Source organism: Nonomuraea sp. NPDC050022 (genome assembly GCF_044460705.1).
In the GTDB taxonomy this organism is placed as follows: domain Bacteria; phylum Actinomycetota; class Actinomycetes; order Streptosporangiales; family Streptosporangiaceae; genus Nonomuraea.
In genome coordinates this window covers 1-56,063 of sequence record NZ_JBITKE010000019.1, presented here as the reverse complement: position 1 = coordinate 56,063, position 56,063 = coordinate 1, and the positions used below count along the sequence as shown (strand labels likewise).

50 protein-coding genes and 1 tRNA gene (1 of these 51 running past the window's edge) are annotated in these 56,063 nt (G+C 70.3%); 29 read left to right on the top strand and 22 right to left on the bottom strand.

Annotated elements, in window-relative coordinates; genetic code table 11:
• A protein-coding gene (locus tag ACIBO2_RS53125) for a PucR family transcriptional regulator (RefSeq protein ID WP_397304863.1) crosses the window boundary here: on the bottom strand, positions 1-615 show its 5' end (the start). It extends 618 nt beyond the left edge of the window; the window shows 615 of its 1,233 coding nt (coding positions 1-615); its start codon is at positions 613-615; the stop codon falls past the left edge of the window.
• Positions 616-767: 152 nt separating this feature from the next.
• Here ACIBO2_RS53125 and ACIBO2_RS53120 point away from each other — a divergent pair, with 152 nt between their 5' ends.
• The 4 genes from ACIBO2_RS53120 to ACIBO2_RS53105 are packed head-to-tail and all read left to right on the top strand — an operon-like array spanning position 768 to position 4,251.
• A complete protein-coding gene (locus ACIBO2_RS53120) occupies positions 768-1,421 on the top strand; it encodes an ABC transporter permease (RefSeq protein WP_357947744.1) in 654 nt (217 codons plus the stop codon).
• Complete coding sequence (locus ACIBO2_RS53115; RefSeq protein WP_358535868.1) at positions 1,408-2,466, top strand: ABC transporter ATP-binding protein; 1,059 nt, start codon at positions 1,408-1,410, stop codon at positions 2,464-2,466. The genes ACIBO2_RS53120 and ACIBO2_RS53115 overlap by 14 nt, the downstream gene beginning before the upstream one ends.
• Positions 2,463-3,230: an ABC transporter permease gene (locus tag ACIBO2_RS53110; protein ID WP_358535866.1), complete on the top strand. Its 768-nt coding sequence runs from the start codon at positions 2,463-2,465 to the stop codon at positions 3,228-3,230. The genes ACIBO2_RS53115 and ACIBO2_RS53110 overlap by 4 nt, the downstream gene beginning before the upstream one ends.
• A gap of 55 nt (positions 3,231-3,285) precedes the next feature.
• Entirely contained in the window at positions 3,286-4,251 is a 966-nt protein-coding gene (locus ACIBO2_RS53105; RefSeq protein ID WP_358535864.1) for a glycine betaine ABC transporter substrate-binding protein, read from the top strand.
• A gap of 16 nt (positions 4,252-4,267) precedes the next feature.
• Here the strand turns inward: ACIBO2_RS53105 and ACIBO2_RS53100 are convergent, their stop codons facing one another.
• From ACIBO2_RS53100 to ACIBO2_RS53090, 3 genes are all read right to left on the bottom strand, one after another.
• Positions 4,268-6,760 (bottom strand): PEP/pyruvate-binding domain-containing protein, encoded by a 2,493-nt coding sequence (locus ACIBO2_RS53100; RefSeq protein WP_358535862.1) that lies wholly within the window; start codon positions 6,758-6,760, stop codon positions 4,268-4,270.
• The gene (locus tag ACIBO2_RS53095) at positions 6,757-7,485 is read right to left on the bottom strand and encodes a helix-turn-helix domain-containing protein (RefSeq protein WP_358535860.1); all 729 of its coding nucleotides are present in this window, start codon (positions 7,483-7,485) and stop codon (positions 6,757-6,759) included. Before ACIBO2_RS53095 ends, ACIBO2_RS53100 begins: the two co-directional genes overlap by 4 nt.
• A 61-nt stretch (positions 7,486-7,546) precedes the next feature.
• Complete coding sequence (locus tag ACIBO2_RS53090) at positions 7,547-12,829, bottom strand: tetratricopeptide repeat protein (RefSeq protein WP_397304862.1); 5,283 nt, start codon at positions 12,827-12,829, stop codon at positions 7,547-7,549.
• Between the two features lie 123 nt (positions 12,830-12,952).
• Here ACIBO2_RS53090 and ACIBO2_RS53085 point away from each other — a divergent pair, with 123 nt between their 5' ends.
• The 3 genes from ACIBO2_RS53085 (at position 12,953) to ACIBO2_RS53075 (ending at position 14,667) form a co-directional block, all read left to right on the top strand.
• Complete coding sequence (locus ACIBO2_RS53085; RefSeq protein WP_358535856.1) at positions 12,953-13,498, top strand: hypothetical protein; 546 nt, start codon at positions 12,953-12,955, stop codon at positions 13,496-13,498.
• Between the two features lie 37 nt (positions 13,499-13,535).
• On the top strand, positions 13,536-13,913 hold the full coding sequence (locus tag ACIBO2_RS53080; RefSeq protein ID WP_397304861.1) for a hypothetical protein: 378 nt from the start codon (positions 13,536-13,538) through the stop codon (positions 13,911-13,913).
• Between the two features lie 79 nt (positions 13,914-13,992).
• On the top strand, positions 13,993-14,667 hold the full coding sequence (locus tag ACIBO2_RS53075) for a DUF6766 family protein (protein WP_358535852.1): 675 nt from the start codon (positions 13,993-13,995) through the stop codon (positions 14,665-14,667).
• Here the strand turns inward: ACIBO2_RS53075 and ACIBO2_RS53070 are convergent.
• On the bottom strand, positions 14,592-15,509 hold the full coding sequence (locus ACIBO2_RS53070) for a 1-aminocyclopropane-1-carboxylate deaminase/D-cysteine desulfhydrase (protein WP_358535850.1): 918 nt from the start codon (positions 15,507-15,509) through the stop codon (positions 14,592-14,594). The genes ACIBO2_RS53075 and ACIBO2_RS53070 overlap by 76 nt on opposite strands.
• 43 nt (positions 15,510-15,552) lie before the next feature.
• Here ACIBO2_RS53070 and galK point away from each other — a divergent pair, with 43 nt between their 5' ends.
• On the top strand, positions 15,553-16,665 hold the full coding sequence (galK, locus tag ACIBO2_RS53065) for a galactokinase (protein WP_358535848.1): 1,113 nt from the start codon (positions 15,553-15,555) through the stop codon (positions 16,663-16,665).
• A 301-nt stretch (positions 16,666-16,966) separates the two neighbouring features.
• On the opposite strand, the gene ACIBO2_RS53060 is transcribed toward galK, so the two are convergent.
• The 4 genes from ACIBO2_RS53060 to ACIBO2_RS53045 form a co-directional block, all read right to left on the bottom strand.
• Positions 16,967-17,740, bottom strand: a complete 774-nt coding sequence (locus ACIBO2_RS53060) for an enoyl-CoA hydratase-related protein (RefSeq protein ID WP_358535846.1) — start codon at positions 17,738-17,740, stop codon at positions 16,967-16,969.
• 49 nt (positions 17,741-17,789) lie between these two features.
• Positions 17,790-18,929 (bottom strand): nitric oxide synthase oxygenase, encoded by a 1,140-nt coding sequence (locus ACIBO2_RS53055; RefSeq protein ID WP_358535844.1) that lies wholly within the window; start codon positions 18,927-18,929, stop codon positions 17,790-17,792.
• A 193-nt stretch (positions 18,930-19,122) separates the two neighbouring features.
• Positions 19,123-19,749 carry a response regulator transcription factor gene (locus tag ACIBO2_RS53050; RefSeq protein ID WP_358535842.1) on the bottom strand — a complete coding sequence of 209 codons (627 nt, stop codon included), beginning with the start codon at positions 19,747-19,749 and terminating at the stop codon, positions 19,123-19,125.
• Positions 19,734-20,957 carry a sensor histidine kinase gene (locus tag ACIBO2_RS53045; RefSeq protein WP_397304860.1) on the bottom strand — a complete coding sequence of 408 codons (1,224 nt, stop codon included), beginning with the start codon at positions 20,955-20,957 and terminating at the stop codon, positions 19,734-19,736. Before ACIBO2_RS53045 ends, ACIBO2_RS53050 begins: the two co-directional genes overlap by 16 nt.
• A gap of 84 nt (positions 20,958-21,041) precedes the next feature.
• Between ACIBO2_RS53045 and ACIBO2_RS53040 the strand changes: the two genes are divergently transcribed.
• The gene (locus tag ACIBO2_RS53040) at positions 21,042-21,227 is read left to right on the top strand and encodes a hypothetical protein (RefSeq protein ID WP_358535838.1); all 186 of its coding nucleotides are present in this window, start codon (positions 21,042-21,044) and stop codon (positions 21,225-21,227) included.
• A gap of 53 nt (positions 21,228-21,280) precedes the next feature.
• Here ACIBO2_RS53040 and ACIBO2_RS53035 read toward each other — a convergent pair.
• Positions 21,281-21,352, bottom strand: a tRNA-Asn gene (locus ACIBO2_RS53035).
• Positions 21,353-21,478: 126 nt separating this feature from the next.
• Here ACIBO2_RS53035 and ACIBO2_RS53030 point away from each other — a divergent pair.
• Positions 21,479-21,802: a YtxH domain-containing protein gene (locus ACIBO2_RS53030; protein WP_357947691.1), complete on the top strand. Its 324-nt coding sequence runs from the start codon at positions 21,479-21,481 to the stop codon at positions 21,800-21,802.
• Between the two features lie 262 nt (positions 21,803-22,064).
• Here ACIBO2_RS53030 and ACIBO2_RS53025 read toward each other — a convergent pair whose 3' ends face one another.
• The 3 genes from ACIBO2_RS53025 to ACIBO2_RS53015 form a co-directional block, all read right to left on the bottom strand.
• Positions 22,065-22,538, bottom strand: coding sequence for a hypothetical protein (locus ACIBO2_RS53025; protein ID WP_358535836.1), 474 nt, complete (start codon positions 22,536-22,538; stop codon positions 22,065-22,067).
• The gene (locus ACIBO2_RS53020; RefSeq protein ID WP_358535834.1) at positions 22,535-23,809 is read right to left on the bottom strand and encodes an MGH1-like glycoside hydrolase domain-containing protein; all 1,275 of its coding nucleotides are present in this window, start codon (positions 23,807-23,809) and stop codon (positions 22,535-22,537) included. The genes ACIBO2_RS53025 and ACIBO2_RS53020 overlap by 4 nt, the downstream gene beginning before the upstream one ends.
• 92 nt (positions 23,810-23,901) lie before the next feature.
• Positions 23,902-24,057 (bottom strand): hypothetical protein, encoded by a 156-nt coding sequence (locus ACIBO2_RS53015; protein WP_357947682.1) that lies wholly within the window; start codon positions 24,055-24,057, stop codon positions 23,902-23,904.
• Positions 24,058-24,232: 175 nt separating this feature from the next.
• Here ACIBO2_RS53015 and ACIBO2_RS53010 point away from each other — a divergent pair, with 175 nt between their 5' ends.
• From ACIBO2_RS53010 to ACIBO2_RS52980, 7 genes are all read left to right on the top strand, one after another.
• A complete protein-coding gene (locus ACIBO2_RS53010) occupies positions 24,233-25,402 on the top strand; it encodes a hypothetical protein (protein ID WP_397304859.1) in 1,170 nt (389 codons plus the stop codon).
• Positions 25,399-27,543: a tetratricopeptide repeat protein gene (locus ACIBO2_RS53005; RefSeq protein ID WP_358535830.1), complete on the top strand. Its 2,145-nt coding sequence runs from the start codon at positions 25,399-25,401 to the stop codon at positions 27,541-27,543. Before ACIBO2_RS53010 ends, ACIBO2_RS53005 begins: the two co-directional genes overlap by 4 nt.
• Positions 27,543-28,688: a PP2C family serine/threonine-protein phosphatase gene (locus tag ACIBO2_RS53000; protein WP_397304857.1), complete on the top strand. Its 1,146-nt coding sequence runs from the start codon at positions 27,543-27,545 to the stop codon at positions 28,686-28,688. The genes ACIBO2_RS53005 and ACIBO2_RS53000 overlap by 1 nt, the downstream gene beginning before the upstream one ends.
• A complete protein-coding gene (locus ACIBO2_RS52995) occupies positions 28,681-29,973 on the top strand; it encodes a VWA domain-containing protein (RefSeq protein ID WP_358535826.1) in 1,293 nt (430 codons plus the stop codon). Before ACIBO2_RS53000 ends, ACIBO2_RS52995 begins: the two co-directional genes overlap by 8 nt.
• Complete coding sequence (locus ACIBO2_RS52990) at positions 29,973-30,617, top strand: FHA domain-containing protein (RefSeq protein WP_358535823.1); 645 nt, start codon at positions 29,973-29,975, stop codon at positions 30,615-30,617. The genes ACIBO2_RS52995 and ACIBO2_RS52990 overlap by 1 nt, the downstream gene beginning before the upstream one ends.
• Before the next feature lie 82 nt (positions 30,618-30,699).
• A complete protein-coding gene (locus ACIBO2_RS52985) occupies positions 30,700-32,082 on the top strand; it encodes a hypothetical protein (protein WP_358535821.1) in 1,383 nt (460 codons plus the stop codon).
• Complete coding sequence (locus tag ACIBO2_RS52980) at positions 32,079-32,888, top strand: transporter substrate-binding domain-containing protein (RefSeq protein WP_358535819.1); 810 nt, start codon at positions 32,079-32,081, stop codon at positions 32,886-32,888. Before ACIBO2_RS52985 ends, ACIBO2_RS52980 begins: the two co-directional genes overlap by 4 nt.
• A gap of 77 nt (positions 32,889-32,965) precedes the next feature.
• Here ACIBO2_RS52980 and rpoD read toward each other — a convergent pair whose 3' ends face one another.
• Both rpoD and dnaG read right to left on the bottom strand, forming a co-directional pair.
• On the bottom strand, positions 32,966-34,069 hold the full coding sequence (gene rpoD / locus ACIBO2_RS52975) for an RNA polymerase sigma factor RpoD (RefSeq protein WP_214638280.1): 1,104 nt from the start codon (positions 34,067-34,069) through the stop codon (positions 32,966-32,968).
• A 470-nt stretch (positions 34,070-34,539) separates the two neighbouring features.
• Positions 34,540-36,381: a DNA primase gene (dnaG, locus tag ACIBO2_RS52970; protein WP_357947658.1), complete on the bottom strand. Its 1,842-nt coding sequence runs from the start codon at positions 36,379-36,381 to the stop codon at positions 34,540-34,542.
• Between the two features lie 222 nt (positions 36,382-36,603).
• On the opposite strand from dnaG, the gene ACIBO2_RS52965 reads away from it, so the two are divergent.
• Complete coding sequence (locus ACIBO2_RS52965) at positions 36,604-37,440, top strand: peptidoglycan DD-metalloendopeptidase family protein (protein ID WP_358535817.1); 837 nt, start codon at positions 36,604-36,606, stop codon at positions 37,438-37,440.
• On the opposite strand, the gene ACIBO2_RS52960 is transcribed toward ACIBO2_RS52965, so the two are convergent.
• Entirely contained in the window at positions 37,421-38,584 is a 1,164-nt protein-coding gene (locus ACIBO2_RS52960) for an FAD-dependent oxidoreductase (protein ID WP_358535815.1), read from the bottom strand. The two genes, ACIBO2_RS52965 and ACIBO2_RS52960, sit on opposite strands and share 20 nt — an antisense overlap.
• A gap of 25 nt (positions 38,585-38,609) precedes the next feature.
• A complete protein-coding gene (locus ACIBO2_RS52955) occupies positions 38,610-39,830 on the bottom strand; it encodes a deoxyguanosinetriphosphate triphosphohydrolase (protein ID WP_358535813.1) in 1,221 nt (406 codons plus the stop codon).
• Positions 39,831-39,912: 82 nt separating this feature from the next.
• Between ACIBO2_RS52955 and ACIBO2_RS52950 the strand changes: the two genes are divergently transcribed.
• Positions 39,913-41,412, top strand: coding sequence for a M48 family metallopeptidase (locus ACIBO2_RS52950; RefSeq protein WP_358535811.1), 1,500 nt, complete (start codon positions 39,913-39,915; stop codon positions 41,410-41,412).
• 263 nt (positions 41,413-41,675) lie between these two features.
• On the opposite strand, the gene ppdK is transcribed toward ACIBO2_RS52950, so the two are convergent.
• On the bottom strand, positions 41,676-44,309 hold the full coding sequence (ppdK, locus tag ACIBO2_RS52945; protein ID WP_358535809.1) for a pyruvate, phosphate dikinase: 2,634 nt from the start codon (positions 44,307-44,309) through the stop codon (positions 41,676-41,678).
• 230 nt (positions 44,310-44,539) lie between these two features.
• Here ppdK and ACIBO2_RS52940 point away from each other — a divergent pair, with 230 nt between their 5' ends.
• Positions 44,540-45,865 (top strand): cytochrome bc complex cytochrome b subunit, encoded by a 1,326-nt coding sequence (locus tag ACIBO2_RS52940; protein ID WP_397304856.1) that lies wholly within the window; start codon positions 44,540-44,542, stop codon positions 45,863-45,865.
• Positions 45,866-46,097: 232 nt separating this feature from the next.
• Here the strand turns inward: ACIBO2_RS52940 and ACIBO2_RS52935 are convergent, their stop codons facing one another.
• Both ACIBO2_RS52935 and ACIBO2_RS52930 read right to left on the bottom strand, forming a co-directional pair.
• On the bottom strand, positions 46,098-47,483 hold the full coding sequence (locus tag ACIBO2_RS52935) for a glycine--tRNA ligase (RefSeq protein ID WP_358535805.1): 1,386 nt from the start codon (positions 47,481-47,483) through the stop codon (positions 46,098-46,100).
• A 94-nt stretch (positions 47,484-47,577) separates the two neighbouring features.
• Positions 47,578-47,865 (bottom strand): antibiotic biosynthesis monooxygenase family protein, encoded by a 288-nt coding sequence (locus ACIBO2_RS52930; protein ID WP_357947635.1) that lies wholly within the window; start codon positions 47,863-47,865, stop codon positions 47,578-47,580.
• 190 nt (positions 47,866-48,055) lie between these two features.
• Here ACIBO2_RS52930 and ACIBO2_RS52925 point away from each other — a divergent pair, with 190 nt between their 5' ends.
• From ACIBO2_RS52925 to ACIBO2_RS52905, 5 genes are read left to right on the top strand one after another with little or no spacing between them, the layout of a single operon-like run.
• Positions 48,056-48,418 (top strand): DUF6703 family protein, encoded by a 363-nt coding sequence (locus ACIBO2_RS52925; RefSeq protein WP_357947632.1) that lies wholly within the window; start codon positions 48,056-48,058, stop codon positions 48,416-48,418.
• 48 nt (positions 48,419-48,466) lie between these two features.
• Positions 48,467-49,357, top strand: coding sequence for a metal ABC transporter substrate-binding protein (locus ACIBO2_RS52920; protein WP_358536154.1), 891 nt, complete (start codon positions 48,467-48,469; stop codon positions 49,355-49,357).
• A 48-nt stretch (positions 49,358-49,405) separates the two neighbouring features.
• On the top strand, positions 49,406-50,191 hold the full coding sequence (locus ACIBO2_RS52915; RefSeq protein WP_397304855.1) for a metal ABC transporter ATP-binding protein: 786 nt from the start codon (positions 49,406-49,408) through the stop codon (positions 50,189-50,191).
• On the top strand, positions 50,188-51,063 hold the full coding sequence (locus ACIBO2_RS52910; RefSeq protein WP_358535803.1) for a metal ABC transporter permease: 876 nt from the start codon (positions 50,188-50,190) through the stop codon (positions 51,061-51,063). The genes ACIBO2_RS52915 and ACIBO2_RS52910 overlap by 4 nt, the downstream gene beginning before the upstream one ends.
• Positions 51,063-51,452, top strand: coding sequence for a transcriptional repressor (locus ACIBO2_RS52905; protein ID WP_357948142.1), 390 nt, complete (start codon positions 51,063-51,065; stop codon positions 51,450-51,452). The genes ACIBO2_RS52910 and ACIBO2_RS52905 overlap by 1 nt, the downstream gene beginning before the upstream one ends.
• On the opposite strand, the gene ACIBO2_RS52900 is transcribed toward ACIBO2_RS52905, so the two are convergent.
• Positions 51,392-52,288, bottom strand: coding sequence for a DMT family transporter (locus ACIBO2_RS52900; RefSeq protein WP_397304854.1), 897 nt, complete (start codon positions 52,286-52,288; stop codon positions 51,392-51,394). The genes ACIBO2_RS52905 and ACIBO2_RS52900 overlap by 61 nt on opposite strands.
• A gap of 92 nt (positions 52,289-52,380) precedes the next feature.
• Here ACIBO2_RS52900 and ACIBO2_RS52895 point away from each other — a divergent pair, with 92 nt between their 5' ends.
• From ACIBO2_RS52895 to ACIBO2_RS52885, 3 genes are all read left to right on the top strand, one after another.
• On the top strand, positions 52,381-52,929 hold the full coding sequence (locus ACIBO2_RS52895) for a CGNR zinc finger domain-containing protein (RefSeq protein WP_358535799.1): 549 nt from the start codon (positions 52,381-52,383) through the stop codon (positions 52,927-52,929).
• A gap of 351 nt (positions 52,930-53,280) precedes the next feature.
• Complete coding sequence (locus ACIBO2_RS52890) at positions 53,281-53,862, top strand: dihydrofolate reductase family protein (RefSeq protein WP_397304853.1); 582 nt, start codon at positions 53,281-53,283, stop codon at positions 53,860-53,862.
• A 102-nt stretch (positions 53,863-53,964) separates the two neighbouring features.
• The gene (locus tag ACIBO2_RS52885; RefSeq protein ID WP_358536150.1) at positions 53,965-54,927 is read left to right on the top strand and encodes a GNAT family N-acetyltransferase; all 963 of its coding nucleotides are present in this window, start codon (positions 53,965-53,967) and stop codon (positions 54,925-54,927) included.
• Between the two features lie 129 nt (positions 54,928-55,056).
• Here the strand turns inward: ACIBO2_RS52885 and ACIBO2_RS52880 are convergent, their stop codons facing one another.
• Positions 55,057-55,389 (bottom strand): antibiotic biosynthesis monooxygenase family protein, encoded by a 333-nt coding sequence (locus ACIBO2_RS52880; RefSeq protein WP_358535795.1) that lies wholly within the window; start codon positions 55,387-55,389, stop codon positions 55,057-55,059.
• 55 nt (positions 55,390-55,444) lie between these two features.
• On the opposite strand from ACIBO2_RS52880, the gene ACIBO2_RS52875 reads away from it, so the two are divergent.
• Complete coding sequence (locus tag ACIBO2_RS52875) at positions 55,445-55,873, top strand: MarR family winged helix-turn-helix transcriptional regulator (RefSeq protein WP_397304852.1); 429 nt, start codon at positions 55,445-55,447, stop codon at positions 55,871-55,873.
• Positions 55,874-56,063: the final 190 nt, after the last annotated feature.

Sequence of the window (56,063 nt, the reverse complement as noted above, 5' to 3'; positions counted from 1 at the left end):
GGACCCGCCCGGTTCGTCGGAGTCCTCGTCGGCGTGCCGTCCCGCCGCGACGGCCAGCACGAGGTAGCGCCGCGCGAGCCGTACCCCCGCCAGAGCCGCGCTGTCGCCCGCGAGCAGCGCGGACACCGTCGCGTGCATGGTGTGCTGCTCGTGACTGAGCATGCTCTCGCGCTCTTCCAGGTACGCCGTGCACACGGCGCCCGTCACCGCCTGCGTGTAGACGAGGATGAGCCGGTTGGCCGCCAGGACGTCCTCGAAGTCGGCCGGCGTCGCGGCGGCGAACAGGTGCTCCCACACCATCCGCGCCCCGCGGGCGTAGGCGTTGAGCAGGTCGTCCAGCGGCACGCCCTCGCGGGCCCGGCGCGCGGACGAGGAGCGCAGCGGTGCCAGCTCCGCCCTGGTCGGCGGGCGGCCGTCGCGGAACATCCGGGAGATCAGCCGCAGGTTGTCCTCGGTGATCCGGGTGATGTCGCCGTCGAGCTCTTCCCTGGGCAAGCGCCGGTAGATAGGGATCTCCTCGGCGAAGCTCCGCACCAGCCGCCTGGCCAGTTTGGTGGTCTGGCGATCAAGCGTCTCATGTACGGGGCGGCCGGCCAGGGTGAGGGGGCGCGCCACCGTCAAACCATGCCAAAACGGACGCATTTCCGCAATGGACAGGGCTTCACGAGCGCTATTGCAAGCCCCTGACCTTGACTGACTTTGCGCTGACGGCCATTAGTCACATACGTTTACAGGCTCATGCAAGCGTAAGTAAAGGCGGTCACTCTATGAATTTCAGCGAGTACGTCGTCTCACGCTGGGACACCCTCTCGCTGGCCGCCGGGGAACACGCCCTCGTCGTCGGCGTCGCCATCGGCGTCTCCACGGCAGTCGGCGTCGGCATCGGGCTACTCGCCCACGACCTTCCGAAAACCCGGGGATTCTCGCTGGCGATCTCCGCCGCGATCCTGACGGTCCCCTCCCTCGCCCTGCTCACCCTGCTCATCCCGATCACCGGACTCGGCTGGGGATCCACGCTGGTCGCGCTGACCGCGTACGCGTTCCTGCCGATCATCAGGAACACCGTGGCCGGGCTGCGCGGCGTCGACTCCGCCATGGTGGAGGCCGGACGCGGGATGGGCATGAGCCGGACCCGCGTCCTGCTGAAAGTGCGGCTGCCACTGGCCTGGCCGCTGATCCTCACCGGGGTGCGCGTGGCCACGCAGATGCTCATCGGCATCGCGGCCATCGCCGCCTACGTCGACGGCCCCGGCCTCGGCACGCAGATCTTCGAAGGCCTGTCCCGGCTGGGCTCGGTGAACGCGCTGAACGCGACGCTCGCCGGCACGCTCGGCATCGTGGTCATCGCCGTCCTGTTCGACCTGTTCTTCTTCGCCGTACGTCAACTGACCATTCCCAGGGGGCTTCGTGTTCGATCGTGACACCGGAGGCGCAAGCATCGAGCTGCGCGCGTTGACCAAGCACTACCCCGGACAGCCCGCGCCCGCGGTGGACCACGTCGACCTCGACATCCCCGCCGGCGAGCTCGTCGTCTTCGTCGGCCCGTCCGGGTGCGGCAAGACCACCACGATGAAGATGATCAACCGCCTGGTCGAGCCCACGTCGGGCGAGATCCGCATCGGCGGCGAGGACGTGCTGAGCCTGCAGCCCGACGAGCTCCGCCGGCACATCGGCTATGCCATCCAGCAGGTGGGACTGTTCCCGCATCTGACCATCGGCGAGAACATCGGCCTGGTGCCGAAGCTGCTCGGCTGGACCCCCGCCAAGACCGCCGACCGGGTGGAGGAACTGCTCTCCCTGGTCAACCTGGAGCCGTCGGCCTACCACGACCGCTACCCCCGCGAGCTGTCCGGCGGGCAGCAGCAGCGCGTGGGCGTCGCCAGGGCGCTGGCCGCCGATCCCCCCGTGATGCTGATGGACGAGCCCTTCGGCGCGACCGACCCCATCACCCGCGAGCACCTGCAGAACGAGTTCGTCAAGCTCCAGAAGCAGCTGCGTAAGACGATCATCTTCGTCACGCATGACTTCGAGGAGGCCATCAAGCTCGGCGACCGCATCGCCGTACTCAAGGAGCGGTCGCACATCGCCCAGTACGATACGCCCGCGAACATCCTGGCCAATCCGGCGGACGACTACGTCGCCGGCTTCATCGGCCAGGACGCCACGCTCAAGCGCCTCGCGCTGCTGCGCGTGGCGGACGTGGAGTGCCGGCAGCAGCCGGGCAGCGCGAACCTGCCACAGATCACCGCGGACGCCAGCCTGCGCGAGGCCCTGGACGTCATGCTCGCGCACGGCACCGACCGCTGCGGCTCGCCGTCCGGCGTCCTCACCTACGGCGCGCTGTGCGAGGCCGTGGGAACCGAACCCGCCCCCGCCCCTCGGCTGAAGTCGGTGGGATCCGGACCGAAGCCGGTGAGCGCCGCACCCGTGCCGGACACCGCCCGAGAGGAGGCGGTCGGCAGGTGACCACCGCGACACTCGGCGCGGACCGGACCCGCCCACTCGGGCGCGTGACAGGTCTGCGGTATGTCATCACCCCCATCGCCCTCTGCGGCGTACTGATCGGCCTGTACGCCTGGCTCGGCGCGCAGAACCTGGACTCCATCGAGAGCCGCAGCCTCACCCGTGAGGTCCTCCTGGCCAAGGCCGTGGAGCACATCCAGATGACGCTCGTGGCGACCGCGCTCGTGGTGGTCATCGCGATCCCCCTGGGCATCGTCGCCTCGCGGGCCCGCAACCGGCTGATCACCCCCATCATCCTCACCCTGGCCAACCTGGGCCAGGCGATCCCGGCCATCGGGCTGCTCGTGCTGTGCACGTTCCTGCTGGGGGTCGGCTTCCAGACCGCCCTGGTCGGCCTGGTCGCCTACGCGGTGCTGCCCGTACTGCGCAACACGATGGTCGGCGTGCAGCAGGTCGACCCCGCGCTCATCGAGGCCGCGCGCGGCATGGGAATGACCAAGGGGCAGGTACTGCGCCGCGTGGAGCTCAAGCTGGCCGTGCCGGCCATCCTCGCCGGGCTGCGGACCGCGCTCGTGCTGACCGTCGGCGTCGCCACGCTCGGCGCGTTCGTCGCCGCGGGCGGCTTCGGCGAGCTGATCATCAACGGGCTCAAGCTGAACCGCATGCCCGTGACCATCGCGGGCGCCGTGCTGACGGCGAGCATCGCCTTCTTCATCGACTGGCTCGGCGGGCTCGCCGAGAACCTGCTCAAGCCGCGCGGCATCTGACTCCCCCTCTCATACCGCAAGTACCGTAAGCCCAGCTTCAAGAGGTGTTTTTCGTATGCGTGCCCCCAAGACGTTCACCCTGCTCACCGCCGCCGCCCTGACCCTGACCGCCACGAGCGCCTGTGGCTCGGGCGGGGAGGTCGAGGCCGCCAGCGCGGGCAATGAGCTGTCCGGCGCCAAGTTCGTCGTCGGGTCCAAGGACTTCACCGAGAACATCGTGCTCGGCCAGATCGCCGTACAGCTGCTCCAGGCGCACGGGGCCGAGGTCGAGGACAAGACCAACCTCGGCGGCACCGTACCGAACCGCAAGGCGCTGACGTCCAAGGCGATCGACATGTACTGGGACTACTCGGGCACCGGCTGGATCGAGCACCTGAAGAACGCCACCCCAATCCCGGACTCGGCCAAGCAGTTCAAGGCCACCGCGGAGGAGGACCTGGCGAAGAACAAGATCCGCTGGATCGGGCCGACCCCGCTGAACAACACCTACGCCCTGGCGATCCGCTCCGAGAAGGCCCAGCAGCTGGGCGTCAAGACGGTCTCCGACGTGGCGAAACTCGCCAAGACCAACCCGAACGAGGCGTCGTTGTGCGTCGAGTCGGAGTTCTCCACCCGTGACGACGGGCTGCCGGGACTGTCCAAGGCGTACGACCTGAACATCCCGAAGAACAAGATCAGCCAGCTGGACACCGGCGTCGTCTACACCGAGACCGACAAGGGCCAGACCTGCAACTTCGGCGAGGTGTACACCACCGACGGGCGCATCTCCGCGCTCGGCCTGACCGTGCTGCAGGACGACAAGCACTTCTTCCCGATCTACAACGCCGCCGTCAACGTACGGGACGAGACCTACCAGAAGTACCCGGCGCTGGAGAAGGTGCTCAAGCCGGTGATCGCCAAGCTGGACGACACGACCATGCGCAAGCTCAACGCCCAGGTCGACGTCGACGGCGAGGAGCCGAAAAAGGTCACCGCCGACTGGCTCAAGACCTCCGGCTTCCTCGGCAAGTCAGCCGCGTAGCCGCCCCGAACACCCCTCAGCCCAGTAATTCCACCGTGCCCGCCTCGCCGTCCACCCGGACGCGGTCGCCGTCGCGCAGCCGCATCGTCGCGTTCCCCGTGCCGACCACCGCCGGTATGCCCAGCTCGCGGGCCACGATCGAGGCGTGCGACAGCGGCGCCCCCATGTCCGTCACCACGGCGGCGGCGCGCGGGAACATCGGGGTCCAGCCGATGTTGGTCAGCGTCGTCACCAGGATCTCGCCCGGCTTGAGCCGGTCGCCGTCCTCAGGTGAGGAGATCACCCGGGCGACGCCCTCGACGATGCCCGGCGCACCGGGGAAGCCGGTGACCGTGTCGCTGACGGGCGCGCTCCCGCCACGCGCGTCGTAGATGTCGCCGCGCCGGTCGGGGTCGGCGGCCCAGCGCACCGGGTCGAAGTGCCCGACGATCAGCGTCGGGTACGCCGGCAGCGCCGCGTACATCTCGTAGGTCGCCCGCCGGGCCGGGACCCGCTCCAGCGCGGACGTGTCGCCGCGCAGGAGGCCGAGGATCTCCTCCAGGTAGAGGAAGAACAGGTCGTCGCCGTGCCCCGTGAGCTCCCCGGCCCGCAGTACGAAGGCGCGCAGCACCCAGAACGCCCGCATGTTCTCCGACCGGGCGGTCTCGCGGTCGCGGACGACCTTGTTCCACCGGGTGACCCGGTCGCGCATCCTGGCTTCCTGGCGGGGGTAACGCTGGGCGAACCGCGCCCATGCCTCCTCGCGCGCCTTCTTCTGGCGGGCGAGCAGCGCTTCGGTGTCGGCGCTCACGTCCCGGAGCCCGGCCAGCTGGGCGTCGATCCACGCCGGATCCTCGCCGGGGCGCGGAATGGAGACCTCGAACTCGTGGGGCCCCCGATGCCCGTACAGCTGGGCGAAGGTGTCCCGGTCGATCTCTCCCCTGGCCAGCCTGCCCAGCCCGATGACCGGGCCGAGACTGGCCAGCTCGCCGTCGGTGTTGACGCCGGTGAGCATGGCTTCGGCGTCGACGTCGCCCATCATCTTGCGCAGCTTGTCGCGGGTGTAGACGAGCGTGGCCCCGCCCTGCCGGCCGGCGGCCTCCAGCATGCGGCAGCTGGTGACGACGTACGGCTCGATCTCGCGCTCCCACAGGTCGGCCAGCTCGGGGCCGGTCTCCATGGTGGCGACGCGGGCGCGCAGTTCCTCCGCCTGCCGCCGCGCGGTGGCGAGGAAGGCGGGCATGCCTTTGAGGTTCGTACGGACGCGCTTCTGGATGTTGATCCCCAGCGGCACGACCTTCTTGACGATCTCCCAGCGGGAGACCTTCAGCAGCGGCACGTCGAGGCCGGGCGGCAGCTTGCCGAAGATCTGCTCGACGGCGCTCAGCCGTGACCGCATGCCGAGCGAGACGGCCATCGTGTACATGACGCTCAGGTTCATGTAGAAACGGCCGCCGATGTTGCCGACCAGGTCGAATCCGGGCAGCGCCGAGGCGGCCATCGCCTCATGGATGAACATGCGGACGAACGACCAGGTCGCGGGCGTCATCACGTCGGGGATGGCCTCACCGAGGTTGCCGGCGGTCCACAGGTTCTCGCCCTTGAGACTGTCGTTCCACTCCTCGACCGGCTGCTTGAGGCCGGTGATCGGGCGGGCCTGGACGATGAGGAACGAGCCGTCGCGCCTGGCCCATTCGACGTCCATCGGCGTGCCGTACAGCTCCTCGATGCGCGAGCCGACCCCGGCCAGCTCGGCGGCCTGCGCCGGGTCGAGGACGGCCCGCCGCCGCAGCTCCTCGGGCACGGGCTCCTCGTGCGTGCCGGACGGCGTGCGTACGGTCATGACGGTCTTGTCGCCGATCCGCGACTCGGCGACGGCGCCGTGGCGGACCACGACGGTGTCGGGGGTGACCTGGCCGCCGACGACCGCCTCGCCCAGGCCCCAGGAGGCGTTGATGACGATCTCGTCGCGGGAGCCGTTGACCGGGTTCGCGGTGAACATGACGCCGGCCGCGTCGGCGTCCACGAGCTCCTGCACGACGACGGCCAGCGCCACGTCGTCGTGCGGCACGCCGTTCTGCTCGCGGTAGGCGATGGCGCGGGCGTTCCAGAGCGAAGCCCAGCAGCGCTTGACGGCGTCGAGCAGCGCCTCGCCCCTGATGTTGAGGTAGGTGTCCTGCTGCCCGGCGAACGACATGCCGGGCAGGTCCTCGGCCGTGGCGGACGAGCGGACGGCCACCGGCACGTCATCGCCCATCGCCTCATATGCCGTGCGGATCTCCGCGGCGACGGCGGCGGGCATGTCGTGCCCGGCGAACAGGGCGGCGATCCCGGCGGCGTCGCCGGCGGCGGCCGCGTCGAGAATCCGGTCGCGGAAGTCCGCGGCGAAGGCCCGGTAGGCCTCTGTGGTGATGTGGAAACCGCCGGGAACGGGCAGTCCTGCCCTGGTCAGCCTGGCCAGGGAAGCGCCCTTTCCGCCCACTGTCGCGAGGTCCGCGGCGGCATCGTCGAGAGGGAGTAGCACCCTCACGTGACACGCTCCTTAGCGCCCAGGGAGAGCGCGAGCTTCCGCTCCGCGATCTCCTCCATGGTGTCGAGGTAGCCGAGAGTGGCCAGCCTGACGGCCCGCGCGTCGTCGTCCGACAGCGTGGCGCCGGTGCCCATCGCGCGGACGCCGGTGTCGGCGACCAGCTCGACGAGCCGCTCCTCCGGCATCCGCATCTGCTCGGGCATCATGTTCTGCGTGAGCAGGAACCCGTAGATGACCGAGGCGAGGGTCGCGAGGTGCTCGGCGGGAGTCAGGTCCGAGCGGAGCACATCCCGCCCGGCCAGGTCCTGGAGGTACGTCCCGAACGCGGCGCCCAGGTCGAGCGTGGTCTGGCTGCTCTTCTTCTGCCTGCTGAGCTTGCCGAACACCTCCGTGTCGTCCAGGATCAGCGCCCGCATGAGCGGCCGGCGCAAGAGCCCGCCGACCAGCTCCCGGAGCAGCTCGCGCAGGTCCGTGGGCGCGCGCTCGCGGACCTCACGCACCAGAAGGACCCGCTCACGGCGGATCAGCGCCGCGAAGAGCATCTCGCGGGTCTTCCAGTGCAGGTAGATCGTGCCCTTGGCGACCTCTGCCTGCCGGGCCACGTCGTCGATGGTCGTCTTGTCGTAGCCCCAGCGCAGGCACAGCTCGGCGGCGGCGTCGAGGATCCGGTGCGCCCGCTCCAGCTGACGCCCCGGATCCTGCGGGGGCCGTCCCACCCTGGCCATCTCGTCCCACCTCAAATGTTTGACTAGATGAGACTATGCAGTCATTTAATTAACCGCAAGTTCAGCCCAGCTTCGCAAGGAGCTGTTCGGCGTCGGCCGCGAAGGTCGAGTCGTCGGTGCCGGCGGCGAGCCGGAGCATCCGCCTGGCCACGGTGAGGTCGCCGTGGGCGTACCGGATCTCCCCCAGGCGGAAGGCGGCCTCGGCGACCAGCTCGGGCTGCTCGGTCAGCCCCAGGGTGAGCTCGTAGTAGCGCACGGCCCCGTCGCGGTCGTTCAGCCAGTAGCAGAGCTCTCCCAGATGCGCGGCCGCCATGCCCGATTCGGTGTCTCCCGAGTCGATGACCCGCTGGTACCAGCCGAGCGCCTCCGGGAAGTCCCGCTCCCGCTTGGCCAGCGCCCCCAGGTACATTGCCCCGAGCGCGCTGACGTGCCCCGTGCCCGAGTTCACCGCCTGGATGTACCACTTGCGGGCCTCGTCCTCATCCTCGTCGTGGTAGCTGTGGCCGAGCGCGACCATCGCCCTGGCCGCCAGCTCCTCGTCGCCCGCGCCCAGCACCCGCTCGTACACCTGCCTGCCCTCGGCCACCTCTCCGGTCCCGACCAGGGCCTGAGCGAGCACGCTCAGGGCGGTGGGCTCACCGCCCTCGGCCGCCTCCCGCAGCGTGCGCAGCGACGCCTCGGTGTCGCCCTGGCGGCCCTGGAGCATGCCGAGCAGGCTGCCGAATACCGACCGCACCGGGCTGTCGGCGTCCCCCGCCTGCCGTTCGGCCAGGCTGTAGAAGGCGGCGGAGTCGTCCTCGGCGTCGAGGAGCGCCAGCAGCCTGCCGCCCGCGACGAACCGCACATCGGGATCCGCGTGCTCGTTCAGCCGCTCGTAGACGGCCCGCGCCCGCTCCGTCTCACCGAGCTCGGCGAGCCGCTCGGCCACCCCCAGCTCGGTGAAGGCGTCGGAGCCGACCAGCTCGTAGTAGAGGTGGACGGCCTCGGGGTCGTCGCAGAGCTCCGCCAGCTCCCTGGCCTTGGCCCCGGCGTGCGGCCCCAGATGCGCCAGCACCTGTACGGCCAGCGCGTGCTCGCCCCGCTCGTACGCCTGGTAGGCCAAGGTGTTCACGTTGTCCAGGGCGGTCTGGGCCAGCGCGGACCCGGTCCCAGCGGCGGCGCCGAACGCCTCGGCCGCCCCGAGCGGGTCACCGTCCTCGTGCAGCCAGCAGCCGAGCTGGATGCCGCCCCTGGCCGCGGCGTCGGCCTCACCCGACTCGACGGCCAGCCGCGCCTGCCCGACGGCCGCCGCCTTGTCACCCAGCGCGTGCAGGGCCTCCGCGAGATCGGCGCGCATGCCGGGGATCTGCTGACCGGTGTCGATCCCCTTGCGGTACATGTCGACCGCGCCCGCCAGGTCACCCGTCGCCTTGCGCGCGTCGCCCCACACCCAGTAGCCCATGGCCACCGTCTCGGGATCGCCGGTGCCGACGGCCAGCTCGGCCTCGGCGGCAATGGCCGCGTACTCCTGCCGCTGGAGCAGGTTGACGAGCAGGTGACACCGGCAGGCGAGATCGCCGGCCGCGGCGCCACGTTCGAGCACGTCACCGGCGCCCGTCAGGTCGCCGCGCTCCTCCAGCAGCGCGGCCAGCTCGACGGCGGTGGCCGGCAGCGCGGCCCGCAGCGCCTCGGCGGCTCCCTCCAGGTCGCCGCGCCGGCGCCGGACGACGGAGACGTTGCGCCACGCCATGAGGGCGATCTCGTCGTCGCCGCTCTCGGTCGCGGGCAGGAAGCACAGCTCGGCCTGGCTGTGCTGACCGTCCCCGGCCAGCTCGGCGCCGAGCCCGAGAGCGGCGCGCGCGGCCCACTGAGGGTCGCCCACCTCGGCGACCAGTTGGTAGAGCGCCCTGGCGAAGTCCTCGTCCCGGCTCGCCCTGGCCATCTCCAGCGTCTCGGCGAACGCGTCGTCGGTGGGGAACTCGCTCGCCTCGGCTCGGCTCGCGGGGGATCCGGTCGTCCCGGCGAGTGCTCCTTCTGCCGGGAGCCCGGCTGTCGCGGTCGGTGTCCCGGTCGCGTGGGATTCCGTCAGCAGACGGCGTACCCCGGCTATGTCGCCGGCGTCCAGCGCGAGCAGGAGCCCCGCCATCGGCGCCGACCCCGTCAGCTCGGTCAGCGCCGCCAGGGCGCCCTGCCGGTCGCCCTCGGCGGCCAGTACCCACGGCCGTTCCTCCGGCGAGGCCGTACCGAGCCGGACCCGGGCCGTGGCCGCGGCCCGCGGGTCGGTGTCCTGGGCCGCCGCGCGTTCGTAGACCGAGCGGGCGCCCTCCGGGTCACCCGCCTCCTCCAAGTGGCGCCCGACCTCCAGCAGCGTGGCCCCCGCCCCATCAGGATCGGCCGCCACGGCCCGCTCGAACGCCGCCCGCGCGCCCTCGAGATCGCCGGTCCGCGCGAGGAGCCCGCCCAGCAGGCACTCCGCCTCCGCCGCCGCCTCGTCCGGCGCGGTCCGCACCGCGGTGGCCGCCTCCACGAGCGCTCCGTCAAGGTCACCGCCGTCACGCAGGAGCCGGGCCAGATACGGGGCCGCCGCCACCTCGCCGAACACCTCCCGCAGCACCTCACGGGCCTCGCCGGGCAGGCCGGTCACGACCAGGATCTCCCCCAGCCACAGCGCGGCCTCGGCCACATGCGCCCCGTCGCCCCAGGCCACCGCCCCCTGGCGCGCCACCACCTCGCCGTCTCCGGCGGCCATCCCTTGGTACGCCTCCGGGGACCTCTCCTGCGCCTGCGCCGCGCCGTACTCGGCGAGTATCTCTCGGTACGTTCGCGCCGCCGCGTCGAGGTCGCCGAGCGTGTGCCAGGCCCGGCCGAGGTCGCGCCGTGCGACGCCGGCGAGGCGCTCGTCAGGACCGGTCACCGCCTCCTGCCAGGCGGCGATCGCACCGTGCGGGTCACCGGCGTCGTGGCGCAGGGCGGCGAGGTAGCAGGCCGCCTCCTGCCGGAAGTCCGGGTGACCGACGCCGAGCAGCAGGGACAGCGACCCGTCGGCCGCTGCCGTCTCGCCCTGCCGCCGCCACGCGTGCGCGGCCTGCAGGGCGAGCATGGACGCCATCCACGACCTGCCGTCGTCAGAGATCGCCTCGAACGCCGCGGCCGCCGCACGGAAGTCACGGTCGAGCAGGGACCGGGCGTAGCTTCCCGTCTCCCCCTCTTCCGGGTGAGCCTCCGGAACACGGCCGAACGCGGCCCGCGCACCGTCGAGGTCGTCGATCCGCACCCGGGTGAGCCCGAGCAGCCACGCGTGGCGCGGTGCCTGGACCGGATCGCCCTCCGCGACGAGCCGCTCGTGCAGGCGGCACGCGGCCAGCAGGTCACCCTGACGCTCGAACAGCCCGAGCAGCGCGCCCACCGCCTCGAGCCGGAGCCCCCGGTGGCCGGTCTCCATCGCGGCGGTCAGCGCGGCCCGCGCCTCCGCCAGGTCATGCTCGCGCGTACCCGTGTCCACGCCCCCGCCTGAGCCTTCGCCGCCGTCCGGACCGAAACCCTCAGCAGCGCCCTCGCCAGGGCCATCGTTCACGCGCTCACCGAGCAGCTCACCCAGCCCGTACGCCACCCACGCCGCCAGCACCGGATGCCCGTCGGCCCGCGCCCGGCGCAGCAGCGCGACCGCCTCCTCGCTCTGGCCCTGGTTCACCAGGACGTCCTTGAAGATGGTGGCCGTATAGGAGAGCGCGAGCGGGTCACCCGAGTCGGCCGCCGCGTGGAACAGCCGGGCCGCGTCCGACAGGTCGTACCCGATGGAGGCCAGCACCTGCGCGAACACCGCGGTGCCGATGGCGGCCGTCGCGGGGTGCTCCATGGCCTCGCGGTAGCGGACCAGCCCCTCCTCCCTGCCCAGGCGCTGGTGGTCGATGACCGCCCGCAGCACCGGGTGCGGTTCGTCGCCCGATTCGCGCAGCAGGTGCAGGAAGAACTCGGCGCTGAAGCCCTGCAGCAGGTCGTCGCCCTCGGCGACGTACGACAGCAGTTCGTCGGCCTGCTCCCGGTCGCCCGCGCCCAGTTCCAGCTCGGCCAGCGTCATCATGGCCCGGACCGACTGCGTGGCCGCGCCGGAGTCGATGGCGTCGCGCAGCAGCCGCCGCGCCCCGGCCAGGTCGCCCGCCTGCAGGTGGCGCAGCGCCTCGTCGACGTCCAGGAGCGCCTGTTCCTCCACCGGGTCGGCGAGCGGCTGCTGCCGCGCCGCGTGGTCGAGCAGCAGGGCGGCCTTGAACGCCGCGTCGGGGTCGTCGTGCTCGGCCGCCTCGGCCACGAGCGCCATGACGCTCTCCCGCTCGTCCGGGTGCCGGTCGAGCAGCAGGCCGAGCAGCGTGATGGAGATCGAGGACCAGTCCGACTCCCCCGCCTCCAGTACGGCCCGCAGCGCCGCGAGCGCCTCGGCCACCTCCCCGGCCTCGGTGTGCATCTGCGCCAGGCACGCCTGGGCCTCGACGGCGTACTCCCGCTGGCCGCTGGCCACCACCCGGTGGAAGATCGCCTTCGTCGCCGCCACGTCGCCGAGCTGCGCGGTCACCTTGGCCTGCTCGATGAGCGCGGGCAGCCGCTCGTCGGGCCTGGGGTCCTCGGCGGCCTCGGCATAGGAGGCCGCCGCCTCGGCGTACTCGCCGAGATCGACCAGGACCGCGCCGAGCAGCCGGTGGGCGGTGGCCAGGTGGTCGGGGTGTCCCACGGCGATCGCGTGCTCGCACACCTCGCGGGCGGCCGCGAGATCCCCCTCGTCGGCGTGGATCCGGTAGAGCCGGAACGCCGACAGCGACACCACCTCGGGATCGCCGCAGGTCAGCAGCTCACGGTAGTCGTCCTCGCTGTCCGCCAGCTCGAACAGGTCACGGGCCGTACCCGGATCTTGGGGGGCGAAGTCGGGCAGCTCCAGCTGGGCGGCCATCGCGGCCACGGCGGGACTGTCGCACCGGCGCGCCCGCTCCAGCGCCTCCTTCGCGCCCTCGACATCGCCCAGCTCGGTCAGGACGAGCACCAGCGCCGTCTCGGCGAGCGCGGCCACCTCGAAGTCGGCGCCGTCGCAGGCGATCATCAGCACCCGGTGCGCGGCGGGCCATTCGCGGGCGGCGACCAGCATCATGCCCATGGCGATGGCGGAGCGCTGCCCGAAGACCGGGTCGCCGGAAAGGATCACCGACCGGTGCGCGGCCTCCGCGCCGTCGAGATCGCCCTGCTCCTCCAGCAGACAGGCCAGCAGGTGCGACGCCTCGGGATCGCCGGTGGCGGCGATCTCCCTGAACAGCACGGCCGCCGCGTCGGGATCCCCCGCTTCCCAGCACTTCATCGCCGCGGCCAGCTGCTCTGACTCCATATTGCACTCCCCAGTCATTTAATACTGTGAAAAAGCTACACATGTGTCGCTCTGGTCACAGCACGTTCCCCGATCTCGGGACCTTCCGACCATCCCGGTTCGGCGCGCCGTAGCGTAGGGGCCATGGCTAAAGCGTTCTGGATCGACCAGGAGTTCGACAGGGATCGTGACGGGCGCTATGCCGTACACGTGCGCAAGAACCTCGAAGAGTTCGAGTGGGGCGACATCGCGCCGGTCAGGTTCGCCTGCGCGGCCTGGCGGCTGGCCACGCCGCCGTCACTGAACCCCGGCTACGTGCGCTGGGACCGCCGCATCCTTGAGGCGACCTGCCACCGCAACACGTGGGACGGCACGCTCAACGCGCGGATCAGGCTGGTCTCCCCGCTGCCCGAGGAGCTCACCCGCTCACGGACCTGGTGGCGCGACCGCGGCTGGCTGGGCTGGCAGGAGACGTTCGGCCAGTATGTCGAGCCGACGCAGCAGGACCTGGCCAGGATCCCGTTCCTGCGGGCGACGCTGCTGGTCGAGGTGCCGGTGCCGCTCGACGACCTGCCGCCGGAGCCCGAAGGGCCGCATGACGAGGTCGAGCAGAGCGCGGCGCGGGCCCTGGCGGTGCTGGTCCGCGAACTGAACCAGCTGGTCACCCCCATCCTCGACCAGCTCGGCTGACAGCATGCCCGCCACATAACTGGGTAGCGGGGGGCGCATGAGGATGCTGCTCGCCGTGCTGTCGATGGCACTGCTCGCCGGATGCGCCGTGGACGCGACCGCCCCGGCCCGCACGGCCGAGCGCTTCCACGCCGCCCTCGCCGCGCACCAGGAGGACGCCGCCTGCGCGCTGCTCTCCCAGCAGACCGCGGAGAAGCTGCCCGACCGCGGCCAGACGTGCGCCGACGCGCTGCGCGAGCTCAAGCTGGGCGGCGCCGGGCCGGTCACCTCGGCGCAGGTCTGGGGCGACGACGCCCAGGTACGGCTGGCGGGCGACACGCTCTTCCTCCACCGCTACCAGGACGGGTGGCGGGTCACGGCCGCGAGCTGCCGTCCGCAGGGAGACCGACCCTATGACTGCGAGGTGGAGAGCTGATGCGGGTGATGTTCACGATCACGCTCATCGTCATCGCGACCGGGCTGATCTGGTTCTTCACGACGGGACTGGTCCGCCTATGAAGCAGAAGATCAAGGAGAACGGGCTGTCGCTGGCGTTCCTGGTGATGTTCCTGCTGACGCTGGCCGGGCAGGCCATCGCGGGGACGGGCCAGTTCAACGACGAGCAGCTGGTCAACGGCGGGGAGCCGGTGTCGGTCTTCACGTACGTGACGTCCTCGGACTTCGCCGTGGACGTGGCCGAGAACTGGCAGTCCGAATACCTGCAGTTCTTCCTGTTCATCACGATGACGATCTGGCTGGTGCAGAAGGGTTCGCCCGAGTCCAAGGAGCCCAAGGAGGCGGGCATCGGGTCGGACGAGAAGCAGCTCGTCGGCCGCTACGCGCGACCCGATTCCCCGGCCTGGGCCAAGGTCGGCGGGCTTCGGCTCCAGCTGTACAGCAACTCGCTCGGGCTGGTGATGGGGATCGTCTTCGTGCTGTCGTGGCTGGCGCAGTCGGTGGCCGGGGTGGCGGCGTACAACTCGCAGCGGCTGCTCGACCTGCGGGATCCGGTCTCGTGGGGCGCCTATTTCACCTCACCGGAGTTCTGGAACCGGAGCCTGCAGAACTGGCAGTCGGAGCTGCTCGCCGTGCTGTCGATGGTGGCGCTGTCGATCTACTTGCGGCAGCGCGGGTCGCCGGAGTCCAAACCGGTGGGCGCGCCGCACTCCTGGACCGGCGTCGAGGGCTGATTGATTGCCGGGGTCGAGGTCTGATCAGCCGCCGGGCCCCTCGGCTGATCGGCCGCCGGGCTCCACGGCTCACCGGTGACGACCGCGACGATGCGGGTGCCCGGCGGGAAGGCGCCCCGCCGTACCAGGTCGAAGACGCCGTAGAGCATCTTCCCGACATACACCCCCTCGACCCGATATTTCGCGATGAAGTCGTCGAGAACCGGCGTCGAGCGGGCGTAGCCCCCGAAGTGGTAGTCCAGGTTCACCGACCAGTTCGGCCACACGCGCCCGTAAGCCTCGCGCTGCAGGCGCGCCACCTCATCCCCGAGGAACCCGGCCCCCTTGAGCACCGCGAACCCGATCGCCCGCCGGCCCTCCGGCAACCCGGCCGCGATCCCGGCCAGGGTGCCGCCGGTGCCGACCGCGCAGCAGATCACGTCGTAGTCACCGCCGATCTCGCCGGGCAGTTCGGCGCACCCGCGTACGGCCGCCGCGTTGCTGCCCCCCTCCGGCAGGATCGCCACGTCACCCCACTGCTCCCGCAGCGCGGCCTGCACCTCGGGCGTGTGCTTGCGGCGGTATGTCCCCCGGTCGAGATAGGTGAGCCGCATGCCGCAGGACACGGCGTACGCCAGCGACGGGTTGAGCGGCAACGTCTCCTCACCGCGGATCACCCCGATCGTCGCGAACCCATCTCGGCGCCCGGCCGCCGCGACAGCCCTGATGTGACCGGAGTAGGCGCCGCCGAACGTGAGCACGCGGGGATGGCCCAGGTTGTACTTGAGCTTGCGCGCTTTGTTGTCGTCGCGGACCAGGAAGACCCGGACAGAGCCGAGCCCCGGATCCACCAACTCCTCCATGGCGCTAGTCTACGGTCGGACCTTTGTTGAGGAGTGTTGGATTATGCGCGTTGTCGATGCTTTTCGGGCCGCCTTCGGCGCCGACCCCCGGACGGTCTGGCACGCGCCCGGCCGCGTCAACCTGATCGGCGAGCACACCGACTACAACGACGGCTTCGTCCTGCCCTTCGCGGTGCCGTGGGGCGTCACGGCGGCCGTCAGCCCGCGCGAGGACGCCACGATCCGGCTGCTGTCCCTGCAGTCGTCCGGCGACCCGCTGGTGATCTCCAGTCACGAGGAGTCACAGGGCTGGAGCCGCTACGTGGTCGGCATCCTGGCGATGCTGGGCGACCGGGTGCACGGCGCCGACATCGCCATCGACGGCGACGTGCCCCAGGGCGCCGGGCTCAGTTCGAGCGCCGCACTGGAGGTGGCCATCGCCTCGGCCCTCAACGACCTGTACGACCTGGGCATGACGCCCATGGAGCTCGCCCAGCTCAGCCAGCGGGCGGAGAACGACTTCGTCGGCATGCCGTGCGGCATCATGGACCAGGCGGCGTCCGCGCTGAGCACCGAGGGGCACGCGCTGTTCCTCGACTGCCGCTCGCTCGGCTCCCGCAACATCCCGCTCGACCTGGCCGCGCATGGGCTGACCATCCTCATCATCGACACGCAGGTGCACCACGAGCACGCGGGCGGCGAGTACGCCAAGCGCCGCGCGGAGTGCGAGTCGGCGGCCCGCAAGCTGGGGGTCGCGGCGCTGCGCGACGTCACGGACCTGGCCGGGGCGCTCGACCAGCTGCAGGGCGCCGAGCGCAAGCGCACGATGCACGTCGTCACGGAGAACCACCGCGTCGAGGCGCTCATCGGCCTGCTCAGGGCCGGGGCGATTACGGAGATCGGGGCGCTGCTGAACGCCTCCCACCTGTCGCTGCGCGACCAGTACGAGGTGTCGTCGCCGGAGCTGGACCTGGCCGTGGAGGCGTCGCTGCGCGGCGGCGCCCGGGGCGCCCGCATGACGGGGGGCGGCTTCGGCGGCTCGGCGATCGCGCTGGTGTCCGACGAACGCCTGGAGGCCGTGAAGGAGTCGGTGCGCGCGGCTTACGCCGAGCGCGGCTGGCAGCCTCCCCGCTTCCTCCCCGCCACCCCGTCCCCGGGTGCGCGGCGGGTGTCCTGACTGGGTGGCTGTGGGCGCGTTTCTTCGTGCAGGCCCGCACTTCTCTTAAGAGCGACATTCTTTGTTACGGCAGGCCCGGTGGGCCCCACCCGCCAACCGGGGCCGGGGCCCGTCCAGGGGCACGCTCCTCCGGTGGAGGTGGCTGGGCGCCGTGACGTGCGTCTTCTTGGCCCCGGCCGTGGCCAGTCCGACCCACCGCACAGAGCCGGGCCCGTCCAGAGGCACGCTCCTCCGGTTCACCGGCTCGCCGCCGCAACGTGCGCACGGACACCTTCTGCGTGGTCTTCGGGAACCCCTCTGACTACAGGGGCGGGAAGTTCGGCGGGCGGCGCTCCAGGAAACTCGCGACGCCCTCGGCGAAGTCCGGGCGGTTGAAGGAGGCGAGCATCTCCTGGGTCGCCGTCTTGGCCGCTTCGTCCAGGGTGATGTTCCAGTCGTTCCAGACCTGACGCTTGATGACGGCCATGGAGGCCGGGGAGCTGTGGGTGGCGAGCTCCAGGGCGTACTCCTGGGCTGAGGCGAGCAGCGCGTCGCCCGGGATCGAGCGGTTGGCCAGGCCGAGCTCGTAGGCCTCCGCGCCGGTGAAGACCCGCCCCGACAGGAGGATGTCCATGGCTCTCTGCTGGCCCATGAGGCGGGGCAGGATCCACGACAGGCCGTATTCGGCGATCAGGCCGCGGCGCGGGAAGGCCGTGGTCCATTTGGCGTCCTCGGCCGTGAAGATCAGGTCGCAGGCCAGCGCGTGGACCACCCCCAGCCCGGCACAGGCGCCGTTGACGGCGGCGATGATCGGCTTGGCGATGGTCGTGGGGAAGGTGTTGGGGCGCGGGTCCGGCGTCTCGTCGTAGTCTCCGGTCTGGATGGCGCTGAGCGTCTGGAAGTCGGCGCCCGAGCAGAATCCCTTGCCCGCGCCGGTCACCACGATGGCCCGCACGTTCGGGTCCTTCTCGGCCTCCTGGAGAAGGTCGAAGTAACACCGGCCCATCGCGTCCGTCCAGGCGTTGAGCCGGTCGGGACGGTTGAAGGTCAGGGTGAGCACGCCTTGATCGGCCGAGGAGAGAACGAGTTCCGCCATAGGGCAACAGAATCATATTCTAGTGATGAAAGGCAAGACGACCCTCTGTTCAGCCGGTGTGGTGGACGAAAGCTGGGGTCATCGTGGGATTGTCGTAGTAGCGGTGGAAGACGCGTGTGGTGCCGCCGGAGATGGGCGGCACGATCCACGACCAGTCGGCCGGGCACACCCGCCCCGCCTTCTCCTCCCGTCCCAGGTGCGTGAGGAACCGGTTCGACTCCGTGTGGTGGTCGGTCATCGTCACCCCCGCCTGCTCGAACGAGTGCAACACGGCCACGTTCAGCTGGACCAGCGCGTGGTCCCGCCACAGCGACCGGTCGGAGGCGGTGTTCAGCCCGAGCCGCCCGGCGACCACGGGCAGCTGGTCGTAGCGGTCGGTGTCGGCGAGGTTGCGGGCACCGATCTCCGCCCCCATGTACCAGCCGTTGAAGGGCGCGCACGGATAACAGAGCCCGCCGATCTCCAGGCACATGCCGGAAATGGCCGGCACGGCATGCCAGCGCAGCCCCAGGTCGGCGAACCACGGATGGTCCGGATGCGTGAGGGGCACCTCCAGCACCGCGTCGCCCGGCAGATTGCACAGCAGCCTCTGCCCGCGCCCCGGCTGGATGACCAGGGGCAGCACATCGAACCTGCCGCCCTTCCCGCCCCGCCAGCCGAGCCGCCTGACCTTCTCGGTGAAGTCGACGTAGCGGGGATCCCCCACGATCGACCCGTCGCGCATGCGATACCCGGCGTACCGGATGAGCTGCTCGTTCAGCACCCGGGGTCCGCGCCGCTCAGGCGTGTCCGGCGGGAACACGGTGATCGTCGGCCGGATCTTGCCCTCACCTGTCGCGTCGCGCAGATGGGCCACGCACTCGAGGGCCACGCCCTCGGCGCTGGTCACCTGCCTGCGGTCGCGCACCCGTAACGAGCGCCAGTAGAGCCGCCCGATGCAGCGGCCGCTGTTGCGCCAGGCCACCCTGGCACCGAACTGCAGCTCCTCGAAGGTATGGGCATAAGTCCCATGACGGGCGATCTCCTTGGCGACCTCACGCAGACGCGCGTGCACGTCACCCGCGCCGGGATTCTCGGCGTGGAAGAGCCTGATGAAGCGCTCCGCCTCGCGGATGTCGATCGTTCGCTCGATGAGCGTCTGTACGGCGATGGCATCGAAGGGACGTAGGGACCTGATCCAGGTACGCACGCAGTAACCAGCACTTTTCCATCAACGGAGCGCCCCGCCGATTCCGGGTCGGCGGCACCTCCTGGCAGGCGGCGCCCTCTCCACACCGCCTTCACGACGTGCCCGCAGCTCCTGCCATCCTTCACCGTCCACAGCCGTTTGTCCCGGCAAATCGAAAATCCCGTGACCTTACGACTACAAAGCGTGAAAGGCGCTATCCGCCGGGCCGCCGCACCAGGTCGAGCCGCATCGCCACCACCACCGCCGAGGTCCGGTCGGAGACGCCCAGCTTGCCGTACGCCCGCAGCAGATGCGTCTTGACCGTGGCCTCCCCGATGAACAGCCGCCGGCCGATCTCCCCATTGGTCAATCCCTCCGCGACCAGCTCCAGCACCTGCCGCTCCCGCGCCGACAGGCGCCACCCTTCGGGTCCGGCCTTGTGCCAGGTCGCCAGGCGGGCGGACACCGACGGCGACAGGACGGTCTCGCCACCCGCCACCGCCCGTACCGCGGCCGCCAGGTCGGCTCGTGACACGTCCTTCAGCAGGTATCCGGCGGCGCCGGCCGACATGGCGCGCTCGATGTCCGCGTCGTTCTCGTACGTGGTAAGCACGATTACCCGATAACCCGTGCCCAGCCGCCGGATCGCGGTCACGCCGTCGCAGCCCGGCATGCGCAGGTCCATGAGGATCACGTCGGGCCGCAGTCGTGGCGCGACCGCGAGAGCCTCTTCACCGGATCCGGCCTCGCCGACCACCTCAATGTCCGGTTCGGCGACGAGCATCCCGCGCAGGCCCTCGCGGACCATCGGGTGGTCGTCGACGATCAGCACGGCGAGCATGGCAACTCCACTGTGACCGTCGTGCCCGTCCCAGGGGAGGCCGCCACGGTGACGGTCCCACCGAGCCGCGCCACCCGGACCCGCATGGTCCGCAGGCCGTACCCATCGCAGGTGGTGGACGGCTCAAAGCCGTCACCGTCGTCACTCACCCACAACCGCACCGCTCTATCCCCGTCGTCACTCACAGACGGCCGCACTGCCGCCACCCCGTCATCGCTCACCGACAGTCGCTCTGCCGCGCCCCTGTAGTCCAGCGTCAGCCGCGCAGACCGGGCGCGGGCGTGCTTGCGCACATTCGCGAGCCCTTCCTGAGCGACCCGCACCAGCACCGCCTCGGCGGTGGCGGGCAGCGCGACGGGCTCGCCCCTGACGGTCACCTCCACCGGCACCTCGAACCCCTCCCCCAGCCGGCGCAGCGCCTGCCCCAGTGACGTGCCGTCGAGCGCGGGCGGGGCGAGCGCCGCGATGAGCGCCCTCGTCTCGGCCAGGTTCTCCTTCGCCGTCTGTACGGCCAGCGCCACGTGCCGCTCGGCCCCCTGACCGGCCTCAGCGGCCTGGAGGAGCATGATGATGCTGGTGAACCCCTGAGCCAGGGTGTCGTGGATGTCGCCCGCCAGCCTTTCGCGCTCCGCCAGGACCCCGGCCTCCCTGCTGACCTCCGCCAGCTCCTCCCGGGTGCGGTCAAGCTCTTCGATCAGCTCGGCCCGTTCGCGGTTCTGCTGGTACAGCCGGCTGATGAACGTGCCGAGCAGCGCGCTCGCCGGCAGTCCGACGGCCAGGGCGAGGAGGATCAGCAGCGGGTCCTCCCCGACCGCCGTCAGTCCGTTGAGCACCGGCGCGGCGAAGAACGCCGCCGTCAGCACCACGGCGTACGCCACCCGCAGCGACATGAACGCCATCGGCACCAGCGCGGACAGCGCGATCGCCGACGCCGACTCCAGCAGCCCGGCTCCGGTGACCAGGACGAGCATGCTCGCCGCGTACCACCAGCTCTCCCGCACGGGGATGGCGTCCGCGCGGACGGCTTTGCGGCCGACCAGAACGTAGGAAAGGGCCAGCAGGAGCACCAGTCCGACGGCGATGGGCGGGCCGCCGTCCGCCACCATCGCGATGACGGTGGTGATGAGCACCACCGCGAAGTACGCGTCCCAGAACGGATAGGAGCGCAGCCAGGCGTTCTCGGCCCGCGCCGCCACGGGACTCCCCATGATCTGCAGTTTTACCCTCTTATGGCCATATGTCCACCGATCGGTGGATACCCCGGCGACGCCGGAACCGTGATCGTCATGGTCATGAACAAGCACATCTACCGCACGGTCATGCTCGCCCTGTCGCTCGTCTTCGCCGCGCTGATCGCCATTCTGGCCCTCCTCGGCAGCGGCGCCATCGGCCTGGTCGCCGGGATCGGCGGCGTCCTCCTCGGCCTCGGCTGGGCGCTCTACGGAGTGCTGACCGGCAAGCGGGACACCACGGTCTAGCCGCAACAAGAAACCCCCCTCCCCGAAGACCCGGGAAGGGGGGTTCAGCCTTGCTCCCGCGATAGGACTCGAACCTATAACCTGCCGGTTAACAGCCGGCTGCTCTGCCGTTGAGCTACGCGGGATCGAACGTTCGCGCTGATCGGCGGGCCTTGCGGGCCGCTCCCCTGGGCGCAGGAATAGATTAGCGCACTCGAGGAGTGCGTGTCGCATCGTCATTCGGGTAGGCCCGGAGACAGCGGAGGTGCAATATGCGTTATCGGATGACATTCGCCATTGGTCTCGCCGTCGGCTATGTCCTGGGCAGCCGGGCCGGCCGCGAACGGTATGAGCAGATCAAACGGGCCGCCCAACGCGTTGCCGACAGCCCCAGGTTCCAGGAGACCGCGGGCGTGATGGGCGCCCAGCTGTCGAAGGCGGCCGGAGTGGCCAAGTCGAAGGTGGGGGACACGCTCCAACATCGGATCCCGTTCCTCAACGGCCACGACCACCACGACACCGGCACCGGCTGGCCCGGCGAAGAGGTCGAGCAGGCCGGCCAGAAGAAGACCGACCAAACCGGCATTCCGCACTGACGCGGAACTTGCTGCGGAACTAGCGGAACTAGACGCGGGCAACGCTGGGCCCCGGGCATGAGCGCAGGACGAACCACCGCTCATGCCCGGGGCGCTCGCGTGCCACCGCATTCACAAGCCCGGGGTCCCACCCCACGCACAAGCCCGGGGTCCCACCCCACTCACAAGCCCGGGGTCCCACCCCACTCGCAAGCCCGGCGCGCACGCATGCCCCGCCGTCTGCCGGGCGGCCGAACTCATGCCGCCCGCGCGATCCGGCTCCTCAGACCCCCATGCTGCGCCGTACGCCCTCAAGAGCCTGTTCGGCCTGTGCGCGTACGCCCGGGTCGTTCGGGTCGAGGCCGTCGTCGAAGACGAGGGTCCACCCCAGCACCTCACCGCCGGGCGGGCGCCTGGCCACCAGTCGTACCCCGCCACGGCCGGGCAGGTCCACGTGCTTGTTCACCACGATGGTGGCGTTGACCCGCTCCCGGACCGTCTCGGGCAACAGCCGCGGCTCCGGCAGCTCCACGCGGTGCCGCTCGCCGGACATGGTGAGGATGTTCAGCCCCTCCTCGTCCCAGGCGGCCCGGTCGATCGTCTCGTACGGCACGCGGAGCCCGCCGGGCAGGTGCAGCGCCAGATTGGTGGCCACCACGTGCCCGTCGCCGGTGGCGGCGAAGGTCAGCACCCGCTCCCCCGGCTCGGTGACCAGGGCCTTGCGGACGTCGGCGGGCAGGCGGCGAAGGAAACTCATTCCTTCACGCTATCGGCGAGCAGGTCGAGGGTGAGCGCGGCACTCCAGGAGAAGTCCCGGCACCCCCGGCCGCTGCCGTCGAACGGGTCGAAGCACTCGCGGAACCCCGCCTGCCTGACCAGGCGGAGCGTGCCGTTGGCGAGTTGCCGGCCGAGCGAGCCGAGCGCGTGGACGTCGGCCGCCCGGCGCAGCAGCCAGTTGGTGTTCACCCAGGACGGGCCGCGCCAGTAGCGGGTGCGGTCGAACTGGGCGGCGCGGATCTCGCAGCTGGGCACCGGATAGCCCGTGGCGCCCATGAACCTGGCCGATTCGAGTATCTCGACGGCCGCGTGGACGCGATCGCTGGGCAGCTCGGGGTCGAGCAGCGGGCCGAAGCCGCCAACCGTGCAGACCCGGATCAACCGGTCGGTCCTTAGGTCGCGGGCGTAGAAGCAACCGTCCCACAGGCGGTCGAGAAGTGCCGTCCTGATGCGCTGGGCCTGCTCGGCGTGGGGCACCGGGTCGGCGCGGGCCAGCGGCGCCAGCTCGGCCATGGCCTGGCAGGAGGCGAGCCAGATCCCGTTGAACATCGGGTCCTCGATGGCGAACGGGTGCTCGTCGCGCAGGTATTCGGCGCGGTAGCCGGCGTTGCGGTAGCGCAGCGCCAGCCAGACGTAGCGGTCGTGGTCGCTGTCGGGGTGGCGCTCGTCGAGTTCGACGGTGCGGTAGCCGTACCTGATCTCGGGCAGCGCGGCGAGCGGCTGGTCCCAGGCCGGGCTGTCGTCCATGCCCGACTCCCAGGGGTGCACGATGGCGGCGAGCCCCGAGCCGCCCAGGTCGCGCGCGGCGGCCAGGTAGGCGTGCTGGGCGGCCAGCGCCGGAAACGCCCGCCTGACGAAGTCGGCGTCCCCGGTGTGCCGGTAGAGCCACCACAGGGCCAGCGCGTGCAGCGGCGGCGAGGTGAGACCCGAGGTGAGCACGCGCGGCGCGGCGTCGTGGTCCTGTGAGCGCCAGACCGAAGGGCCCGGGAAGTACGCCTCGGGGGTGTGGAAGACGATGTGCGGCACCATGCCGGTCGCCCACTGCCCGGCCAGCAAACTGAGCAACTCGGCACGAGCCCGGTCAGGCCGGTGCCTGGCCAGGCCGATCACCACGAACGCCGAGTCCCAGCTCCACTGGTGCGGGTAGAGACCTGGAGCGGGAACGGTGGAGGTTCCCGTCCAGTTCGCCTCGAGCACGGACAGTGCCTCGCGCCCGAGCGCGGCGTCGTCGACCGCGGGCCGCGCCTCCATCAACCCACTATGCGCCGCTATGCCGAAGGAAGCTATCGCGAAGGAAGCTATCGCGAAGGAAGCTATCGCGAAGGAAGCTATCGCGAAGGAAGCTACGTCCGGGCCCACTTGGAGACGAGCATGATGCCGAAGGCCACGGCTCCGATGATGAGTCCCCACTTGATCAGCGTGAAGACGAAGCCCACGAGGGGGCCGATGAGGATGAACACGGCGATGATCGCCAGGATTGCGAGAAGTATGCGTCCCATGTCTCTGACGTTACGAGATCGTTCAAGCGGATTGCAGGTGAGGCAGGGTTGAATCAGGGACAAGTCAGGGTCTCCCCTACTCTCGGAACCAACCGGTCGGTTTCGCCGTTTAGCCGGTAGACAACGGGGCTCGGGGGCCCGTATCACGGGGAGCGTGATGAGTCTGGGACCACCCATGAGCAGGGAGGGTGCGGAGTACGCACTGCGCGCCCGAGCCGACGAGCGCGACCGCATCTCCGGCGACCTGCTCGATCTTGAAGCCCACACCACCTACCAGTTACTCAAGGGCGCCTCCTTGCGCGGCCCGACCCAGACCCGCTGGGCCACCGCGCAGGGCGCCATCGCCGCACTGTGGGCGCTTTACGACACCTATCGGGGGGTGTTACGCGCGGCCGAGCAGGTCAAGGGCGCCCGCGGCCGCCTCGGCGCGGAGCAGCTCGCCACCGTGACCGAGCTGCTGTCGGGCCGCTCGGTGGTGCTGAAGGCCGCCGCCAAGCCCGTCGAAGAACGGTCCCTGCTCCCCCAGGCGGACGAGCGGCTCACCCTGGACGAAACCGTCGCCCGAATGGACGCGGCCTTCCAGCAGGCCACGGACGTACTGACGGAGATCGACACGGTCTGGTCCGCGGCGTTGCCCCGCCTCGACGCCGCCGACGCCGAGCTGCGCGCGGTCGGCGACCTGCGGCGGCAGCTCGGCGAGACCCTTGACCTGACCCAGACGGAGACCGATCTGCGGCGGATGCGGACCGCCGTACTCGAAGACCCGCTCGGCTCGGCGCCGCCGGAGCACGAGCTGGAGCGCGTCACGCGTCTCCTGGCGAGCACCCGCGCGGACCTGGAACGCGCGCTCCAGGTCAGCCAGGAGTACGGCAGACGGCGCGAGGAGCTGGTGGCCGCGCTGGACCGGGTACGCGCGGCCGAGAGCGAGGCCAGGGTGGCCCACGGCAGGGTCGTGGTGAAGATAGCCCTGCCGCCGCAGGCACAGCCGCGGAGCAAGGTGGACGCGCTGGCCGGCGAGCTGGACGCGCTCGACGCCGCGCCCGGCACCTGGCTCGACCGGGCCGGGCGGCTGACGGCCCTGGAGCAGGGCGCCCAGCAGGCCGCCCAGCAGGCACAGGCCACGGCGACGGCGCTGATGGGGCTGCTCGGCAGGCGTGACGAGCTACGCGGGCGGCTCGGCGCGTGCCAGGCGATGGCGTTGCGCAAGGGCCTGGCGGAGGACCCGGACGCGACTGAGCTGTACGAGCGGGCGCGGCTGCTGCTGTGGAGCGCTCCCTGCGATCTGACGAAGGCGGCACAAGCCGTCGACCTGTATCAGCGTGCGATCCACGGAGGTGGCCGATGACCCGATGCGCCCAGCCAGGCTGTACGGGCACGATCGAAGATGGCTACTGCGACCTGTGCGGCCACGCGGCGGCGTCCGCCGCGCCCGCCGCGGCCTCGACCCCGGCGACGGCGTCGAGCCCCTCGGACTCCCCTGACACCCGGCCGGTGAGCAGGCAGATGACCGGCCCGCTGAGCAGTGGCCGGTCGCGGCCGGGCGTGCTGGGCGAGCTCGCCGACCTGCCGTCGGTGCCCTATCGGGATCCGGCCACCGCGATCATGGCCAATCCCATGGTGCCCGAGGAGAAGCGGTTCTGCGCCAACCCGGCGTGCGGCGAGCCGGTCGGCCGCTCCAGGCAGGGGCGCGCCGGGCTGCCCGACGGCTTCTGCCCGCACTGCCGTACCTCGTTCTCCTTCACCCCCAAGCTGGCCAAGGACGACTTGGTGGCCATGCAGTACCGGGTGCTGGGCTGCCTGGCGCACGGCGGCCTCGGCTGGATCTACCTGGCCGCCGACGAGAACCTCGACGGCCGCTGGGTGGTGCTCAAGGGCCTGCTGAACACCGCCGACGCCGAGGCGCTGGCGGCGGCGGAGGCCGAGCGGAAGTTCCTCACCACGGTCGACCACCCGAACATCGTCAAGATCATCAACTTCCAGCGCTCCGGCGGCCTCGGCTACATCGTCATGGAGTACGTCGGCGGCCAGTCGCTGCACGAGCTGCGCCGCCAGGGACCGCTGCCGCTGCGCGAGACGCTCATGTACGGACGGGAGATCCTGCGCGCGTTCGGCTACCTGCACCAGCACGACCTGGTCTACTGCGACCTCAAGCCGGCCAACGTGATCAGGGTCGGCAATCGGCTCAAGCTCATCGACCTGGGCGCGGTCCAGCGCGTCGGCTCGCCGCCGGGCACCTCCTGGGCCACGGTCGGCTACCACGCGCCCGAGCTGGAGACCCAGCCCTCGTCCGTCGCCTCCGACCTGTACACGGTGGCCAGGACGCTGGCGGTGCTGACCATCCCGTCGTTCAGCCCGGCCAAGGGCGGGGTGGAGAACCCGCTGCCGGCGGACTGCGGCAACGAGTCGTTCGCGCGGTTGCTGCGCCGGGCGACCGCCCCCGACCCCGCCGCCAGGTTCCAGAGCGCCGAGGAGATGGAGGAACAGCTCGTCGGCGTGCTGCGCGAGATCAGCGCGCTGGCGGAGGGGGTGCCGTACCCGGCGCAGTCCGCGCTGTTCGGGCCCGAGCGGCTCGCGGCGGGGGCGGCGCTGGCCGCCGACCGCGGGCGGGTGTTCGCCGGGCTCGACCCGCTGGAGGCGGCGGCCGCGCTGCCGGTGCCGCTGGCCGACCCCGCCGACCCGGCGGCGGGCGCGCTGGCGGGCCTGGTCGGCCGCGATCCCGACGTGCTGGTCAGCCAGGTCGAGGGGATGGCGCGGACACCCGAGACGCTGCTGACCAAGGCCCGGCTGCTCGCCGAGCAGGGCTCGGACCAGGCGCTCTCCGCGCTGGACGAGGCGGGGCGGACGCTGCCCGGCGACTGGCGGGTGACCTGGTACCGGGCGGTCCACCTGCTGGCCTCGGGTCACGCCGACCGGGCGGCGCCGATCTTCGACGAGTGCTTCTCGCTGCTGCCCGGCGAGTGCGCGCCCAAGCTGGGGCTGGCGTTCGCGCTGGAGTGCATGAACGGCGACCCGGTCCGCTGGTACGAGAGCGTGTGGCGTACCGACCGCTCCTACGTGAGCGCCGCGTTCGGGCTGGCCAGGGCGGGCCGGATCGCGGTGCTCGACGAGGTGCCGACCACGTCCAGCCACCGGGTGGCCGCGCAGCTCGCGGTCGTGGCCGCGGTGGCCAGAGCGACGGGAGCGGCCGACCCGGGCAAGCCGAACGAGCTGTCGGCCGCGGCCGACCGCCTCGACGACCTCACCGACCTCGACCCGCGCCGCCGCGAACTGCTCACCGCCGAGCTCCTGGAGAGCGCGCTGACCTGGCTCGACGCCGGCAAACCACCGGGCGGTCTGAAGCTGGCGGGCGCCGAGTTCACCGAACCCGGCGTACGCAAGCGGCTGGAGGGCATCTTCCGCCGCCTGGCCGTGGCCGCGAGCTCCCGCCAGGAGCGCCAGGCCCTCGTCGACCAGGCCAACGCGGTCCGGCCCCGGACGTGGGTGTGATGGACGACACCGCCGCTCCGAAGGCGGACGTCCGGTGCCCGGTCTGCGAGACCCCTGTGTTCGCCGGCGACTCCTTCTGCGAGGCGTGCGGGCATCCACTCGGTGCACCTGCCTGTACGTCCTGCGGCGCCCCCGCCGTCGACGCGGAGGGCTACTGCGAGCGCTGCGGCGTGCGCCAGCCCACCAGCCGCGACCACGCGGAGCTCGAACTCGACGGCGGTACGGCGGGCGTGACCGACAAGGGCCTGCGCCGCAGCCGCAACGAGGACGCCATGGCGCTGCTGTCCACGGGCACGCAGACGGTGGTCGTCGTCTGCGACGGCGTGGGCAGCTCGCCGCGCGCCGACGAGGCGTCGGCGGCCGCGGTGGAGACGGCCTGCGCCGCCCTGGCCAGGGGTGTCTCCACCGAGGAGGCGTTCGGCCTGGCCAGCCGGGCCGTGGGCAAGCTGGCCACCTCGGTGGACGACGCCCCTGCCTGCACCTATGTCTCGGCCGTGGTCGAGGGTGGCCGGATCACGCTCGCCTGGGCGGGGGACTCCCGCGCGTACTGGCTGTCCACCGGCCCCCGGCCGACCAGAACCAACCCGTCCGCCGACACCCAACCGGTCGCGACCGACCCTCCCGCCGACACCCGGCAGGCCCATACCGGCCTTCCCACCGACACCCGGCAGGCCGATACCGGCCTTCCCACCGACACCCGGCAGGCCGATACCGGCCTTCCCACCGATGCCTGGCCGGTCGAGGCCGGCCTTCCCACCGATGCCTGGCCGGTCGAGGCCGAGGCGAGCGTCGACACCCGGCCGGTCGGGGTTCTTCCGGCGGCCGCCATCCGGTCCGCCGTGACCGGTCAGATCGTCGACACCCAGTTGACCGAGGACGACGCCGCGCCGACGGGTGAGATCACCGCCTGGCTCGGCGCCGACTACGGCGACGTGCGCCCGCACGTCCGCGTACTGGAGCCGGAGACCCCGGGCCTGCTGCTCGTGTGCAGCGACGGCCTGTGGCGCTACCTCGACGGCTACACCTTCCCTTCCACCGGCAGCCCTCTGGACATGGCCCGCGCGATGCTGCGACACGCGCTCGACTCCGGCGGGCAAGACAACGTGACCATCGTCCTGATCCCTCTAGGAGACGCACATGGGTGACCAGCCCACTTTCACCCTGCACATCGACCAGAACAAGTACCTCCCGATCGACGGGCGCGAGGTGCACGCCATCCTCACGATCAACTCCACCGGCACGGTGACCACCCAGTCCGCCACCCCGGCCGAGGCCGCGGAAGTGATCATCATCGACACGTCCGGGTCGATGAGCGGCGGCAAGATCAGGGAGGCCCGGGCGGCCGCCGCGACGGCCGTGCAGACCCTGCGCGACGGCGTGCACTTCGCGGTCATCGCCGGGACCGACCGGGCCCGTGTCGTCTACCCGAACGGCCCCCAGCTGGTCAGGGCCAGTGCGGCCACCCGGGCCGAGGCGCAGCGGGCCATCGGCAAGCTCTCCGCCGGCGGCGGCACCTCGATCGGCCAGTGGCTGCAACTGGCGGCCCAGCTGCTGTCGGCCCACCCGAACGCGATCAAGCACGCCATCCTGATGACCGACGGCCAGAACAACGAGCGCGACAACGTGTTCGCCGACGCGCTGGCCCGCTGCGAGGGCGCGTTCGTCTGCGACAGCCTCGGCGTCGGCGACGACTGGGTGCCCGCCGAGCTGCGCAAGGTCGCCGAGGCGCTGCTGGGTACGTTTGACTTCGTCCGCAACCAGGGTGACCTGGCCGACTTCTTCCGCAACCTCACCCAGACCTCGATGAGCAAGACCGTGGCCGAACTGGTGATGCGGGTGTGGGTGCCGCAGACGGCGACGCTCAAGTGGGTCAAGCAGGTCTCCCCGACGCTGCTCGACCTGACCGGCAAGCGCACCGACGTCAACCCGCTGACCGGCGACTACCCGACCGGCTCGTGGGGCACCGAGGACCGCGAGTACCACCTGTGCGTCGAGGTGCCGCCCGGCCAGATCGGCAGCGAGATCCGCGCGGGCTGGGTGAAACTGCTCCGTCCCGACACCCAGGAGGTCTTCGCCAGCGGCAACGTGCTCGCCCAGTGGACCGACGACCTGGCCCAGTCCACCCGGATCAACGGCAAGGTCGCCCACTACACCGGCCAGGCCGAGCTGCACGAGCTGATCCAGGACGGGCTGAGCGCCCGCGCGGCCGGCGACGTCGAGAAGGCGACGGCCCGCCTGGCCAAGGCCAAACAGCTCGCCGCCGACTCGGGACGCGAGGACACGGCCCGCCTGCTCGACAAGGTCGTCGAGGTGGATCCGGCCTCCGGCACCGCCCGGCTGCGCAAGAACGTCGACAAGGCCGACGCGATCGAGCTCGACACCGGCTCGGTGCGTACCAGCAAGCTGCGCAAGAACGGGGAGGGCAGCTGATGGCGACCTGCCCCCAGGGCCACACGTCGGGCGACGACGAATACTGCGACGTCTGCGGCCTCCAGCTGGCCGCCTCACCGCCACCGGTCACCTCGTCCGCCGCGCCGGCCGGCGTCGGCTCCGGCGCCGCGGTGGAAGACTGTCCCGTCTGCCAGACGCCGCGTGCCGGGCAGTTCTGCGAGGTGTGCGGCCACGACTACTCGGGCGCCGCGCCCACCATGGCGCCGCCGATGGCCGGAGCGCGCTGGGAGGCGGTCACCGCCGCCGACCGCGCCTACTACGAGAAGGTGATCGCCGAGGGCGGCCCCGATGCCGACGCCGTCGCCTTCCCGCCGTACTGCCCCGAACGGTCCTTCGCGCTGTCCGGCGAGCAGGTACGCATCGGCCGCCGCAGCCGGGGCCGCGACCTGCGGCCGGAGATCGACTTGACCGGGCCGCCCGAGGACCCTGGCGTGTCCCATCTGCACGCCGTGCTGCTCGCCGGGCACGACGGCTCCTGGACGCTCGTCGACCCGGGCTCCTCCAACGGCACCCAGGTCAACGGCAGGCCGGTCGCGGTCAACGTGCCGGTCCGGGTGGGCGCGGGCGACCGCATCCACGTCGGCGCCTGGACCGTCATCACGATCCGCGAAGGCACCCCGTGACCGGCGAGAGGGCCGCCATGACCGGCGAGAGGATCGTCATGAACGCTGTCACGACCGCTGTCACGATCCGCGAGGGGGGACCATGACCATCGTCCAGGCCAGGCCGCCCGGCCAGGTCGGCCTGGCTCCGCCAGGGGCTCCGGCGCGCCGGAGTGTGCCGGGGAGGATCCGGGTCATCTCCGGCATCACCGTGGCCTCCCTGGCGCTGCTCTTCGCCGCGCTGGCGGCCGGGAGTGTGAGCGCGCGCGACGGGCTGACGGTGATCGGCCGCGACGCGGGCCCGCAGGTCGTCGCCACCGCCGGCCTGTATCTCGGGCTGAGCGACATGGACGCGCAGGTCGCCGACGCGCTGCTGATGGGCAAGGAGTACGCCCGGCAGCGCCAGGCCGCCATCGCCCAGTACGAGCGGCGGCGCTCCGAGGCCAACCAGGCGCTGCTGAAGGCGTTCGAGCTGTCCGGCGACAATCCCGCCGAGCGGCAGACCGTCCAGTCCGTGCTCGACGGCCTCGGCCGCTACGAGCGGCTGGCCGGGCAGGCGCTGCTGCTCGACACCCAGTCCGGTCACGCGGCGGGGCCGCCGCCGCAGAAGGTGGTCGAGGTGTATCGGCAGGCCACCGACCTGATGCGGCTGGTCCTGCTCCCCCAGGCCTACAACCTGACGCTGGAGAGCGGCACGATCGTGCGGAGCACCTATGACGAGAAGAGCGTCATGGTGCCGATCGTACGGTTCGCGGTGATCGTGGCCGGGCTGCTGGCCCTGGCCTGCCTGGTCTGGCTGCAGGTCTTCCTGGCACGGCGCTTTCGCCGAGTGTTCGGGCCGGCGCTGCTTGCGGCGACCGTCGTGACCGTCGTCGCGCTGCTCGCCGGGGTGAACGTGCTTGGCCGGGACGCGCAAGAGCTGCGCACCGCCAAGGCCGACGGCTTCGACTCGGTGCTCACCCTGGCCAGAGCCCGCGCGATCAGCAACAGCCTGCACGGCGACCAGAGCCGGTTCCTGCTCGACAAGGGGCGGGCCGACACCTACGAGCACACCTTCCTCGACAAGTCCCAGTCGGTGATCTACCTGGAGGCCGGGAACCTCGACACCTACCAGGCCAAGGTGGCGCAGGGCGCCAAGAACTTCCTCGGCCTGCTGGGCACCGAGCTCGGCGGGGACGACGGCGAGCGGGCGCTCGAGGCGTACACGCGCTTCCAGGACGCCGACGCCAAGTTCCGCGCGCTGGCGGCCAGCGGCCAGGCCAGCCAGGCCGTGTCGGCGAGGCTGGGGACGGTGCGCGAGTCCTTCGATGCCTACGACCAGGCGCTGCTGAAGCTCGCCGAGCAGCATGAGGCGGTGTTCAAGCGGGCCACGGACGCCGGCGAGAGCGCGCTGGACAATCTGTGGCGGCTGCTCCCGTTCGCGATCGGCGGCCTCGGCCTGCTGGTCATCGCCGGGGTGTGGCCACGGCTCAAGGAGTACCGATGAAGCGGCTGCTACCGGCGGTGCTGGTCCTGACCGCGCTGCTGGCCGGGGCGTGCGGCATGGGCGGCCAGGAGTCGATCATGGACAAGGACACGATCGTCATCGGGGTCCGTCCCGACCTGCCGTCGGTCGGCGTGCGCAAGTCCGACGGCAGCTTCGAGGGCTTCGACGTGGACGTGGCCCGCTACATCGCCCAGAAGCTCGGCAAGGACTTCACCTTCATCCCGGTGCTGGCATCCGACCGGGAGAAGGTCCTGCTCAACGGCAAGGCCGACCTCGTGCTGGCGACGTACACGATCAGCCAGGACCGCAAGGCGAAGGTCCTGTTCGCCGGGCCGTACCACATCTCCTACCAGGACATCCTGGTACGGCCGGACGAGCCGTCGATCAAGAACGTCCGTGACCTCAAGGGCCGCAGGATCTGCCAGGTGAAGGGCTCGAACGCGACCCAGCGGGTCCTGGAGGAGCGCAAGGTGGCCGCGGAGGTGGTGCCGGTGGACGACTACGCGGCCTGCCTGGCGGCGCTCAAGGACCGCCGGCTGGACGCGATCACCACCAACGACGTCATCCTGGCCGGCCTGGCCGTCCAGGACGGCAGCGGGCTGCGGCTGGTCAACGCCCAGTTCAACGAGCAGCGGACCGGGGTCGGCATGCACAAGGGCGACGTCGCGGGGTGCGAGGCGGTCAACCGAGCCATCACCACCATGTACCAGGACGGGACGGCCTCGAAGTTGCTGCACAAGTGGTTCGGCAAGGCCGGCCTGAACCTCAGCACCATCGCGGTCCCGCAGTTCGAGGGCTGTTCCTGAAAGTGTGGAGAACGACGGCGGGCCCGGGGAGAACCCCGGGCCCGCCGTTCTTCGCCGCGAGTCAATCCAGCCGCGAGTCAATCCAGATAGTCGCGCAGCATCTGCGCCCTGGTCGGGTGGCGGAGCTTGGCCAGCGTCTTCGACTCGATCTGCCGGATGCGCTCCCGGGTGACGCCGAATTCCCTGCCCACCTCCTCCAGCGTGCGCGGATGCCCGTCGGCCAGGCCGAAGCGGAGCTGGATGATGCGCTGCTCACGGTCCGACAGCGTCGCCAGGATGTCGTCGAGCTGGTCCTGCAGCATGATGAAGGCCGCCGCCTCCATGGGCACGACCGCGTCGGCGTCCTCGATGAAGTCGCCGAGGTCGGAGTCTTCCTCACCGATCGGCGACTGCAGTGACACCGGCTCCTGGGCGATGCGCTGGATCTCCACCACGCGATCGACCGGGAGATCCATCTCCTTGGCGATCTCCTCGGGCGCGGGCTCACGGCCGAGGTCCTGGTGGAGCTGCCGCTGCACTCTGACGAGCTTGTTGATCGTCTCCACCATGTGTACCGGAATGCGAATGGTGCGCGCTTGGTCGGCTATCGCACGGGTGATCGCCTGCCGGATCCACCAGGTGGCGTAAGTGGAGAACTTGTATCCCTTGGTGTAGTCGAACTTCTCCACCGCGCGGATGAGCCCGAGGTTGCCTTCCTGGATGAGATCGAGGAAGAGCATTCCACGGCCCACATAACGTTTGGCGATCGAGACGACGAGCCTGAGATTCGCCTCGATGAGTCGCTGTTTCGCCCGCGTGCCCTGCCAGACGAGCTCCCTGAACTCGGGAAAGGCCAGACGTGATACTCCGCTGGCCAGCTTGTCCTCGGCGAACAGACCGGCTTCGATCGACTTGGCGAGCTCCACCTCCTCTTCGGCTGTCAGCAGCGGTACCCGGCCGATCTCCCGCAGGTAGATACGGACTAGATCGCTGGTCGGCGCCCGCTTGCCTACGTCTTCCTCGTCGGCGCGGGTGGTCTCTTCCTCTCCCTGGGGTTCGAGAACCTCCACGCCGTTCTCCGCGAGCATCCGCACGACGCGTTCCAACGCGTCGGACGGCAACTCTGAGCGGTCAAGCGCGGCTGCGACGTCATCGACGGTTACGCTTCCGCGCTCCCTTCCCTTCGCGACGAGGTCCGCCACTTGATCTACGGATGGCGGTCCACTTGGCAGTACCGATGCACCCACGGGACACAGTCTGCAGTATTGGTTCCGTAAAATGGCAGACCCATTTTTGTAACCGAAGGTAAGGCCGTGGCCCTTACCAAAATGAGATCGCTTAAAGGTTTAGCGGCAGTTTGATCAGGAAAGTAAAGTCAATTACGCGGTCGAGTAAGGAGTGTCCGGGGCGGGGTTGTCGCCGGACACCAGGCGCAGCCTGCCCGGATGCCTTCTGACACCGCTGTCTCGCACGGCTGGTGAAGGATTTCGCCACGGCCATCTGGATTCAACAAGTTCCCGACATCTTGTGCTCGGCAACTCTCGAACGAGCCGTTACACGGGCCATTCGCGGCTCGCCATCCGCCGGTGGGCTCCGTCAAAGCGGGTGCGCACGGGCCCGCCGAAACTCTGAGCCGGCTGCCGCGGTTGCCCGTGAAGCGTCCCCCAACCCCTCAGCTGCCCGCGGCTCGGTCCCGGAGCACTCTGCGCTGCTGCTCCAGCGCCACCAGCTCGCCGAACAGCCGGTTGTAGTCCTGCTGCTCATCCACCGGGTTGAGCCGCTGGATGCGCGACTTGACCTGAGCGATCGCCCGGTCGACCGCGATGGCCTCGATCGCCGCCAGCATGGCCGCCCCGTAGCGCTCCTCGGTGTGGGAGTCGGCCCGGATCGCCTCGACCGCGAACCGGGTCACCAGCGCCCGCGTCACGTCGTCGTGGCACTGCTCCAGCAGCCGGTCGACCCACTCGCGGCCGCCGTGGCCTGCCGACGCGGCGCCGCCCGCCGCGGTGATCACCTGATGCACCAGCACGTGGTCGGGCGCGGTGAACGCCCGCGGGTCGAGCGCGTCGAAGCGGGGACCGAGCAGCGCGGGCCGCTGGATGGCCAGCTTAAGCAGCTCGCCCTCGACCCGCACGTTGGGATCGACGGGCGCGGCCTGCGGCGCCCGCCGCGGGCGGCCCTGCTGGGCGCCGCCGACCTCGGCGATGCGCTGCATGACGAACCGCTCGTCCATGAAGCCGAGCCACCGGTCGAGGTCGATCGCGTAGCGCTTGCGCAGGCCGACGTCCTTGATCCCGGCCACGATCGGCGCCGCCGCGTCGAGCGCGGCGATCTTGCCCTCGTTGCTGCGCAGGTCGTAGCGGGAGATCGTGCTGCGGATGGCGAACTGGAACAGCGGCTCGCGGCTGGCGATCAGGTCGCGCACGGCCGCGTCACCCTGCTTGACGCGCAGGTCGCAGGGGTCGAGCCCGTCGGGCTGCACGGCCACGTAGGTCTGGGTGACGAACTTCTGCTCGTCGGCGAACGCCCGGAGCGCCGCCTTCTGCCCGGCCGCGTCGCCGTCGAAGGTGAAGATCACCTCGCCGCGGAACTCCGCCTGGTCGAGCAGGAAGCGACGCAGGATCTTGATGTGCTCCTCGCCGAACGACGTGCCGCAGGTAGCGACCGCCGTCGGCACCCCGGCCAGGTGGCAGGACATGACGTCGGTGTAGCCCTCGACGATGACCGCCTGGGACCGCTTGGAGATCTCCCGCTTGGCCAGGTCGATGCCGTAGAGCACCTGGCTCTTCTTGTAGAGCGGGGAGTCGGGGGTGTTGAGGTATTTCGGGCCGTCGTCGGAGTCGAGCAGCTTGCGGGCCCCGAACCCGATCACGTCGCCTGTCGCGTCGCGGATCGGCCAGATCAGCCGCCCGCGGAAGCGGTCCATCGGCCCGCGCCGACCCTCCTTGGCCAGCCCGCCCTTGACGATCTCGTCGGCGGTGAAGCCGCGCCCCAGGAGATGCCGCGTCAGCCCCTCCCATTCGTTGGGCGCGTAACCCACGCCGAACATCTCGGCGTCGGCCCGCTCGAACCCCCGCTCCGACAGGAACCGCCGGCCGGGCGCGGCCTCCGGGCCGAGCAGCTTGTCGGCGTAGAACTCGGCGGCGGCCTTGTGCGCCTCGATCAGCCGGGCCCGCTCGCCGTGGTCGCGCCGCGGCACGTAGCCGCCCTGGTCGTATTGGAGCTGGATCCCGGCACGCTGGGCCAGCCGCTCGACCGCCTCGCCGAACGTCAGGTGCTCGATCTTCTCGACGAACGTGATGACGTCGCCGCCCTCGGTGCAGCCGAAGCAGAAATACATGCCGCGCTCGGGCGTGACGTTGAAGGACGGGCTCTTCTCGTCATGGAACGGGCACAACCCCTTGAGGTTGCCGCCACCCGCGTTGCGCAACTGGATGTGTTCGCCGATCACATCGGCAATGGGCGATCGCTCACGAACGAGCGCGATATCGACGTCACGGATCCTGCCAGCCACGCCGGTGAGTCTATTCCTGAGCTACGACAACCGTCCCCACCCGGGCTCATGACTGCCCTCCGTGAGGTGACGGTGACCTGGCGGTAAGAGGATGTCACCGTCGCGTCGCGAAAGGCGGAAATCTGTCGGGAGCACTTCCCTGGTCGGCTACAAAGGTAAATGTTTGCGGTGGACACGTCGACACGGGTGGAGATCATGCGAGCGGGGCATCTCGGACGTTGGGTGGCTTTAGCGGGCGCCGCACTGCTGGCGAGCGCCTGCTCGCCACAAGCCACCGGAGTGGCGGGCGTCAGCGCGCAGTCACCGGCCACGCCCACGGCGAGCGCCAGTCCGGCGGTCACCGCCACCATCCCTTCGCAGACACCGACCGCCGATCCCCAGTCCGCCGAGACGCCGCCAAAGGCTGAGGACCCGGTCAAGATCCCGCCGCCGAAGCTGTCCAAGTACACCTACGCCTTCCCCGTCCAGGGCTGCCGGACGACCTACCAGCGCCAGCTGCTCGTGCTGCCGAAGACGGTGATCTGGGCGGGCAAGGGCTGCGCGTTCGTGGCGCCGGTGGACGGCGTGGTCGACGAGGTCAACACCGTGAACAAGTGGTCGCCTACCACCGACGTGGGCGCCGCCCGCGAGGGCCGCTTCGTCACGATCATCGGCGACGACGGCGTCCGCTACCTCGGCGGCCATCTCGACGCCGTGGCCGACGGCCTCAAGCCGGGCGTACGGGTGAAGGTCGGACAGATGCTCGGCCGGGTCGGCAACTCGGGCAACGCCCTCAACACCGCCACCAACCTCTACTTCGCGATCTCCTGGAAGACCGGCCCCGCCTACTGGTGGGTGCGCCGGGGCATGGTGAACCCCTGGGACTACCTCGACGCCTGGCAGTCCGGCAACAAGACGCTGTCGCCGAAGAAGGAGACGCTGAAGATGCGCGGCCGGCTGGGCGAGACGCCGCCGTGCGCCGTTCAGTGCGCGTCGAAGAAGGTGGTGGAGCCCAAGAAGAAGAAAAAGAAGACCCACGCCACGCCGACTCCTACGGTGATCATCGTCGATCCGACGTGAGCTCCTTCGGGTCGACGGTCACTCCGGAGCGGATGAGCTGCTGGATCTCGCTGACGACGTCCCAGACGTTGACGTTCATGCCGGCGACGACCTTGCCCTCCCGCAGCCAGTAGGCGACGAACTCCAGGTCGGGGACCGAACCCCGGTAGACGACCTCGTCGTAGCCCTGGATGTCGCCGGAGAACTCCATGCCCAGGTCGTACTGGTCGGTATAGAAGTACGGCACGCGGTCGTAGGAGACCTCCTGGCCCAGCATGGACCTGGCCGCGGCGGGGCCGCCGTTCAGCGCGTTGGCCCAGTGCTCGACCCGGATGCGCCGGCCGTACAGGGGATGGAAGGACTCGGCGACGTCGCCCGCGGCGAACACGTCGGGATGCGAGGTGCGCAGGGCGGCGTCCGTGAGGATGCCGCTGCCGACCTCCAGTCCGGCGTCCCGGGCCAGCCCTACCTCGGGCTCCGCGCCGATGCCGACGATGACGAGGTCGGCGGTCAGGCGCTCGCCGGAGCTGAGCCGCACGCCGGTCTCGGTGATCTCCGCGGCGCCGGTGCCGGTGCGCAGGTCGACGCCGTTGCGCCGGTGCAGCCCGGCGAAGACCTCGCCGAGTTCGGCCCCGAGCGGCCGATACAGCGGCGTGGGGTCGGGTTCGACGATCGTGACCTCACAGCCGGCCTTGCGGGCGGCCGCGGCGGTCTCCAGCCCGATCCAGCCCGCGCCGACCACGATCACCCGCTCGGCGTCGGCGAGGCGCGCCTTGAGCGCTTCACTGTCCTCGACCGTGCGCAGGCAGAGGCCCGGTCCGGGCAGGCGCCGCGGCCTCGCCCCCGTCGCGATCAGCAGTTTGTGGTACGGCTGGCGCGAGCCGTCGGAGAGCCGGACCGCGTGCTGGCCGAGCTCCAGCCGCGTGACCCGCAGGCCGGTCCTGAGGTCCACGCCGTTGTCGGCGTACCAGCCGGCGCCGTGGACGAAGATCTTCTCCCGCTCGCTCTTGCCCAGCAGGTATTCCTTCGACAAGGGCGGTCTCTCGTAGGGGCGTTCGGACTCCGCGCCGATCAGCACGATCTCGTCGTCGGAGCCCTCTTCCCGCAACGTCTGCGCCGCCTTGGCCCCCGCCAGTCCCGCGCCGACGATCACATATGTAGCCATGGCCGCAGTATCCGCCCGCCGGGGGTCATCGGGAAAGACGCTTGTGCCAGGCGATGGCGGACGTGTCGGTGAGAGAGGCGATCTGGTCGATGACCACCCGGACACGGGCGGCGTTGTCGGGCGCGCCGAGGTAGGTGGGCCGGAAGGCGGGCTCCAGGGTGGCGGGCGCGCCGAGCGTGATCAGGGAGGCCAGCTCGGTGATGAGATCGCGCTGCCTGGCCTGGTTGGCGTGGTGGTCGTCGGTGGTCATCACGTAGTGGGCGGTGATGCCCTTGAGGATCGCGCACTCCAGCCGGGTTGCAGGCGGGACGACGAGCTCCGCGCGGTGCCGCGAGGCGTACGCGTCCTTGGTGGCGGTCTGGGCGGAGCGGCAGAAACGGCCGATGAGGCCGCTCGTCAGCGCTTTGAGCCCGGCCAGGTCGGCGAAGGTGGCCTCGAAGCGGCGCGGCCAGAGCGGGGTGGCGATCAGCGCGGCGAAGACGGCCTCGAGCTCGCCGAGGTCGGCGCTGGGCGCGTACCAGGTGCGGGCGATCTCACAGACCGCGCGGCGCTCGGTGGCCGACAGGAGCGCCTCGGGCGTCACGTGGCCGGAGTGCAGCGCGTCCTCCAGGTCGTGGACGGAGTAGGCGACGTCGTCGGCCCAGTCCATGATCTGCGCCTCGAAGCTCACCCGGCCGTCGGGGGCGCCGTCCCTGATCCACTCGAAGACCGGCAGGTCGTCGTCGTAGACCCCGAACTTCGGCGATTTATCGCAGGTCCACGGATATTTGATGGAGGCGTCGAGCGCGGCCCTGGTGAGGTTGAGCCCGGCGCTGCGGCCGTCCTCGGTGAGGACCTTGGCCTCCAGCCGGGTGAGCAGGCGCAGGCTCTGCGCGTTGCCCTCGAAGCCGCCGCACGAGGTGGACAGCTGGTTGAGCGCCACCTCGCCGTTGTGACCGAACGGCGGATGGCCCAGATCGTGCGCCAGGCAGGCGGTCTCCACCAGGTCGGGGTCGACGCCGAGCGTCGCGCCCATCTCCCGGCCGACCTGGGCGCATTCGAGCGAGTGGGTGAGCCGGGTGCGCGGGATGTGCTGGCCGCCGCCAAGGGTCTCGCCGGGCCCCACGACCTGCGTCTTCGCGGCCAGCCTGCGCAGCGCGGAGCTGTGCAGGACCCTGGCGCGGTCGCGTTCGAACGCGCTGCGCTCCGGGTTGCCGGGAGGTTCCGGCACCCACCGTGCCTGGTCGTGTTCGTCGTAACGGGCCATAAGAGCTGTGATTTTATCCAGTTTCCGGTCTCCGCTAGTGTCGACCCTCGCGAGAACCCCATTCCCCGGGAGCCCCTCCTCCATGACCACAGCGTTCCGGGCCGTGCTGGCCTTCGCCCTGCTTGCCGGCTTCTACGTGCTGGTCGGCCTCGTGCTGGTCGCGGCCGTCTTCTTCGACGTGCTGCTGCTGGTCGACTTCCACGTCAACGGCCTCAAGTACGCGGTCATCCTGACCCTGGCGGGAGCCGCGCTCGTGCGCGCCCTGATCATGGTCAGCCGCCGCAAGGACGGCGAGCAGCCGGGCGTGCTGGTCGCCCGCGAGCACGAGCCCGCGCTCTGGCAGGTGGTCGACGACCTGTCCCAGCGCGTCCGTACGGCACCGCCCGACGAGATCCGCCTGGTGCCCGAGGTCAACGCGGCCGTCGCGGAGGACACCCGCTTCCTCGGCATGAAGGCCACCAGGCGGCGCATGTACATCGGGCTGCCGCTGCTGCAGACCCTCACGGTCGACGAGATGCGCGCGGTGCTCGGCCACGAGCTGGGCCACTACAGCGGCGCCCACACCCGCCTGGGCGCGCCGGTCTACCGGGGCCGGGAGGGGCTGATCGCGACCGTCGAGGGGCTGGCCGGCAACCCGTACGTCCAGCGGCTGTTCACGTACTACGCCAAGCTCTACATGCTCGTCTCCCAGAGCGTGTCGCGCGGGCAGGAGCTGGAGGCCGACCGGTTCGCGGTGGCCATCGGCGGTCGCCAGGCGATGTCGGAGGCGCTGCGCAAGATCCACAGTACGGCGACCGCCTGGCAGATCTACGCCGAGGGCTACCTGTCGATGACCGGGGCGGGCGGCAACCGGCCCGCGGCGGTGTTCGGCGGGTTCCACGCGCTGATGAGCGACCCGGCCAGGCAGGCCGAGGTGGCCAAGCTCGGCGAGGAGCCGCGGGAGACCTCCCTCTTCGACTCCCACCCGAGCCTTGCCGACCGGCTGGCCGCCATCGAGCTGCTTCCGGAGCCGGAGCATGTACCCGACCCGCGCTCGGCCCTCACGCTGCTGCGCGACGCGAACGTGGCGGTGCAGGCGGTCGAGCAGTCCATGTGGACGCCGGAGGCGCTCACATCGCTGCGGGCGGTGTCGTGGGAGGAGCTGGTGTCCCAGGGCATGTACGCGGCCCGCAACGCCGAGGCGCTCAACGACCTGGCGCTGGCCGGGCAGCGGGTGCTGGGCGCCACCCGGCCCTACCTCGACGCGGCCTTCGAGGTGATCGCCAGGGGGCGGCGGCCGGAGCTGGAGGAGAAGCTGCGCGAGCTGGGCTGGAACCCGTCGGAGACGCTGCTGGCCGGGGTGCTCGGCCAGGCGCTGGAGGCGGTGCTGATCCAGCACGGCCAGGCCAGGTGGACGCTGTCGTGGGCGGGGCCGGCGCGGCTGCTGTTCGACGACGGCGAGGAGGTGGCGCTGTCGGAGTACGCGGCCCAGGTCGCGGCCAACCCGTCCGCCGTTCCCGGGCTCCGGAAGTGGCTGGGCGACCTGGGCATGCGTCACGACTACGTGCCCGCCACGCTGGAGCAGGCGGAAGCGACCGTCTAGCCCGGTCGACCGCGATGGTCCCCGAGGTGGCCTCCGCAGGGACACCAGCCACAACGGACCGTCACGATCCCCACCCCACAGGGACACCAGCCACAACGGACCGTCTCCATCCCCTCCCCCGGAGGGGTATCCCACCCAAGGGACACCAGCCACAACGGACCGTCACAGGGATCGAGGCGGTCGTGTGATCTCCCTTCGGGGGGAGGAAGATCTGACGGTCCGTCGTGGCTGGTGTCCCTCTGTGGGTACCACCTTCGGCTGTCTTACCGAGTGTCGGAGTCGCATTCGGCGAACGCCGCGCGCCCGGCCTCCAGGCGGGCGACGGGGATACGGAACGGCGAGCACGAGACGTAGTCGAGCCCGGCCTGGTGGCAGAAGTGCACCGAGTCGGGATCGCCCCCGTGCTCGCCGCAGATGCCGAGCTTGAGGTCGGGGCGGGCCGCGCGGCCCTCCTCGACGGCGATCGTTACCAGGCGGCCGACGCCGTCGCGGTCGAGGGTCTCGAACGGCGAGACCCCGAACATGCCGAGCTCCAGGTAGCGAGAGAAGAACGCGGCTTCGACGTCGTCCCGCGAGAAGCCCCAGGTCATCTGGGTCAGGTCGTTGGTGCCGAAGGAGAAGAACTGGGCCGCCTCGGCGACCTGGCCCGCGGTGAGCGCCGCCCTGGGCGTCTCGATCATGGTGCCGATCAGGGCCTCGACGCCGAGGTCCGCGAGGATCCCGGCGGCCTCCTCGCGGACGGCCTCCAGCTCCTGTACGGCGGCCACGAGCGGGATCATGATCTCCGGTTTGGCTCCCGGCACCTCCTTGGCCGCCTGGGCGATGGCGCGTACCTGCATGGCGAACAGGCCGGGGATGACCAGGCCGAGCCGCACGCCGCGCAGCCCGAGCATGGGGTTCTGCTCGTGCAGCCGCTTGACGGCGCCCAGCAGCTTGCGGTCCTTGTCCGTGGCGTCCCCGGTGGCCACCTTGACCGACAGGTCGGTGAGGTCCGGCAGGAACTCGTGCAACGGCGGGTCGATGAGCCGGACCGTGACCGGCTGACCCTCCATAGCCTGAAATATCCCGACGAAGTCGGCTTTCTGGAGAGGCTCCAGCGCGTCCAGCGCCGCCTGGCGCTCCTCGTCGCCCGAGGCCAGCACCAGGTCCTCGACGAGCTGCCGGCGCTCGCCCAGGAACATGTGCTCCGTACGGCACAGCCCGATCCCCTCACCGCCGAAGCGGCGCGCCCTGGCCGCGTCGTCGGGCGTGTCGGCGTTGGCCCGCACGCCCAGCCGGCGCACCTCGTCGGCCCGCCGCATGATCCGGTCCACGGCCCGGACCAGGTCGTCGTCGGGCCCCTTGCCCTCGAAGTACTCGACCACGGCCGAGTCCACCACGGGCACCTCGCCCAGGAAGATCTCGCCGGTCGTGCCGTCGATGGAGATGAGGTCGCCCTCGTTCACCACGATGTCGCCCGGCGCGGTGAACCTGCGCTCGCCGATCGACACCTCCAGCTCCTCGGCGCCACAGACACAGGTCTTGCCCATGCCGCGGGCGACGACGGCGGCGTGTGAGGTCTTGCCGCCGCGGCTGGTCAGGATGCCGCGCGCGGCGATCATCCCGGACAGGTCGTCGGGGTTGGTCTCGCGGCGCACCAGGATGACGTCCTCGCCCTGGCCGGCCAGCTCTACGGCGCGCGCGGAGGAGAACACGGCCTTGCCTACGGCGGCGCCCGGCGAGGCGTTCATGCCCTTGGCGATCTTCTTCTTCTCGGTGTCCGAGTCGAAGCGCGGGAACATCAGCTGGGCCAGCTGGTCACCCGTCACCCGCGTGACGGCCTCGTCGAGCGTGATGAGGCCCTGGTCGACGAGCTGGGTGGCGATGCAGAACGCGGCGGCCGCGGTGCGCTTGCCGACCCTGGTCTGCAGCATCCAGAGCTTGCCGCGCTCGATCGTGAACTCGATGTCGCACAGGTCGCGGTAGTGGTTCTCCAGCGTCTCCATGATCCGCAGGAGCTCGTCGTACGAGCTCTTGTCGAGGCGTTCCAGCTCCTGGAGCGGGATCGTGTTGCGAATCCCGGCGACGACGTCCTCGCCCTGGGCGTTCTGCAGGTAGTCGCCGTAGATGCCCTGCTGGCCGGAGCCGGGGTCGCGGGTGAAGGCGACGCCGGTGCCCGAGTCGTTGCCGACGTTGCCGAAGACCATGGCCACGATGTTGACCGCGGTGCCGAGGTCGGCGGGGATGCGTTCCTGGCGGCGGTAGAGGATGGCGCGCGGGGCGTTCCAGGAGTCGAAGACGGCCATGACGGCCAGGCGCATCTGCTCGCGCGGGTCGGCGGGGAAGTCCTTGCCCGTCTGGTCGCGCACGATGCCCTTGAACGTCTCGACCAGGCCCTGCAGCTCGGCCGCCCCGAGGTCGGTGTCCTGCCGGTCGCCCTTCAGCGATTCCAGCGCGTGCTCGAACAGCTCGCCGTCGATGCCGAGCACGGTCTTGCCGAACATCTGAATGAGCCTGCGGTAGGAGTCCCAGGCGAAGCGGTCGTTCCCGCCGGCCTGCTTGGCCAGGCCGTGCACGGAATCGTCGTTCAGCCCGATGTTGAGGACGGTCTCCATCATGCCGGGCATCGAGAACTTCGCGCCGGAGCGGACGCTGACGAGCAGCGGGTCGTCGGCCTGGCCGAGCGTCTTGCCCATCCGCTTTTCCATCGCGCCGAGGTGCTCGGCCACCTCCCGCTCCAGGCCGTCGGGGACCGCGCCCTCGGCCAGGTAGTGGCGGCATGCCTCGGAGGTGATCGTGAACCCGGGAGGGACGGGCAGTCCGAGATTGGTCATTTCGGCAAGGTTTGCTCCCTTGCCGCCGAGAAGATCCTTGAGATCCTTGTTGCCCTCGGTGAAGTCGTAAACGTACTTGGCCACCACAGCTCCAATCAACGCCTCTGGTTCGGACTCTACCGGCGATAATCATGATGAAACTGCACTCATCGGTTAAGTCAACGTTTCAGCTGGTGAAGGGCCTATCACCGGTCTAATCCAATTTATGTTCTGTTTGACCAAGAATTGGTTTATACCAATTGGTATAAACCAATTCTTGAAAGATCCAGAGGTAGGGTTCACAATCAGGAGCACCCCCTAGCAGGAGGCGCCCGATGGCCACTCCTACCAAGCCCCAGCGTTCGGCCCGCCTGGTCGCCGGATCGGCCAAGGCCGCACAGGGCTCCGCGCGCTACCTGGACGAGCGCCTCGGCCTGGCCGGCTGGCTCGGCCCGAACCTGCGCAAGCTCTTCCCGAGCCACTGGTCGTTCCTGCTCGGCGAGTTCGCCCTGTACTCGTTCGTCCTGCTCGTGCTGACGGGCACGTTCCTGACCCTCTTCTACAAGCCCAACCCCGACGTGGCCTTCGCCTCGGTACGCGAGCTCAGCCTGGACATCAGGGGCGGCCTGCTGGTGCGCCAGATGCACCACTGGGCGGCGACGATCTTCGTGCTGTCGATCGTGGCCCACCTGTTCCGCGTCTTCTTCACCGCCGCCTTCCGCAAGCCGCGGGAGCTGAGCTGGATGACCGGGGTGCTGCTGTTCGGGCTGGTGCTGTTCGAGTCGTTCCTGGGCGTCTCACTGCCCGCCGACCAGCTCGCCATGACCGGCCTGCGAGAGGCTCAGGGCCTGCTGCTGTCGATCCCGCTCGTCGGCGGCTACCTGTCGGCGTTCGTCTTCGACGGCGGCTTCCCCGGCCAGGTCATCCCGCGCCTGTTCGTGACGCACGTGCTGCTGGTGCCGGGCATCCTGCTGGCGCTCGTGCCGCTGCACGGGATCGTCCTGACCTGGCGGCAGAAGCACACCGAGCACCGCACCCCGGCGTCGGACGAGACGCGGGTCACGGGCGGCCCGTTCTTCCCGTACTTCGCCGTCAAGAACGGCGCCACCACGCTGTTCACGATGGCCGTCATCACGCTGCTGGCCACCTTCGTCCGGGTCAACCCGGTGTGGGAGCACGGGGCGTACCAGCCGGGCGGCTGGCCGCCCTCGGCCCAGCCGTTCTGGTATTCCGGCGTTCTGGAAGGCGCGTTACGCCTGACGCCGCCCTGGGAGATCACCGTCGGCGGCTTCGTCCTGCAGGTCGGCCTCTGGATCCCGATGCTGGTCCTGGCCGCCTTCTTCACGGTCCTGCTGTTCTATCCGTTCCTGGAGCGCCGTTTCACCGGGGACCGCCGCGTGCACAACCTGCTGGACCGCCCCTCGCACGCGCCCATCCGCACGGCGCTCGGGGTGGCGGTGATCACGTTCTTCACGGTGCTGTGGGCCGGGACGTGGGTCTCGGAGACCCCGCCGGACCCGAAGGCGCCGACGCCGCTGCTCGCGGCACCGCACGAGACCTACCTCTGGATCGTGCACGGGCTGCGGATCGCGGTCTTCGTCCTCCCCCCGATCGCGTACGCCATCACCCTGACCGTGTGCCGAAGCCGCGCCCGCCGCTGATGCCCCTGCACGCTGCTGGCTCTCTTGCCTGCTGTTGATTCCTTTGCCCACCTGCCCTGACGACATTGACCCCGCCCACGGTCCAGGAAAGACCGCGAACGGGGTCAACAATGCGCACGTCACGGCGGCCAGCCCCGTAAACCGCAGGAGCGTGCCCCTGGACAGGGCCCAGCCCCGTATGGCGGGTGGGGCTGGCCACTGCCGGCCGTAAAAGGAGAATTAGTCGTTAAAACTAGTCGTTCAGGTGCTGGCGGAGGTAGGAGTCGACGGCGTCGAGGGAGATGCGCTGCTGAGCCATCGTGTCGCGCTCGCGGATCGTGACCGCCTGGTCCTCGAGCGTGTCGAAGTCGACCGTGATGCAGAACGGCGTGCCGATCTCGTCCTGGCGCCGATAGCGGCGGCCGATCGCGCCCGCGTCGTCGAACTCGACGTTCCACCGCCGGCGCAGCTGCGCGGCCAGGTCGCGAGCCTTCGGCGACAGGTCGGCGTTGCGCGACAGCGGCAGCACCGCGGCCTTGACCGGGGCGAGCCGGTGGTCGAGCCGCATCACCGTGCGCTTCTCCATGACCCCCTTGGCGTTGGGCGCCTCGTCCTCGCTGTAGGCGTCGAGCAGGAACGTCAGCGTGGCCCGGTCGACGCCCGCCGCCGGCTCGATGACGTAGGGCACGTAGCGCTCGCCCGTGTCCTGCTCGAAGAAGCTCAGGTCGACGCCCGACGCCTTGGAGTGGGCGGTCAGGTCGAAGTCGGTGCGGTTGGCGATGCCCTCGAGCTCACCCCACTCACCGCCCGCGAAGTTGAAGCGGTATTCGACGTCGACCGTGCGCTTGCTGTAGTGGGACAGCTTCTCCTTGGGGTGCTCGTAGAGCCGGAGGTTGTCCTTGTTGATGCCCAGATCGGAGTACCAGCGGAAGCGCTCGTCGATCCAGTATTGGTGCCACTCCTCGTCGCTGCCCGGCTTGACGAAGAACTCCATCTCCATCTGCTCGAACTCGCGGGTGCGGAAGATGAAGTTGCCCGGCGTGATCTCGTTGCGGAAGGACTTGCCGACCTGACCGATGCCGAACGGGATCTTCTTACGCGCCGACTGCTGCACGTTGAGGTAGTTGATGAAGATGCCCTGCGCCGTTTCCGGGCGCAGGTAGGCCAGACCCGACTCGTCCTCGATCGGGCCGAGGTAGGTCTTGAGCAGGCCGCTGAACTGCTTCGGGTCGGTGAAGGCGCCCTTGTTGCCGCAGTTGGGGCAGGTGATGTCGGCCAGGCCGTTCTCGGGCGTCTTGCCGTTCTTCTCCTCGTACGCCTCGAGGAGGTGATCGGCGCGGTAGCGCTTGTGGCACGACTGGCACTCGGTCAGCGGGTCGGTGAAGGTCTCCACGTGACCGCTGGCCTGCCAGACCTCGCGGGCCAGGATGACGCAGGAGTCGAGGCCCACCACGTCGTCGCGTGACTGGACCATCGACAGCCACCACTGCCGCTTGACGTTGTTCTTCAGCTCGACGCCCAGGGGACCGTAGTCCCACGACGCGCGCAGTCCGCCGTAGATCTCGCTCGACGGGTAAACGAGCCCGCGGCGTTTGGCGAGGCTGACGATCGTGTCCATGACGTCTGTGCGTCGTGCCATTTTGGTTGCGTCTCTTTCCGGCTGGAGGTCGGCGAAGGGAATGGGTGAGCTCCCAGCTTAGGGGACGCTCACGAGCCCTCGCGCGCGAGTATTTCTACTCGCCGTCTTGAAGATAGACGTCCTCGAACGCGCTTGGTTCATTGACCATGAGGATCATCAGGGGATACATCGCCATCCGCGCTGCGGACAGGGCCCTGCGGTAGAACCCGGCGCCCTCCCACTCACTGACCAGCGCCCACAGATTGGGCTCATCGACCGAGCGGGCCAACCGGCCGCGCAGGAATCCGGGCTGGTCGGCCAGTGTCTGAAGGATGACATGGGCTTGCTTGACGAAGTCTTGGGACTGGGACTCTGGGACGGTGTAACGGATGACGGCGAGCACGCACACCAGGATGTCAGACGATTACGTACCGCTGGGCGATTCCAGCCCCTGACCTGCCCGCACCCACTGACCGATTCGGGCGCTCCGCCCGCCCCCGCCCGCCGACCGGCCCCCCGTGCCGCGACCGCTTGGCCCCCGCGCCGTTACCGTCCCACCTGCTGTCCGATGGGGACGGGGCTAGGCTCGGGCCGTGGCCACCAATGACAACCGCCGCGGGAACGCCCGGCGGCCGCTTCCCGCCGGCGAGCAGTTCTTCACACCCGGCGCGACCGGCCTGCGCAAGGCGGTCGAGGAGCGCAGCGCTACCCCGATGACGTTCCTGTTCACGCAGGTGCCCAAGTGGGCGGCGCCCGCCGTGCTGGTGGTGCTGCTGCTGACCGGGTTCGCCGTGGACAGCTGGCTGGGCGGCGTGGCGGTGCTGCCGGTGCTGGGGTTCGTGGGCTGGCTGGCGTACCTGTCCTGGCCGTCGCTGGGGCTCGGCGGGCGGCTGCTGCGGGTCGTGATGCTGGCCTTCCTGCTGGTCCTCGCGGCCGACCGCTTCGGAGTGTTTTAGCCGGAGATTTTGACAATCATTTTCATTTTCCCCATACTTGGGGGCGTGATGTCCCGAACGCCCCTAATTGGTGCTGCCATCCTCGCGACCGCTCTGACGACCGCCGCGTGCTCCAACACCGGCGATGCGGAGACTACGGCGCTCGGCAAGCCCGCCGTGATCGCCGCCTTCTATCCGCTCCAGTGGCTCACCGAGCAGGTCGGCGGCCCCGACGTGAGCGTGTCGGTCCTGACCGCCCCCGGTGTCGAACCGCACGACCTGGAGCTGGGCGCGCACCAGGTGGCCCAGCTCCAAGACGCGACCCTGACCGTCTACATCAAGGGCGTCCAGCCCGCCGTGGACGACGCGGTCGACCAGGACAAGAGCTTCGACGCCGCGACCGCCGTCAAGACGCTGCCCGCCGGCGAGCACGCGGAGGGTCACGACATCGGCTACGACCCGCATCTCTGGCTGGACCCGTCCCGCCTGGCCACCGTCGCCGCCAAGCTCGGCGAGCGACTGGCCGCCGCCGACCCCACGCACGCCCAGGGCTACCGGGACCGCGCGGTCAAGACGGCCGGCGCCCTGGGGACCCTCGACCAGGAGTACGCCAAGGCCCTGACCACCTGCGGGACCAAGACGCTGGTCACCGCCCATGAGGCGTTCGGCTACCTGGCCGACCGCTATCACCTCAAGCAGATCGGCATCACCCTGGACCCGGAGACCGAGCCCTCCCCCGCCCGCATCGCCGAGGTCGCCAAGCTGGCCAAGGACGAGAAGGTGACCACGATCTTCACCGAGGCCCTGGTCAGCCCCAAGGTCTCCGAGGTGCTGGCCAAGGAGGTCGGCGCGCGGACGGCGGTGCTCGACCCGCTGGAGAGCAAGCCGTCGGGCGACTACCTGTCGGGAATGCGCGACAACCTGAAGACCTTGCAGACCGCATTGGGGTGTACGGCATGACCGGCGCATTGGAGTGTATGAGATGAGCGGCGCATTGGGGTGTGCGACGTGAGCGGCACAGGCGAGACCGCCTTCGCCATGACCGGCGGCCGGGTGAGCCTGGACCGGCGCGACATCCTGCGCGGCATCGATCTCACGGTCTGCCCCGGCGAGGTCGTGGCCCTCATGGGCGCCAACGGCTCCGGCAAGTCCACGCTGGTGCGCGCCCTGCTGGGCCTCATTCCGCTCTCGGGCGGCCAGACCCTCCTGTACGGCTCACCGCCCGCGAAATTCCGCGAGTGGTGGCGCATCGGCTATGTGCCGCAACGCCTGGCCGTCGGCGGCGGGGTGCCCGCCACGGTCCGCGAGGTCGTGACCTCCGGCCGCGTGGCCAGGCAGAGCCGGCTGCGCCGTACCAGCGCCGCGGACAAGGCGGCGACGGCGAGCGCCCTCGAGGCCGTCGGGCTGGCGGACCGGGCGGGTGACCCGGTGCAGTCGCTGTCCGGCGGCCAGCAGCAGCGGGTGCTCATCGCCCGCGCGCTGGCCGGCGAACCCGACACGTACGTCATGGACGAGCCCACCGCGGGTGTCGATGCCGACACTCAGCAGTTGCTCGCCGATACGCTGGCCACGCTGGTGCTGAACGGCAAGACCATCGTGCTCGTCGCCCACGAGCTCGGCCCGCTCGAGCCGCTCATCACCCGCGGCGTGGTGGTCCGCGAGGGCCTGATCGCGCACGACGGCAGACCACCACGGCCCGAGGGCGACTGCGCCCGGCCGGGACACGAGCACGTGCACCCGCACGCCGCCGAGGCGAGCGCGGGACCGCTTTCCGGATGGCGGGGAGAGCCATGATCGAGTTGTTGGGCAAGCAGTTCTTCCAGCTGGCACTGATCGCGGCGCTGCTGGTGGGGCTCTGCGCGCCCGCCGTCGGCACGTTCATCGTCCAGCGCAGGCTCGCGCTGCTCGGTGACGGCATCGGGCATGTGGCGCTGACCGGCGTCGCGCTGGGCTTCCTGACGGGCACCGCGCCCGTGCTCACCGCCGTAGCCGTGGCCGTCATCGGCGCCGTGGCCATCGAGCTGGTCAGGGCGCGCGGGCGTACCAGCGGCGACGTGGCGCTGGCGCTGCTGTTCTACGGCGGCATCGCGGGTGGCGTCATGCTCATGGGCATCGCGCCGGGTGGCAGCAACGCCAAGCTGAACTCCTACCTGTTCGGCGCCATCGCCAGCGTCACCACCGAGGACATCTGGATCATCGGCGCGCTTGCCGTCGCGGTGATCGCGGTGGTGGTGATCTTCGGCAGGGAGCTGTTCGTGCTCTGCCAGGACGAGGAGATGGCCAGGGCCAGCGGCCTGCCGGTGCGCTTCCTCAGCCTGCTGATCGCCGTCACGGCCGCGCTGACCGTCGTCATCGCCATGCGCGTGGTCGGATTGCTGCTGGTCAGCGCGCTGATGGTGATCCCGGTGGCGACCGGTCAGCAGCTCACCAGGGGTTTCCGCTCGACGATGACGCTGGCCATGCTGTTCGGCGTCGTCGCGGCGGTGGGCGGGCTGCTCGCCTCGACGCTGTCCGCCAGGGTGCCGCCGGGCGCCGCGATCGTGCTTCTTGCCCTCTGCGGCTTCGTCCTGGCCCTCGGTGTCGGTAAGTTCGTACGGCGAGGCAGACCCCAGGAGTCCACAGTGAGCGAGCGATCCAGCATGCGCGTCGAGGAGGTCGCACGATGATGTCCACGAGACGCGACGCCGTGCACGACACCCTCCGCCAGAGCAAGAGCTTCCGCAGCGCCCAGGACGTCTACGCCGAGATGCGCGCCCACGGCGCCAAGATCGGCCTGACCACGGTCTACCGGGCGCTGCAGGCGCTGGCCGACGGCGGTCACGTCGACGTGCTGCGCACCGACGACGGCGAGTCCGTCTACCGCGCGTGCGCCAGCGGCGACCACCATCACCACCTGGTGTGCCGCCGCTGCGGCCGGACCGTCGAGGTGGCCGGTCCCGCCGTCGAACGCTGGGCGGAGACGGTCGGCTCCGAGCACGGCTTCACCGAGATCACTCACACGGTCGAGGTGTTCGGCACCTGCTCCGGCTGCTCGGCCTCGGTGCGGGCGGGCTGAGCGCGCCGCGAGCCGTACAGGACGCCCAAGACGATCACCCCGCACCCGGCAAGCTGGAGCGGTGACGGGTGCTCACCGAGCAGCACCGCCGACAGCCCGACCGTCGTCATCGGCTGGACGAGCAGGAGCAGCGCGGTGAGCGCGGCGGGCTGCCTGGGCAGCGAGTACGCGATCAGCGACCAGCCCACCACCTGCGGCCCGAGCGCGAGCAGCAGCAGCCAGCCGTGCGCCGGCCAGCTCGGGACGAAGTCGGCGCCCCCGAACACCGGGCTCAACGCGGCCATCCCGACCGTCGCCACGGCGGTGGCGTGCGTCAACGGCCCGACCGTACGCCCCGAGCCGCCCTTCAACACCAGCAGGAACCCCGCGTACGAGATCGAGGTGGCCACACCCGTCACGACCCCGAGCAGCGGGTTCGCCCCATAGGCCGCGCTGTCGAACACCCCCGAGATCAGCACCACCCCGGCGAACACCACCGGGGTGGCCATCATCAGCCGGTTCGACGGCCGCTCACGAAACAGCGCCCACGCCGCGAAGGCCACGATGAAGACCTGCAGATTGCCCAGTACGGTCGCCAGCCCCGCGCCCACGTACTTGATAGCGTGGTGCCAGAACAGCAGGTCGAACGCGAACAGCACGCCCGCCAGCCACGCCAGATTGCGGCTGCGGGCCGGGAGGGGCCCCAGCCTCCGCCGTTCGAGCCAGGCCAGCACCAGCATCGGCGGCAGCGCGTACGCGCACCGGAAGAACGCCGAGGTCGCAGGCGAGACCCCCGACAACCGGACCAGCGGCGCGGAGGTGGAGATGATCAGCGCACCCGCGATCGCAATCAGCACGATACGACGATGTGCACCCACAGAAACCCCCGAGGTCCTTGGAGCGAGATACGCTGCGACCACGCTAGAGCCGGTCGTCGACAGGAGTCAACATGCCGTTTGGCCATGACATGGTGCATTCGCTGGCCACGGTGGTAGAGCTGGTCAACACGTCCCCGTCGACCGGCGGAGACGACGGCCTGGCCGAGCTGGCCGACCTGCACGCGTTCGTCGAGTCGCGCCAGGTCAGCGGCATCGGCGCGCTCACGGCCCGCGACCTGGGGCAGGTGCGGCTGGTGCGGGAGGCCTTCCACCGCGTCTTCACCGCCCCGGACCAGCCGACGGCCGTACGAATGCTCAACACGCTCCTGTCGGGGACCCGCATCACGCCCCGGCTGACGGAGCACGACGGACATCCGCTGCACATGCACTACTTCGCCCCGGACGCGACGCTCTCCGAGCACCTGGCGGCGGACTGCGGGGTGGCGCTGGCGCACCTGGTGGTGGACGAGGAGTGGGAGCGGCTGCGAACGTGTTCGGCACCTGATTGCGACCGGGTGTTCGTGGACGAGTCCCGCAACCGATCCCGCGTCTACTGCGACAGCCGCACGTGCGGAAACCGGATGCACGTGGCCGCCTATCGGGCTCGGCGGCGGGCCTGAAAGCTCGGTCATCGCGATCGGGGCGCGCTACGCGCGAATGGCGCTCAGGCGTGCTTCCCAGGGGGCTCCGCCCCCTTCGACCCCCAAAGGCGTGGTCCTCGCCGAGGCTCGGGCTGTGCCCATCGGGGCTCCGCCCCGAACCCCGGGCGGTGGCCTGCCGGCCCCCGCACCCCCGGACGTGAGCCGACTTGTCATCAAGGTCTCCGGCCAAATGCTGGTGGCGGCTCTTGGCCTGCGTAGGGTGTCCGAAAGTCAGCGGGAGTCTGGTGATATTTGCATCTGTCGGCCGACGCATCTGCGAGACATGGTGGGCGCCACAAGCAGATCTACGGAGAAAACGGAGTGCCTGACATGGCCAAGCTCATCGTCTGCAACATCATGTCTCTCGACGGCTTCTACGCGGCGGCGGACGGCAACCCGCTCGTGCTGCCGATGGACGCCGCGTTCGACGCCTACAACCTGGAGCGGATCCAGGCCGCCGGGTCACTGCTGCTCGGCGCCAATTCGTACGAGATGTTCATGAGGTTCTGGCCCGCGCAAGCGGACAACCGTGAGGCGTCCACGGTGAACCAGCAGTTCGGCGCGATCTACGGGCGGATCGAGGTCAGTGTCGTCTCCGGCTCGCTCACGGACGAGGACATCGCGTCGTGGGCGGACCGGACGACCGTGGTCAAGCGCGCCGACGCCGAGGGATGGGTCAAGGAGCTCAAGCAGCGCACCAGCGGCGACATCGTCACCTTCGGCAGCCGGGTCACCTGGAACGCCCTGCTCCGCGCCGGGCTCGTCGACGAGTTGCACCTGATCGTCGGGGCGAAGGCGCTCGGCGAGGGGATGCCGATCTTCACTCAGCCGGTCGAAGGGCTCACCATCGCGGAGGTCCGCAGCCTCGACGGTTCCGACAACGTCCTGCTGCGCTACGCCACGACCAGCTGAGCCGCCGGGCCGCCGGACCGCCGGGCCACCCGCCGTGACGAGGACGGGCGGCCCGCTATAGTTTGCCGATCGCGTCGGATGTCGAGGCCGTACTTGCAGGAGGTGTGCAGCAGATGCGCAGGACCGTTCAGCGGCAAGGCCGCAGCTCTGCTATCCCCCACCTCCCCTCAAGCCGGAGACACCGTGTCGATTCGCATCACCCCTCTTATTGACCCCAAGCTCACCTCATCCAGCCGCCGCCTCGCCTGGCTGGCCACCCGATCCACCGGCGTTCCCGTCGGGTCGGCTTTTCTGCGCCTGTTCACCACGGCGGGCCAGGAGCATCTGGCCGAGCTCGATCTCCACGTCCACCCGGCCGAACAGCGCGCCGGTGTTGGTTCTCTCCTGTTGACAGCCGCGCTGGCGGCGGCTCGCGATGAAGGCCGACGCTCCGTCATCGCGGAAGCAGAGCCCGGCTCGCCGGGAGAGGCCTTCCTGTCGGCACACGACTTCCGCAAAGTGCTGACCCTGACCTACACGCGACTGCCACTGGCGCAGGTCGGCCTCGCCGGCCTTCGGGAGATCATCAGCAGTCCGCATCACGAGTACCAGTTGGTCGCGTGGGACGGGATGGTGCCCGACGAATTGGCCGAGACGTTCGCCGCGGCCCGCCGCGCCATGGACGACATGCCGATGGACGACACCGACTACGGCAGCGTGCATTGGGACGTCGATCGCGTACGGGAGGCGGTGCGGACGGTCGAGAACCGAGGCGATCTGCTCCACACCGTGGCTGTCGTCGCCGAGTCGGACGGTTCCATCGTCGGCTTCACCGAACTGGTCGTCCCAGGGGACGGCACGGGTGATGCCCAGCACTACGGCACCGGCGTGCTGCCGGAACATCGCGGGCACGGCCTGGCCCGCTGGATGAAGGCCGAGGCCATCCGGCAGGCCCGCGAGCGCTACCCGCACCTCGATGGCCTGCTGACCGATACGGCCGACAGCAACCGTCCGATGCGCGCCATCAATGACGCGCTCGGCTACCTGCCGACCCATCAGAGGGTGACGCTCCAACTCGCCCTGTAGCGGGGGTCGTAGCGGACGAGCATCCTTTCGTCGCCGTTGTGGCGGGCGCGCCGGCTTGCGCCGTCTGATGACGTGAGCCGGCCGCGTCTTGAGTTACCTATGATCGCTGCCCTCTTGGAGGTGACGTGCTCAGCGGTGGTGCACTGATGCGACGGCGTACAGGTGCGGGTCGAATCCGTCCGCCAGGGCGGCGGCCTGGCGCATGTGCACCTGCGCGGCCGGGGTGCCGAGCATGGCCTGGAATGCCTCCGCGGTCTCCCACTGGGCGTAGTTGACCACCCTGGTGCCGTCGTCGCTGGCGTGGATGTTGGCGGCGACGAATCCGGGCAGGTGCCGCATGACCTCCTCGGTGGCGGTGACCAGCAGGTCGACGAGCTCGCGCTGACGGTCGGCCTGGACGGTGAAGACATTGATCAGGGTCGCCACTGGGGCGCCGACGGTGATGGTGGTGGTCGCGGGCACGGCTTCTCCTCATGTCAGGTTCCTTACAAGGAGGATTATGTGTAAGGTTCCTGTCATGAGTCAAATGGATGTCCGCCAGCGCGTCGGCTATCTGGTCAAGCAGGTGAGCCAGGCCTTCCGCGGCGCGTGTGAGGAGCGCCTGCGCGAGATGGGCCTGTCCATGTCCCAGTACGCGGTGCTGCGGGCACTGGCCGACGCGCCCGGCGCCCCGGCGGCCGAACTGGCTCGGCGCACCTTTGTCACCCGGCAGTCCCTGAGGGATGTGCTCGCCGGGCTCACCCGGGCCGGGCTGGTCTCCGTCGCCACACAGCCGACCTCAGGCCGGGCCCTGCCGGTCACCATCACCGATGCGGGCCAATCCCTGCTCGACCAGGCCCACAGCGTGGTGCTCGACGTGGAGGAACGCATGATCACCGACCTTCCGCCAGGCGAGGTGGAACAGCTGGCCTCCCTGCTCACCGTCTGCGCACGAAACCTGGCCTGACACCGCCGCCAGCGCCGGCGCCGGCACCGGCAAAGCGCACATCGGCCTGCGTATTCATGCAGGCCCTTTTAACGATCCGCGTCAGTGGTGAGCACCGTGAGGTGGGCCGTCGGCGAGGTTCCTGATGCACAGGTCCTTTTCCGACGGCCTCCTCCCGAACCCGCCGTGCAGCTTTCACTGCGACGGGCTC

Excerpts from the sequence above, each read along its gene's own strand:
- ACIBO2_RS53120 (WP_357947744.1), top strand. The coding sequence starts at position 768 with ATGAATTTCAGCGAGTACGTCGTCTCACGCTGGGACACCCTCTCGCTG.
- ACIBO2_RS53105 (WP_358535864.1), top strand. The coding sequence starts at position 3,286 with ATGCGTGCCCCCAAGACGTTCACCCTGCTCACCGCCGCCGCCCTGACC.
- ACIBO2_RS53095 (WP_358535860.1), bottom strand. The coding sequence starts at position 7,485 with ATGGCCAGGGTGGGACGGCCCCCGCAGGATCCGGGGCGTCAGCTGGAG.
- ACIBO2_RS53090 (WP_397304862.1), bottom strand. The coding sequence starts at position 12,829 with ATGGAGTCAGAGCAGCTGGCCGCGGCGATGAAGTGCTGGGAAGCGGGG.
- ACIBO2_RS53085 (WP_358535856.1), top strand. The coding sequence starts at position 12,953 with ATGGCTAAAGCGTTCTGGATCGACCAGGAGTTCGACAGGGATCGTGAC.
- ACIBO2_RS53080 (WP_397304861.1), top strand. The coding sequence starts at position 13,536 with ATGAGGATGCTGCTCGCCGTGCTGTCGATGGCACTGCTCGCCGGATGC.
- ACIBO2_RS53075 (WP_358535852.1), top strand. The coding sequence starts at position 13,993 with ATGAAGCAGAAGATCAAGGAGAACGGGCTGTCGCTGGCGTTCCTGGTG.
- ACIBO2_RS53070 (WP_358535850.1), bottom strand. The coding sequence starts at position 15,509 with ATGGAGGAGTTGGTGGATCCGGGGCTCGGCTCTGTCCGGGTCTTCCTG.
- galK (WP_358535848.1), top strand. The coding sequence starts at position 15,553 with ATGCGCGTTGTCGATGCTTTTCGGGCCGCCTTCGGCGCCGACCCCCGG.
- ACIBO2_RS53060 (WP_358535846.1), bottom strand. The coding sequence starts at position 17,740 with ATGGCGGAACTCGTTCTCTCCTCGGCCGATCAAGGCGTGCTCACCCTG.
- ACIBO2_RS53050 (WP_358535842.1), bottom strand. The coding sequence starts at position 19,749 with ATGCTCGCCGTGCTGATCGTCGACGACCACCCGATGGTCCGCGAGGGC.
- ACIBO2_RS53045 (WP_397304860.1), bottom strand. The coding sequence starts at position 20,957 with ATGGGGAGTCCCGTGGCGGCGCGGGCCGAGAACGCCTGGCTGCGCTCC.
- ACIBO2_RS53040 (WP_358535838.1), top strand. The coding sequence starts at position 21,042 with ATGAACAAGCACATCTACCGCACGGTCATGCTCGCCCTGTCGCTCGTC.
- ACIBO2_RS53030 (WP_357947691.1), top strand. The coding sequence starts at position 21,479 with ATGCGTTATCGGATGACATTCGCCATTGGTCTCGCCGTCGGCTATGTC.
- ACIBO2_RS53025 (WP_358535836.1), bottom strand. The coding sequence starts at position 22,538 with ATGAGTTTCCTTCGCCGCCTGCCCGCCGACGTCCGCAAGGCCCTGGTC.
- ACIBO2_RS53020 (WP_358535834.1), bottom strand. The coding sequence starts at position 23,809 with ATGGAGGCGCGGCCCGCGGTCGACGACGCCGCGCTCGGGCGCGAGGCA.
- ACIBO2_RS53015 (WP_357947682.1), bottom strand. The coding sequence starts at position 24,057 with ATGGGACGCATACTTCTCGCAATCCTGGCGATCATCGCCGTGTTCATC.
- ACIBO2_RS53010 (WP_397304859.1), top strand. The coding sequence starts at position 24,233 with ATGAGCAGGGAGGGTGCGGAGTACGCACTGCGCGCCCGAGCCGACGAG.
- ACIBO2_RS53005 (WP_358535830.1), top strand. The coding sequence starts at position 25,399 with ATGACCCGATGCGCCCAGCCAGGCTGTACGGGCACGATCGAAGATGGC.
- ACIBO2_RS53000 (WP_397304857.1), top strand. The coding sequence starts at position 27,543 with ATGGACGACACCGCCGCTCCGAAGGCGGACGTCCGGTGCCCGGTCTGC.
- ACIBO2_RS52995 (WP_358535826.1), top strand. The coding sequence starts at position 28,681 with ATGGGTGACCAGCCCACTTTCACCCTGCACATCGACCAGAACAAGTAC.
- ACIBO2_RS52990 (WP_358535823.1), top strand. The coding sequence starts at position 29,973 with ATGGCGACCTGCCCCCAGGGCCACACGTCGGGCGACGACGAATACTGC.
- ACIBO2_RS52985 (WP_358535821.1), top strand. The coding sequence starts at position 30,700 with ATGACCATCGTCCAGGCCAGGCCGCCCGGCCAGGTCGGCCTGGCTCCG.
- ACIBO2_RS52980 (WP_358535819.1), top strand. The coding sequence starts at position 32,079 with ATGAAGCGGCTGCTACCGGCGGTGCTGGTCCTGACCGCGCTGCTGGCC.
- ACIBO2_RS52960 (WP_358535815.1), bottom strand. The coding sequence starts at position 38,584 with ATGGCTACATATGTGATCGTCGGCGCGGGACTGGCGGGGGCCAAGGCG.
- ACIBO2_RS52955 (WP_358535813.1), bottom strand. The coding sequence starts at position 39,830 with ATGGCCCGTTACGACGAACACGACCAGGCACGGTGGGTGCCGGAACCT.
- ACIBO2_RS52950 (WP_358535811.1), top strand. The coding sequence starts at position 39,913 with ATGACCACAGCGTTCCGGGCCGTGCTGGCCTTCGCCCTGCTTGCCGGC.
- ACIBO2_RS52940 (WP_397304856.1), top strand. The coding sequence starts at position 44,540 with ATGGCCACTCCTACCAAGCCCCAGCGTTCGGCCCGCCTGGTCGCCGGA.
- ACIBO2_RS52935 (WP_358535805.1), bottom strand. The coding sequence starts at position 47,483 with ATGGCACGACGCACAGACGTCATGGACACGATCGTCAGCCTCGCCAAA.
- ACIBO2_RS52920 (WP_358536154.1), top strand. The coding sequence starts at position 48,467 with ATGTCCCGAACGCCCCTAATTGGTGCTGCCATCCTCGCGACCGCTCTG.
- ACIBO2_RS52910 (WP_358535803.1), top strand. The coding sequence starts at position 50,188 with ATGATCGAGTTGTTGGGCAAGCAGTTCTTCCAGCTGGCACTGATCGCG.
- ACIBO2_RS52905 (WP_357948142.1), top strand. The coding sequence starts at position 51,063 with ATGTCCACGAGACGCGACGCCGTGCACGACACCCTCCGCCAGAGCAAG.
- ACIBO2_RS52895 (WP_358535799.1), top strand. The coding sequence starts at position 52,381 with ATGCCGTTTGGCCATGACATGGTGCATTCGCTGGCCACGGTGGTAGAG.
- ACIBO2_RS52890 (WP_397304853.1), top strand. The coding sequence starts at position 53,281 with ATGGCCAAGCTCATCGTCTGCAACATCATGTCTCTCGACGGCTTCTAC.
- ACIBO2_RS52875 (WP_397304852.1), top strand. The coding sequence starts at position 55,445 with ATGAGTCAAATGGATGTCCGCCAGCGCGTCGGCTATCTGGTCAAGCAG.